The sequence below is a fragment of the Pseudomonas sp. MG-9 genome (genome assembly GCF_018729515.1).
Lineage (GTDB): Bacteria > Pseudomonadota > Gammaproteobacteria > Pseudomonadales > Pseudomonadaceae > Aquipseudomonas > Aquipseudomonas serboccidentalis.
Window position 1 is genome coordinate 224,547 of the sequence record NZ_JAHHZH010000005.1, and the last position, 54,268, is coordinate 278,814.

General features: G+C 58.6%; 56 protein-coding genes, 1 tRNA gene and 1 pseudogene (1 of these 58 running past the window's edge). 30 read left to right on the forward strand and 28 right to left on the reverse strand.

Annotation, left to right across the window (positions count from 1 at the left end):
• Positions 1 to 153: 153 nt before the first annotated feature.
• A complete protein-coding gene (locus tag KKQ10_RS14855) occupies positions 154 to 1,371 on the forward strand; it encodes a class I SAM-dependent methyltransferase (RefSeq protein ID WP_215501525.1) in 1,218 nt (405 codons plus the stop codon).
• A 158-nt stretch (positions 1,372 to 1,529) separates the two neighbouring features.
• Here the strand turns inward: KKQ10_RS14855 and KKQ10_RS14860 are convergent, their stop codons facing one another.
• Positions 1,530 to 2,420: a DMT family transporter gene (locus KKQ10_RS14860; RefSeq protein WP_127649702.1), complete on the reverse strand. Its 891-nt coding sequence runs from the start codon at positions 2,418 to 2,420 to the stop codon at positions 1,530 to 1,532.
• 292 nt (positions 2,421 to 2,712) lie between these two features.
• Between KKQ10_RS14860 and KKQ10_RS14865 the strand changes: the two genes are divergently transcribed.
• The 3 genes from KKQ10_RS14865 (at position 2,713) to KKQ10_RS14875 (ending at position 4,144) form a co-directional block, all read left to right on the forward strand.
• Entirely contained in the window at positions 2,713 to 3,294 is a 582-nt protein-coding gene (locus tag KKQ10_RS14865; protein ID WP_123465380.1) for a DJ-1/PfpI family protein, read from the forward strand.
• Positions 3,295 to 3,307: 13 nt separating this feature from the next.
• Positions 3,308 to 3,613, forward strand: a complete 306-nt coding sequence (locus KKQ10_RS14870) for a ribbon-helix-helix domain-containing protein (protein ID WP_127649703.1) — start codon at positions 3,308 to 3,310, stop codon at positions 3,611 to 3,613.
• Between the two features lie 186 nt (positions 3,614 to 3,799).
• On the forward strand, positions 3,800 to 4,144 hold the full coding sequence (locus tag KKQ10_RS14875) for a YegP family protein (RefSeq protein WP_215501526.1): 345 nt from the start codon (positions 3,800 to 3,802) through the stop codon (positions 4,142 to 4,144).
• Between the two features lie 131 nt (positions 4,145 to 4,275).
• On the opposite strand, the gene KKQ10_RS14880 is transcribed toward KKQ10_RS14875, so the two are convergent.
• Positions 4,276 to 5,160, reverse strand: a complete 885-nt coding sequence (locus KKQ10_RS14880; protein WP_215501699.1) for a dihydrodipicolinate synthase family protein — start codon at positions 5,158 to 5,160, stop codon at positions 4,276 to 4,278.
• Positions 5,161 to 5,182: 22 nt separating this feature from the next.
• Positions 5,183 to 5,965: an aldolase gene (locus KKQ10_RS14885; protein ID WP_215501527.1), complete on the reverse strand. Its 783-nt coding sequence runs from the start codon at positions 5,963 to 5,965 to the stop codon at positions 5,183 to 5,185.
• A gap of 106 nt (positions 5,966 to 6,071) precedes the next feature.
• Between KKQ10_RS14885 and KKQ10_RS14890 the strand changes: the two genes are divergently transcribed.
• On the forward strand, positions 6,072 to 6,614 hold the full coding sequence (locus KKQ10_RS14890; protein WP_127649707.1) for a helix-turn-helix domain-containing protein: 543 nt from the start codon (positions 6,072 to 6,074) through the stop codon (positions 6,612 to 6,614).
• Between the two features lie 101 nt (positions 6,615 to 6,715).
• Here the strand turns inward: KKQ10_RS14890 and KKQ10_RS14895 are convergent, their stop codons facing one another.
• A complete protein-coding gene (locus KKQ10_RS14895) occupies positions 6,716 to 7,735 on the reverse strand; it encodes a DUF4917 family protein (RefSeq protein ID WP_215501528.1) in 1,020 nt (339 codons plus the stop codon).
• 153 nt (positions 7,736 to 7,888) lie between these two features.
• Here KKQ10_RS14895 and yiaY point away from each other — a divergent pair, with 153 nt between their 5' ends.
• Positions 7,889 to 9,037, forward strand: a complete 1,149-nt coding sequence (yiaY, locus tag KKQ10_RS14900; RefSeq protein WP_215501529.1) for an L-threonine dehydrogenase — start codon at positions 7,889 to 7,891, stop codon at positions 9,035 to 9,037.
• A gap of 149 nt (positions 9,038 to 9,186) precedes the next feature.
• On the opposite strand, the gene KKQ10_RS14905 is transcribed toward yiaY, so the two are convergent.
• Positions 9,187 to 9,672, reverse strand: a complete 486-nt coding sequence (locus tag KKQ10_RS14905) for a DMT family transporter (RefSeq protein WP_215501530.1) — start codon at positions 9,670 to 9,672, stop codon at positions 9,187 to 9,189.
• A gap of 77 nt (positions 9,673 to 9,749) precedes the next feature.
• Here KKQ10_RS14905 and KKQ10_RS14910 point away from each other — a divergent pair, with 77 nt between their 5' ends.
• Positions 9,750 to 10,664 carry a LysR family transcriptional regulator gene (locus KKQ10_RS14910; protein WP_215501531.1) on the forward strand — a complete coding sequence of 305 codons (915 nt, stop codon included), beginning with the start codon at positions 9,750 to 9,752 and terminating at the stop codon, positions 10,662 to 10,664.
• Between the two features lie 7 nt (positions 10,665 to 10,671).
• Here the strand turns inward: KKQ10_RS14910 and KKQ10_RS14915 are convergent, their stop codons facing one another.
• Both KKQ10_RS14915 and relB read right to left on the reverse strand, forming a co-directional pair.
• A complete protein-coding gene (locus tag KKQ10_RS14915; RefSeq protein ID WP_215501532.1) occupies positions 10,672 to 10,956 on the reverse strand; it encodes a type II toxin-antitoxin system RelE/ParE family toxin in 285 nt (94 codons plus the stop codon).
• Positions 10,946 to 11,185: a type II toxin-antitoxin system RelB family antitoxin gene (relB, locus tag KKQ10_RS14920; protein WP_215501533.1), complete on the reverse strand. Its 240-nt coding sequence runs from the start codon at positions 11,183 to 11,185 to the stop codon at positions 10,946 to 10,948. Before relB ends, KKQ10_RS14915 begins: the two co-directional genes overlap by 11 nt.
• Before the next feature lie 108 nt (positions 11,186 to 11,293).
• Here relB and KKQ10_RS14925 point away from each other — a divergent pair, with 108 nt between their 5' ends.
• From KKQ10_RS14925 to KKQ10_RS14950, 6 genes are all read left to right on the forward strand, one after another.
• Positions 11,294 to 12,010: a PA3715 family protein gene (locus tag KKQ10_RS14925; RefSeq protein ID WP_215501534.1), complete on the forward strand. Its 717-nt coding sequence runs from the start codon at positions 11,294 to 11,296 to the stop codon at positions 12,008 to 12,010.
• 4 nt (positions 12,011 to 12,014) lie between these two features.
• Entirely contained in the window at positions 12,015 to 12,431 is a 417-nt protein-coding gene (gene fos / locus KKQ10_RS14930) for a fosfomycin resistance glutathione transferase (RefSeq protein WP_215501535.1), read from the forward strand.
• 60 nt (positions 12,432 to 12,491) lie between these two features.
• Complete coding sequence (locus tag KKQ10_RS14935; RefSeq protein ID WP_086792039.1) at positions 12,492 to 13,130, forward strand: LysE family translocator; 639 nt, start codon at positions 12,492 to 12,494, stop codon at positions 13,128 to 13,130.
• Positions 13,131 to 13,210: 80 nt separating this feature from the next.
• On the forward strand, positions 13,211 to 14,560 hold the full coding sequence (locus KKQ10_RS14940; protein ID WP_215501536.1) for a sensor domain-containing protein: 1,350 nt from the start codon (positions 13,211 to 13,213) through the stop codon (positions 14,558 to 14,560).
• Between the two features lie 117 nt (positions 14,561 to 14,677).
• A complete protein-coding gene (locus KKQ10_RS14945) occupies positions 14,678 to 14,836 on the forward strand; it encodes a KGG domain-containing protein (protein WP_003222499.1) in 159 nt (52 codons plus the stop codon).
• Between the two features lie 74 nt (positions 14,837 to 14,910).
• The gene (locus KKQ10_RS14950; protein WP_215501537.1) at positions 14,911 to 15,429 is read left to right on the forward strand and encodes a DUF4142 domain-containing protein; all 519 of its coding nucleotides are present in this window, start codon (positions 14,911 to 14,913) and stop codon (positions 15,427 to 15,429) included.
• Between the two features lie 91 nt (positions 15,430 to 15,520).
• Here the strand turns inward: KKQ10_RS14950 and KKQ10_RS14955 are convergent, their stop codons facing one another.
• From KKQ10_RS14955 to KKQ10_RS14965, 3 genes are all read right to left on the reverse strand, one after another.
• Positions 15,521 to 15,931 (reverse strand): low affinity iron permease family protein, encoded by a 411-nt coding sequence (locus tag KKQ10_RS14955; protein ID WP_127649718.1) that lies wholly within the window; start codon positions 15,929 to 15,931, stop codon positions 15,521 to 15,523.
• 120 nt (positions 15,932 to 16,051) lie between these two features.
• Complete coding sequence (locus KKQ10_RS14960; RefSeq protein WP_215501538.1) at positions 16,052 to 16,591, reverse strand: AidA/PixA family protein; 540 nt, start codon at positions 16,589 to 16,591, stop codon at positions 16,052 to 16,054.
• Positions 16,592 to 16,715: 124 nt separating this feature from the next.
• Positions 16,716 to 17,219 (reverse strand): inclusion body family protein, encoded by a 504-nt coding sequence (locus tag KKQ10_RS14965; RefSeq protein ID WP_215501539.1) that lies wholly within the window; start codon positions 17,217 to 17,219, stop codon positions 16,716 to 16,718.
• 374 nt (positions 17,220 to 17,593) lie between these two features.
• Between KKQ10_RS14965 and tam the strand changes: the two genes are divergently transcribed.
• Positions 17,594 to 18,364 carry a trans-aconitate 2-methyltransferase gene (gene tam, locus KKQ10_RS14970; RefSeq protein WP_215501540.1) on the forward strand — a complete coding sequence of 257 codons (771 nt, stop codon included), beginning with the start codon at positions 17,594 to 17,596 and terminating at the stop codon, positions 18,362 to 18,364.
• Between the two features lie 125 nt (positions 18,365 to 18,489).
• On the opposite strand, the gene KKQ10_RS14975 is transcribed toward tam, so the two are convergent.
• The 8 genes and pseudogenes from KKQ10_RS14975 to KKQ10_RS15010 form a co-directional block, all read right to left on the reverse strand.
• Positions 18,490 to 19,218 (reverse strand): class I SAM-dependent methyltransferase, encoded by a 729-nt coding sequence (locus KKQ10_RS14975; RefSeq protein WP_215501541.1) that lies wholly within the window; start codon positions 19,216 to 19,218, stop codon positions 18,490 to 18,492.
• A gap of 149 nt (positions 19,219 to 19,367) precedes the next feature.
• Complete coding sequence (locus KKQ10_RS14980; RefSeq protein ID WP_047292246.1) at positions 19,368 to 19,775, reverse strand: type II toxin-antitoxin system HicB family antitoxin; 408 nt, start codon at positions 19,773 to 19,775, stop codon at positions 19,368 to 19,370.
• A gap of 43 nt (positions 19,776 to 19,818) precedes the next feature.
• A pseudogene (locus tag KKQ10_RS28390) lies at positions 19,819 to 19,980 on the reverse strand (type II toxin-antitoxin system HicA family toxin); the annotation flags it as partial.
• A gap of 264 nt (positions 19,981 to 20,244) precedes the next feature.
• Positions 20,245 to 20,318 (reverse strand) — tRNA-Gly (locus KKQ10_RS14990).
• A 158-nt stretch (positions 20,319 to 20,476) separates the two neighbouring features.
• The gene (locus KKQ10_RS14995; RefSeq protein ID WP_215501543.1) at positions 20,477 to 21,361 is read right to left on the reverse strand and encodes an alpha/beta fold hydrolase; all 885 of its coding nucleotides are present in this window, start codon (positions 21,359 to 21,361) and stop codon (positions 20,477 to 20,479) included.
• Positions 21,362 to 21,677: 316 nt separating this feature from the next.
• Positions 21,678 to 22,370 (reverse strand): pseudouridine synthase, encoded by a 693-nt coding sequence (locus KKQ10_RS15000; RefSeq protein ID WP_215501544.1) that lies wholly within the window; start codon positions 22,368 to 22,370, stop codon positions 21,678 to 21,680.
• Positions 22,371 to 22,403: 33 nt separating this feature from the next.
• Positions 22,404 to 22,634, reverse strand: a complete 231-nt coding sequence (locus tag KKQ10_RS15005; RefSeq protein ID WP_127649726.1) for a cysteine-rich CWC family protein — start codon at positions 22,632 to 22,634, stop codon at positions 22,404 to 22,406.
• Complete coding sequence (locus KKQ10_RS15010; RefSeq protein WP_215501545.1) at positions 22,627 to 24,114, reverse strand: sensor domain-containing diguanylate cyclase; 1,488 nt, start codon at positions 24,112 to 24,114, stop codon at positions 22,627 to 22,629. Before KKQ10_RS15010 ends, KKQ10_RS15005 begins: the two co-directional genes overlap by 8 nt.
• A 330-nt stretch (positions 24,115 to 24,444) precedes the next feature.
• Here KKQ10_RS15010 and KKQ10_RS15015 point away from each other — a divergent pair, with 330 nt between their 5' ends.
• From KKQ10_RS15015 to KKQ10_RS15035, 5 genes are all read left to right on the forward strand, one after another.
• Positions 24,445 to 24,708: a hypothetical protein gene (locus KKQ10_RS15015; protein ID WP_127649728.1), complete on the forward strand. Its 264-nt coding sequence runs from the start codon at positions 24,445 to 24,447 to the stop codon at positions 24,706 to 24,708.
• Positions 24,709 to 24,887: 179 nt separating this feature from the next.
• Complete coding sequence (locus KKQ10_RS15020) at positions 24,888 to 25,286, forward strand: hypothetical protein (RefSeq protein ID WP_215501546.1); 399 nt, start codon at positions 24,888 to 24,890, stop codon at positions 25,284 to 25,286.
• Positions 25,287 to 25,489: 203 nt separating this feature from the next.
• Positions 25,490 to 26,698 (forward strand): glycosyltransferase family 4 protein, encoded by a 1,209-nt coding sequence (locus KKQ10_RS15025; protein ID WP_215501547.1) that lies wholly within the window; start codon positions 25,490 to 25,492, stop codon positions 26,696 to 26,698.
• Positions 26,699 to 26,734: 36 nt separating this feature from the next.
• On the forward strand, positions 26,735 to 27,592 hold the full coding sequence (locus tag KKQ10_RS15030; RefSeq protein WP_215501548.1) for a hypothetical protein: 858 nt from the start codon (positions 26,735 to 26,737) through the stop codon (positions 27,590 to 27,592).
• 2 nt (positions 27,593 to 27,594) lie between these two features.
• Positions 27,595 to 33,123, forward strand: a complete 5,529-nt coding sequence (locus tag KKQ10_RS15035) for a calcium-binding protein (protein ID WP_215501549.1) — start codon at positions 27,595 to 27,597, stop codon at positions 33,121 to 33,123.
• Positions 33,124 to 33,185: 62 nt separating this feature from the next.
• Here the strand turns inward: KKQ10_RS15035 and dspII are convergent, their stop codons facing one another.
• A complete protein-coding gene (gene dspII / locus KKQ10_RS15040) occupies positions 33,186 to 34,298 on the reverse strand; it encodes an enoyl-CoA hydratase/isomerase DspII (protein ID WP_215501550.1) in 1,113 nt (370 codons plus the stop codon).
• Between the two features lie 133 nt (positions 34,299 to 34,431).
• On the opposite strand from dspII, the gene ung reads away from it, so the two are divergent.
• Positions 34,432 to 35,124 carry a uracil-DNA glycosylase gene (gene ung, locus KKQ10_RS15045; RefSeq protein ID WP_007963257.1) on the forward strand — a complete coding sequence of 231 codons (693 nt, stop codon included), beginning with the start codon at positions 34,432 to 34,434 and terminating at the stop codon, positions 35,122 to 35,124.
• Positions 35,125 to 35,223: 99 nt separating this feature from the next.
• On the opposite strand, the gene KKQ10_RS15050 is transcribed toward ung, so the two are convergent.
• The 5 genes from KKQ10_RS15050 to KKQ10_RS15070 form a co-directional block, all read right to left on the reverse strand.
• Positions 35,224 to 36,258, reverse strand: coding sequence for an AbrB family transcriptional regulator (locus KKQ10_RS15050; RefSeq protein ID WP_127649731.1), 1,035 nt, complete (start codon positions 36,256 to 36,258; stop codon positions 35,224 to 35,226).
• Entirely contained in the window at positions 36,251 to 37,765 is a 1,515-nt protein-coding gene (locus tag KKQ10_RS15055) for a tripartite tricarboxylate transporter permease (protein WP_127649732.1), read from the reverse strand. Before KKQ10_RS15055 ends, KKQ10_RS15050 begins: the two co-directional genes overlap by 8 nt.
• Before the next feature lies 1 nt (position 37,766).
• Positions 37,767 to 38,225, reverse strand: a complete 459-nt coding sequence (locus KKQ10_RS15060) for a tripartite tricarboxylate transporter TctB family protein (protein WP_215501551.1) — start codon at positions 38,223 to 38,225, stop codon at positions 37,767 to 37,769.
• A gap of 58 nt (positions 38,226 to 38,283) precedes the next feature.
• Complete coding sequence (locus tag KKQ10_RS15065) at positions 38,284 to 39,261, reverse strand: Bug family tripartite tricarboxylate transporter substrate binding protein (protein WP_127649734.1); 978 nt, start codon at positions 39,259 to 39,261, stop codon at positions 38,284 to 38,286.
• Positions 39,262 to 39,367: 106 nt separating this feature from the next.
• Positions 39,368 to 40,660 carry an OprD family porin gene (locus tag KKQ10_RS15070; RefSeq protein ID WP_127649735.1) on the reverse strand — a complete coding sequence of 431 codons (1,293 nt, stop codon included), beginning with the start codon at positions 40,658 to 40,660 and terminating at the stop codon, positions 39,368 to 39,370.
• 237 nt (positions 40,661 to 40,897) lie between these two features.
• Here KKQ10_RS15070 and tctD point away from each other — a divergent pair, with 237 nt between their 5' ends.
• Positions 40,898 to 41,569, forward strand: a complete 672-nt coding sequence (gene tctD / locus KKQ10_RS15075) for a two-component system response regulator TctD (RefSeq protein ID WP_025110675.1) — start codon at positions 40,898 to 40,900, stop codon at positions 41,567 to 41,569.
• On the forward strand, positions 41,562 to 42,947 hold the full coding sequence (tctE, locus tag KKQ10_RS15080; RefSeq protein ID WP_127649736.1) for a two-component system sensor histidine kinase TctE: 1,386 nt from the start codon (positions 41,562 to 41,564) through the stop codon (positions 42,945 to 42,947). Before tctD ends, tctE begins: the two co-directional genes overlap by 8 nt.
• Before the next feature lie 50 nt (positions 42,948 to 42,997).
• Here tctE and KKQ10_RS15085 read toward each other — a convergent pair whose 3' ends face one another.
• Together KKQ10_RS15085 and ygfZ are read right to left on the reverse strand one after the other, a co-directional pair.
• Positions 42,998 to 43,819 carry an HDOD domain-containing protein gene (locus tag KKQ10_RS15085; RefSeq protein WP_127649737.1) on the reverse strand — a complete coding sequence of 274 codons (822 nt, stop codon included), beginning with the start codon at positions 43,817 to 43,819 and terminating at the stop codon, positions 42,998 to 43,000.
• A gap of 34 nt (positions 43,820 to 43,853) precedes the next feature.
• Positions 43,854 to 44,795: a CAF17-like 4Fe-4S cluster assembly/insertion protein YgfZ gene (gene ygfZ / locus KKQ10_RS15090; protein ID WP_215501552.1), complete on the reverse strand. Its 942-nt coding sequence runs from the start codon at positions 44,793 to 44,795 to the stop codon at positions 43,854 to 43,856.
• A gap of 150 nt (positions 44,796 to 44,945) precedes the next feature.
• On the opposite strand from ygfZ, the gene KKQ10_RS15095 reads away from it, so the two are divergent.
• Positions 44,946 to 45,200, forward strand: a complete 255-nt coding sequence (locus KKQ10_RS15095) for an FAD assembly factor SdhE (RefSeq protein WP_007963266.1) — start codon at positions 44,946 to 44,948, stop codon at positions 45,198 to 45,200.
• Entirely contained in the window at positions 45,184 to 45,636 is a 453-nt protein-coding gene (locus KKQ10_RS15100; RefSeq protein WP_215501553.1) for a protein YgfX, read from the forward strand. The genes KKQ10_RS15095 and KKQ10_RS15100 overlap by 17 nt, the downstream gene beginning before the upstream one ends.
• Here KKQ10_RS15100 and nadB read toward each other — a convergent pair.
• Positions 45,605 to 47,221, reverse strand: coding sequence for an L-aspartate oxidase (nadB, locus tag KKQ10_RS15105; RefSeq protein WP_127649740.1), 1,617 nt, complete (start codon positions 47,219 to 47,221; stop codon positions 45,605 to 45,607). The two genes, KKQ10_RS15100 and nadB, sit on opposite strands and share 32 nt — an antisense overlap.
• A gap of 558 nt (positions 47,222 to 47,779) precedes the next feature.
• On the opposite strand from nadB, the gene rpoE reads away from it, so the two are divergent.
• The 4 genes from rpoE to KKQ10_RS15125 all read left to right on the forward strand — a co-directional run bounded on the left by rpoE (position 47,780) and on the right by KKQ10_RS15125 (position 51,591).
• Positions 47,780 to 48,361 (forward strand): RNA polymerase sigma factor RpoE/AlgU, encoded by a 582-nt coding sequence (gene rpoE, locus KKQ10_RS15110; RefSeq protein WP_003172477.1) that lies wholly within the window; start codon positions 47,780 to 47,782, stop codon positions 48,359 to 48,361.
• A 30-nt stretch (positions 48,362 to 48,391) separates the two neighbouring features.
• On the forward strand, positions 48,392 to 48,979 hold the full coding sequence (locus tag KKQ10_RS15115; protein ID WP_127649741.1) for a sigma-E factor negative regulatory protein: 588 nt from the start codon (positions 48,392 to 48,394) through the stop codon (positions 48,977 to 48,979).
• Positions 48,980 to 48,987: 8 nt separating this feature from the next.
• A complete protein-coding gene (locus KKQ10_RS15120) occupies positions 48,988 to 49,950 on the forward strand; it encodes a MucB/RseB C-terminal domain-containing protein (RefSeq protein ID WP_215501554.1) in 963 nt (320 codons plus the stop codon).
• A 210-nt stretch (positions 49,951 to 50,160) separates the two neighbouring features.
• Positions 50,161 to 51,591, forward strand: a complete 1,431-nt coding sequence (locus KKQ10_RS15125) for a DegQ family serine endoprotease (RefSeq protein ID WP_127649743.1) — start codon at positions 50,161 to 50,163, stop codon at positions 51,589 to 51,591.
• Positions 51,592 to 51,671: 80 nt separating this feature from the next.
• Here KKQ10_RS15125 and KKQ10_RS15130 read toward each other — a convergent pair whose 3' ends face one another.
• Entirely contained in the window at positions 51,672 to 53,105 is a 1,434-nt protein-coding gene (locus KKQ10_RS15130; RefSeq protein WP_215501555.1) for a M48 family metalloprotease, read from the reverse strand.
• A gap of 98 nt (positions 53,106 to 53,203) precedes the next feature.
• Here KKQ10_RS15130 and KKQ10_RS15135 point away from each other — a divergent pair, with 98 nt between their 5' ends.
• Both KKQ10_RS15135 and KKQ10_RS15140 read left to right on the forward strand, forming a co-directional pair.
• On the forward strand, positions 53,204 to 53,443 hold the full coding sequence (locus KKQ10_RS15135) for a sulfurtransferase TusA family protein (RefSeq protein ID WP_007963279.1): 240 nt from the start codon (positions 53,204 to 53,206) through the stop codon (positions 53,441 to 53,443).
• 32 nt (positions 53,444 to 53,475) lie between these two features.
• A protein-coding gene (locus tag KKQ10_RS15140) for an AI-2E family transporter (RefSeq protein ID WP_127649745.1) crosses the window boundary here: on the forward strand, positions 53,476 to 54,268 show its 5' portion. It continues 278 nt past the right edge of the window; 793 of the gene's 1,071 nt are visible here — the first part of the coding sequence; it begins with the start codon at positions 53,476 to 53,478; its stop codon lies beyond the right edge, outside the window.

The following is a 54,268-nucleotide window of genomic DNA, read 5'->3' on the forward strand; positions in this document are numbered from 1 at the left end:
GCTCCTACAGGGGCGCGCGGTCCAGATGTAGGAGCTGCCGCAGGCTGCGATCTTTTGATTTGTGCCGTTGGGTAAATAAGAGCGTGTCCCCAACCCCCATCCCCCCTAAAATACCCGCCATTCCCGATTTCGCCCGTCCGAGGCCGCTTTTCCATGTCCGTTACCGCCCCTTCCATCAAGCCCGCGCCTGATCATCACGCCCAGTTCATCGAGCTGCTGCAAACCAGCCTCGAACAGAACGGCTTCATCAAACTGGTGCTGGCCAAGTACGTGGGTGAAGAGGCGGATCTGCAGCGGATCATCATCAAAGCGGTGACGGTCAAGGCTCAGCCAAACCTGTCCTTCGTCTATCGCTACAAGACCCGCGACATCACCAAGAACCTGCCGCTGAGCGAAGGCGTGGCGGTGATTGCCGAGCTGCTGCCGGCCGCATTCAAAAATGCGCATTTGCTGACCGTGACTGACGAAGCCCAGCTCGAATACAGCAAAAAGGGCAAGCCTTCGCTGTTCAAGAGCAAGCCTCAGCAATTGCGTGAAGCGCCATCCGCCGAGCACAACCGCGAGAAGAACCGCTTTCTGGACCTGAGCCGACCGTTCCTCAAGGACCTGGGTGTGACCAACGCGCAGCACGAGCTGATCCCGGCGATGTCGCGCAAGTGGAAGCAGATCAACAAGTTCATCGAAGTCTTCAGCCATGCCCTGACCTCGTCACCGCTGGCGCTGGACAGACCGGTGCGGGTGGCGGACTTCGGTTCGGGCAAGGGTTACCTGACGTTTGCCATCCACGATTACCTGCGCAACACGCTCAAGGCCGAAGGTGAAGTCACCGGCGTCGAGTTGCGTGAAGAGATGGTCAACCTGTGCAACGCCGCCGCAGCGAAACTGGAACACCCGGGGTTGGTGTTCAAGTGCGGTGACGTGCGCAGCGTGGCACCGAGCGAGCTGGACGTGATGATCGCCCTGCATGCCTGCGACATCGCCACTGACTACGCGATCCACACCGGCATCCGCTCGGGTGCGTCGATCATCATGTGCTCGCCGTGCTGCCACAAGCAGATCCGCCTGCAGATCCAGAGCCCGGCGCTGCTCAAGCCGATGCTGCAATACGGTCTGCACCTGGGCCAACAGGCCGAAATGGTCACCGACAGCCTGCGTGCGTTGTTCCTCGAGGCCTGTGGCTACGAGACCAAAGTCTTTGAGTTCATCTCGCTGGAACACACCAACAAGAACAAGATGATTCTGGCGGTCAAACGCGCCGAGCCGGTGGACCCGGCTCAGTTGCTGGTGAAAATTGCGGAGTTGAAGGCGTTCTACCACATCAGTGAGCACTGTCTGGAAACCTTGCTGCGCACTGATGGCTTCCTCGCCTGACACAAACCCTGATGCGCGCCATGGATTACTGATCCGACACAAAAACCTGTAGGCGCTGCGGCACGCTGCGATCTTTTGATGTTGCCTTCAAGATCAAAAGATCGCAGCGTGCCGCAGCTCCTACAGGGTCATGCGCTCGCCATCCGAGGGTGCGGTGGTCATGCCGTGGCCGGTTGAGCGGGGCGCACGGCGGTCTTGCGACCGAGCATCACCGTGGCAATCACCCCACAGGCAAACACCCAGGTGATCGGCTCGACATGTTCGCCAAAGAACAGCGCTGAAAACGCGATGGTGAAGAAGATCTGCAACAGCTGGATCTGACTGACCCGCGCAATGCCACCCATCGCCAGCCCGGCGTACCAGGCAAAGAAACCCAGAAACTGCGAGAACAGCGCCACATAACCGAAGGCCCACCAGGTTTTGGCCGAGACCGCGCCCTGATGTTGCAGCGCCAGGTACAACACCGGCCCGATCAGCAGCGGCGTCGACAGTACCAGCGCCCAGCAGATCACCTGCCAGCCGCCCATCTCTCTGGCCAGTCGGCCACCCTCGGCATACCCCAGCCCCCCCACGGCAATCGCGCCGAGCATCAACAAGTCCCCGGCCTGAATGCTGCCGGCACCGGTGTACAACGCATAACCGAGCACCAGCGCACTGCCCAGCGCGGCGCAGGCCCAGAAGGCTTTCGACGGCCGTTCATGGGACAGCCACGCCGCATACAGCGCCACGCACAACGGTTGCAGCCCGTTGACCAATGCGCCGTGGGACGCCGGCAAGGTCTGCATGGCCCACGCTGACAGCACCGGGAAGCCGAGAATCACCCCGGCAATCACCAGGCTCAGGCCTTTGACTTGCTGCCAGGTCGGCCACTTCTCCCGACGCCACAACAACAGCAGCGCTGCCGGAATCGCCGCGAACAACGCCCGGCCGAGGCCATTGAGCAATGGGTGAAGCTCCTGCACCACAATCCGGGTGAAGGGCAGGGTGAGGCTGAAAATCACAACCCCGAGCAGGCCCAGGGCCATGCCGGTGTTTTCGCGCGAAGACATGTGGGTGACCAGAATTGAAGGTGACAGGGAGGTGGCTTCATCTAGCCATAAACCGGGAGGGTCGGGCTGTTACAGCTGGGCACAGACTTAGGCGTACAGTTGGCGGTAACCCCTGTAGGAGCTGCCGAAGGCTGCGATCTTTTGATCTTCGCTTTTAAAGGCAAAATCAAAAGATCGCAGCCTTCGGCAGCTCCTGCACGGGACAGGTCGTAGTAGCCGGTTGTTACCTGTCCGAACGGATAAGGTCTACCTTGAATACTCCCGCAAGCCCATTCCCGAGGAGACTTCCCCCATGGCCGCGAAAAAAATCCTGATGCTGGTCGGCGATTACGTCGAAGACTACGAAGTGATGGTGCCGTTCCAGGCCCTGCAAATGGTCGGTCACACCGTGCACGCCGTGTGCCCGGACAAGGCCGCCGGCAAGACCGTGCGCACCGCGATCCATGACTTCGAAGGCGATCAGACCTACAGCGAGAAACCCGGTCACCTGTTTGCCCTCAACTTCGACTTCGCCAAGGTCGCCGAGGCGGACTACGACGCGCTGCTGATCCCGGGCGGTCGTGCGCCGGAATACCTGCGCCTGAACGAAAAAGTCCTGGAGCTGGTGCGTGCCTTCGACAAGGCCGGCAAGCCGATTGCGGCGGTCTGCCACGGCGCGCAATTGCTGGCGGCGGCGGGCGTTCTCGAAGGCCGCGAATGCAGCGCCTATCCGGCCTGCGCCCCGGAAGTGCGCCTGGCGGGTGGTACGTACATCGACATCCCGGTGACGGACGGCCATGTTCAAGGCAATCTGGCCACTGCCCCGGCGTGGCCGGCGCATCCGAACTGGCTGGCCGGTTTCCTCGGCTTGCTTGGCACCAAAATCACCCTGTAACGAGGATTCGCCCATGTGCGAGCTCTACGTCAAGGCCGACCCGATTCTCTACGAATCACGCTCGCGCTCGCTGCGCATCTGCGGCGTGGTGACAACGCTGCGCCTGGAAAACCAGTTCTGGGACATCCTCAGCGAAATCGCCGAAGTCGATGGCATGACCACCAATCAACTGATCGCCAAGCTGTATGAAGAGGTGATGGATTATCGCGGGGAGGTGGTGAATTTTGCCTCGTTTCTGCGGGTGAGCTGCACGCGGTATCTGAGTCAGCGGCGGGTGAGTGCGCCGGAGTTGTCGGTGGTGCGGACGGGGGTGAAATAGCCGATTCCGGGTTGACCCCTTCGCGGGCAAGCCCCCACAGTTTTCTCTGGTGCTCACAAATTTTGTGTTCGCTGAAGAACCTTGTGTGCGAGCTTGCTCGCGAAGGCGCCGCTTCAGGCGACAGAAGTCTGAGACTGGTCTTTACTTCGAAGCGCGAAACCTCTCAATCGCCAAGGAGAAACGAGCATGTCCGGATGGTACGAAGTGAGCAAAAGCAGCAACGGTCAGTTCAGGTTTGTGCTGAAGGCCGCCAACGCCGAAACCATTCTCACCAGCGAGCTCTACACCACCCGCGCGGCAGCCGACAACGGCATTGCCTCGGTGCAGACCAACAGCCCGCTGGATGAACGCTACGAGAAAAAGACCACCAAGGATGGCCATCCTTACTTCAACCTCAAGGCCGCCAACCACCAGATCATCGGTAGCAGCGAATCCTATTCGTCTGAGGCGGCGTGCGACAAAGGCATCGCCAGCGTCAAGACCAACGGGCCGAGCAAAACGATCAAGGACAAGACGTTGCCGGTGCTCTGAATCCAGCACATCCCTCTGTAGGCGCTGCGGCACGCTGCGATCTTTTGATCTTTGATTGTAAAGATCAGGATCAAAAGATCGCAGCCTCGTTTCACTCGACAGCTCCTACAGGTTTTTTGTTTTGCCTGAGATCAGCGCAGGGTCTTGAGGATCGCTTGCAACTGACCTTGCCCTGCCTCACTCAACGGGAACACCGGCAAGCGTGGATCGCCCACTTCAAGCCCCGTCTGACACAATCCAGCCTTGATCGTCGCCGGCAAACCGCCCTTGAGAATGAAGTCCAGCAGCGGCAACTGGCGATAGAACAGTTCGCGCGCACGGTCCAGATCACCTGCCAACGATGCGGCGTACAGGTCCAGGTTCAGTTGCGGGATCAGGTTCGGCGCGGCGGTGCACCAACCCTTGGCCCCGGCGGCAAACGCCTCCAGCGCCAGCGGATTGCAGCCGTTGTAGAACGGCACCTGACTTTCGCCGAGCAATTGCAGCTTGTGCATGCGCTGAATGTCGCCGGTACTCTCCTTGACCATGGTCACGTTTTCCACGCCGTTGACGATGCGCAGAATCAGCTCCACCGACATGTCGGTGCCGCTGGTGGCCGGGTTGTTGTAGAGCATGATCGGCACGCCGATGCTGTCGCCGATCGCACGGTAGTGAGCAAGAATCTCCGCTTCGCTGAGCTTCCAGTACGAGGCTGGCAGCACCATCACCACGTCAGCGCCGTGGGCTTCGGCGAAGCGTGCGCGGCGGATGGCTTTGGCGGTGGTCAGATCGGACACGCTGACGATGGTCGGCACCCGTTTGGCGACGTGCTTGATGCTGAACCCGGCGACTTGATCCCACTCGGCGTCACTCAGGTAGGCGCCTTCGCCGGTGCTGCCCAGCGGGGCGATGGCGTGGACGCCGCTGTCGATCAGGCGATCGATCGATTGGCCGAGGGCAGGTAGGTCGAGGCCTTCGCCGTTGGCGCCGAACGGGGTGATGGTGTAGCCGATGATGCCGTGAATGTTGGACATGATGAGTCTCCGGAAAAAGCTGAAATCAGTTCAGGCAATCGGCGTGTTGGCGCAGGTTCTGCCGAGCGTAGTAGTTGAAAGCGGCGGCGTGGCGTTTGGGCTTCGACACCCAGTCATGGGCCTCGCGCCCCAACGCCGGAATGATCGGCTTGATCTCGCCGGCCGCCATCGCCAGCAATTGCAGCCTGGCGGCGCGCTCGATCAGTTGGGCGATGACACAGGCTTCTTCAATCGTGATGCCGGTCGACAGCTGGCCGTGGTGCGAGAGCAGAATCGCGCGCTTGTCGCCCAGTGCTCCAGCGATCAGTTCGCCTTCTTCGTTACCCACCGGTACCCCCGGCCAGCCTTCGAGAAACGCGCAGTCGTCGTACAGTGGGCACAGGTCCATGTGGGAAATCTGCAGCGGCACTTCCAGCATCGACAGCGCGGCAATGTGCGTCGGGTGCGTGTGGATGATGCAGTTCACGTCCGGCCGGGCGCGGTAGACCCAGCTGTGGAAACGGTTGGCCGGGTTGGCCATGCCGTGCCCTTCGAGCACTTCCAGGTCTTCGTTGACCAGCAGCAGATTGCTTGCGGTGATTTCATCGAAACCCAGGCCCAGTTGCTGAGTGTAATAGGTGCCGGGTTGCGGGCCGCGCGCCGTGATCTGTCCGGCCAGACCGGAATCGTGACCGCTTTCGAACAGGATCCGGCAGGTCAGCGCCAGCTTTTGCCGGTCAGTCCACGTATTATCCGCCAGGCTTTTTTGCATCTGGGTCAGCGCTTGCTTGACCAGTTGTTCTTTAGGTAGTGCTAATGTCTTGGCCATGTCTGTGTCCTTTGGGTGAGTGCAAATGACACGAAAGAGGCTATATGACACAAAGTGTCATTGGCAAGCACAAATCGTCGCTTCCTCAATGGAATAACCGCTGCGCATGTCTATCCGTTTGAAATTATTGAGAAAAAAACTTGGGGTAACGCTTGAGGCTCTGGCCGAAAAATCCGGCATGACCAAGAGTTACCTGTCGAAAGTCGAGCGTGGGTTGAACACCCCGTCGATCGCTGCAGCGCTGAAACTGGCGAAAGCACTGAACGTGAAGGTTGAAGAACTGTTCTCCGAGGACAACGTCAGCCTCGACAGCTACAGCCTGGTGCGCAGCCACGAACGCCAGTCACTGGCGGCCAACGATCAGAGCCCCGGGTATGCGGTGCTGGCGCATCAGGTCAGCGAACGCAACCTGCTGCCGTTCATCATCTACCCGCCGAGCGAATTCACCGACAAGACCTTCAAGGAGCATATGGGCGAGGAGTTTCTGTTCGTCCACGAAGGGCAGGTGGAAGTGGATTTCATGAACGAGCGGGTGCTGCTGGAGCGTGGCGATGCGCTGCACTTCAATGCGCAAAAGCCACACCGGATCAGGTCGGTGGGCGAGGTGCAGGCGCAGTTGCTGGTGGTGGTGCACAGCGCCGAAGAATGAAGCAACAAATCAAAAGATCGCAGCCTTCGGCAGCTCCTACAGGGGGAACGCATTCCAACTAATGTAGGAGCTGCCGAAGGCTGCGATCTTTTGATCTTGCTTTAAACCTCGACGGGAACCGAAAGCTCCGGATTCCCCAACGCATGCGTCTTCGAATCAAAGAACCGCAACGCAACCCCAGTCCCTTCAAACACCTTCGCGTAATGCCGCTTCTGATGCTGAATGAACGCCGCACTGCGCGGATAAATCGAGATCGCCACGGTCTTCGGTTTCGCCAACCGCAAGGCGCGCACAATATGAGCGTCCTGCTCGCCCAAGGCATGGCCGAAGATGCACAGACTGTCGCCATGCCCCAGTAACTGCTCATAGCAGAACGACAGATAATCCGAGCTGCGGATAGTCTTGAGCTTGTCTGCGCTCGGCCCTTCGTTGACGAACAGCGGCACATCGTCCAGCGTCTTGATCGTGTTGTTGATCGCGAAACTGCCGAGCAGGGTGCCCTCGGTCGAGGTCAGTTTGCGCGCGGTGCCGTCCTGATTGCGCACCAGGTGCAGGCCGCCGTGCAGGTACAGCAAGTGCGGTTTGGCGCTGGTGCTTTCGCTCAGGTCGAAACTGGCGTCGGGACCGTTGAACAGGTCGTCGATGGCCTCGCTCTGGTGCTGGATCGCCCAGTAATTGAGCAGGTCGTAATTGGTGGTGAACACCGTGCGATAGCGCGCCAGTTCTTCGTTGAGCGTCGCCAGGGTTGTGGCCTGCACCAGTCGCCACGGGATGTGCACCGCGTGCACGGTGTTGATCAGCGCTTCCTTGATCGCGTAGTAGCGATTGCGCGGTGCGGCCGAGCTGACGGCCAGCGCCTTGTTGACCCGGCTGGTGGTTTTCAGCGCGCCGAGCACTTGCTCGAAGCTGCGTGTCTGCATCGCGTCGAACACGCTCAGTTCCGACGGGCTCAGCGGTTTCTCTTCCACCGTGCGCGCGTTTTCGAACAGCGAGTCGTAGCCGAAGTCGTCCCACACCGCGCGGCTGGCGCCATTGCCCACCAGCAGACCATTGAAGTCGGCGGTGGCGCGCAGGGCGCTCCAGTCTTCGAGGGTGGCGTCGACATCCAGAAAATCGGTCATTGCGTGGGCAGTCTCAAAACAAAGGGCGGATGGACGGCGACTTTATCACGAGCGGGCATTGAGCCAGATCAACATCGGACGTGACCGATCGGTCGATCCTGTGCACATCCGCCGTATCGGAGCAGTCGATTCGGCCCCTGTCAGGAGACGCGCATGAGCAGCACCTTTTTCATTCCGGCCGTAAACATCATGGGCAATGGATGCCTCGACGAAGCCATGGTTGCGATTCGCAACTACGGGTTTCGCAAGGCGCTGATCGTCACCGACACCGGGCTGGCCAAGGCCGGCGTGGCCACCATGCTTGCCGAGAAACTGGCGATGCAGGACATCGACTCGGTGATCTTCGATGGCGCCAAACCGAACCCGAGCATTGCCAACGTCGAGTCCGGGCTGGGGCTGCTCAAGGAAAGCCGCTGCGATTTCGTGGTGTCGCTGGGCGGTGGTTCGCCCCACGACTGCGCCAAGGGCATTGCGCTGTGTGCGACCAATGGCGGGCAGATCCGCGACTACGAAGGCGTCGATCAATCGAGCAAGCCGCAACTGCCGCTGATCGCCATCAATACCACCGCCGGCACCGCCAGCGAGATGACGCGTTTCTGCATCATCACCGACGAATCGCGCCACGTGAAAATGGCCATCGTCGACCGCAACGTCACGCCGCTGCTGTCGGTCAATGACCCGGCGCTGATGGTCGCCATGCCGAAAAGCCTGACTGCCGCCACCGGCATGGACGCGCTGACCCACGCCATTGAAGCCTACGTTTCGACTGCGGCCAACCCGATCACCGACGCCTGTGCGCTGAAGGCCATGACCTTGATCAGCAACAACCTGCGTTTGGCTGTGCGTGACGGCAGCGACCTCGCGGCGCGGGAGAACATGGCTTATGCGCAGTTCCTCGCCGGGATGGCGTTCAACAATGCGTCGCTCGGCTACGTGCACGCGATGGCGCACCAGTTGGGCGGTTTCTACGACTTGCCCCATGGCGTGTGCAACGCCGTGTTGCTGCCGCATGTGCAGACCTTCAACGCGCTGGTCTGCGCCGAACGCCTGACTGACGTGGCCCATGCGATGGGCGCGGACGTTCGCGGTTTCAGCCCGGAAGAGGGCGCACAGGCGGCGATCAACGCAATTCGCTGCCTGGCCAAGGATGTCGACATTCCTGGCGGCCTGCGCGAACTCGGCGCCAAGCTCAGCGACATCCCGGTGCTTGCCATCAATGCGCTGAAAGATGCGTGCGGCCTGACCAACCCGCGAGCGGCGGATCAGCGGCAGATCGAGGAGATTTTCCGCAACGCGTTTTGAAAGGGTACAGCCTCGACAAGTTCTGAGATTTGCGGCGTCACTTCTGACACCATCGCGAGCAGGCTCACTCCTACAGGGGAACGCATTCCAACTGTAGGAGTGAGCCTGCTCGCGATGACTGACTTCCAGACATTGAGTCACTATCTGGATTAACCAACCGCCGCCTCCCTCTCAAACACCCCTCCAAACTGAATCAACACCACCCCGCCAATCAGCAACAACGCCCCCAACACCCGCGACACCGTCAGCTGTTTCTCCACCAGGCCGAACCACCCGAAGTGATCGAGCACCATCGACGCGATCACCTGCCCGGCCAACGCCAACGCGACAAACCCCGACGCGCCGAGCCTAGGCAGCAACATCACCGCCAGCGCCACAAAGCACACGCCAAACGCACCGCCAGCCCACATCCACAACGGTGCCTTGTTGATGGATTCCAGTGACGGCAGCGGCAGGCGCAACGCCAGAATCACCGGCAGCAGCACCAGAACACTCACCAGCAACGAGGCCAAAGTCGCCCACAGCGGATGCCCGAGCCCGCGCGCCAGATTGCTGTTGATCGCACTCTGGAACGGCACCACCGCCCCGGCAAACGCGGCCAGCAACAACAAACCGGTCCACTGCAACGTACTCATGATCAATCTCCAACAGGTTTTGCTGGACTCTAAGGTATTCGTCGAGCAGATTTAAATTCCGTTTTGTCATTCAGAACATGCACAAGATGAATGATCTGCGCCGTATCGACCTCAATCTGCTGGTGATCCTCGACGCCTTGCTCAGCGAGCAACACGTCACCCGCGCCGCCGAGCGTCTGCACCTGAGCCAGCCGGCGGTCAGTCATGCGTTGGCGCGATTGCGCGACTTGCTTGGCGATCCACTGCTGGTGCGTGCCGGCTCGACTCTGGTGCCCACGGCGCGAGCGCTGGAGCTGGTTGCGCCGCTGGCCGAAGCGCTCGCCCAAGTGCAATCGCTGCTGGCGCCGAACGCCTTCGACCCGGCCAGCGCGCGGCGGACCTTTCGCGTGGCGATGTCCGACTACGGGGCAGCGATCATCCTGCCCGGGCTGATTCGCACCCTGCGCCGCGAAGCCCCGGGCATCGACCTGCAAATCAGCCACGCCAGCCGCGAAGGCATGCTGGAAGGCGTGCTCAACGGCGATATCGATGTGGCCGCCGGCGTGTTTCCGGAAATGCCCAACGAGTTGCGCAGCACGCCGCTGTTCGAGGAGCGCTACGTCTGCCTGCTGGATCGCCGCACCTTGCCGGCCGATGGGGTTCTGGATCTGCCGACGTACCTGTCGCGCCCGCACGTCTTGCTGGAAATGCGCGGCAGCGGCACCCCGGAAATCGAACGGGCGCTGACCTCACTGCGCGAGCGCCGCCGCGTCGCCATCAGCCTGCCGCACTGGAACGTCGCGCCAGAGCTGATCAGCGGTACCGATTTGATCCTCACCGTGTCGTCGCGCAGTGTGCGTGAGATCGATCAGCAGGAACTGATTGTGTTGCCACCACCGTTCGAGATCGCGCCGTTCACCTTTGTGTTGGCATGGCACAAGCGACGAGGGGCGGATCAGGCGTTGAACTGGTTGAATCGCAGGATTGAGGAGGGGATGAGGAGTGATGCTTGAGTATCCATTACCACATGCTGGGAGGAAACCGGCGAGTATGGAATATGCGCAGAACCTGGAGTCGGCCCTGACGAACCCGGTATGGAATCAGATAGGGGCGATCAGGTAGCGCCCATTCTCTTGTTCCGGCCAGACGCCCCTCGCGTCCGGAGGCAGGAAATCGGGCGAGATGATCGACGCAGTCGAGGATGGCTTGGACGAACTCTGAAGCAGCTTTCGGATTTTCAATCGCGATGTAGGCCGCTTCGTCATCGAGATTTTTTAGCGCGGTACGTAGCCACTCAACGCGCATTGGCATTCCATTTGTTGGCGATGGTGCTGACTTCATCGGCAGAAGCGAAGTCTCCGGCGTCGGCTTCTTTCAACGCTTGCTGGATCTCTTCGATTTGCCAGGCTTCCCGCGCGAGATACTCGCGAAGCGCATCCACTGCCAGATAAGACTTGCTACGCCCGGTCGCCTTGGCGAGGTTGGCGAGGGTGTCGGCAATTTCATCGGGAAGACGCAAAGACATGACGGACATGATGGTCTCGGTGTAGTGGTTTGTAGTGCAACATACTACAGCGTCATACTTGAACCTGGGTGCCATTCGTCTAACAGCCGCGCACCAGACATTTATCAAGGAAGAAACATGACCTTCAAAAACACGTTCCTCTTGGCTTTCACATTGCTGGCCATCACCACCCAAGCCCAGGCCGCGTGCACCACCAAGAGTTTCGACGGTAAATCCATGTCGCGCTGCAACGTCTGGCCGGCGTTCCCGAGTCAGGCGATCTCGGTCAAGTCCACCTACCTCGCCGATTCCGGTGGGGACGATGCCGGGGTGTTCGATCTGGATCTGGCGATACTCAATGCGAGCAACGCCAAACCGATCGCCACCTACCATAAGCCGGGCGCCTATAACTCCGATGCTGTGCAGCTGGACGATGTGCGCATTGATACGGCGCGCTACCGACTGACGCCGGACGTCCGGGCTTTTGGGCTGCGAGCGAAATTCGTGCACAGTTCCCATGCCATTCCCTACGAGAAGACTGATCTGGCGCTGTATGTGCGCGAAGGTGACAGCCTGCGCCCGGTGCTTGAAGGCCTGGTGGTGTTCAAGGACAACGGTGAGTTCATGAATGACTGCGAGGGCTACAGCAAAAAAATCCGCAGGACGCTCGAGATCGCTCCATCGAGCCACAATGGTTTCGCCGATCTGATCGTCACCACCAGCGGCAGCAAAATGAAAAACACCCAATCCGCAAGTCAGTGCGTTTCGAAAACCACCGAGCTGAAGAAAAAGCAGATCACCCTGACGTACGATGGCCAACAGTACAACGTCCCTGAAGACCTCAGAGGTTACTGACCCCATGCTCACCGGCCTCAACCACCTGACCCTCGCCGTCAGCGACTTGCCCCGCAGCCTGGCGTTCTATCGTGATGTGCTGAATCTGCGCGTCGAAGCCACGTGGGACGCCGGTGCCTACCTGTCGCTGCCGGGGCTGTGGTTGTGTCTGTCGCTGGATGCGCAGCGCGGCGCCGAACCATCCGTCGACTACACGCATTACGCCTTCAGCCTCGATCAGGCGGATTTTCCGGCGTTCACTCAAAAGCTGAAAGCGGCCAACGTGCGGGAATGGCGCGACAACCGCAGCGAAGGTGCGTCGTTCTACTTTCTTGACCCGGACGGGCACAAGCTCGAAGCCCACGTCGGCGATTTGGCATCGCGACTGGTAGCCTGTCGGTTGAAACCGTATGCGGGCATGCGTTTTTACGACGAGCCGTGAACAGACACATTGCGCTGATATAGACTGGCCATCATTTGTGCTGGCGCCTGCAGGTATTTCATGACTCCATCGCTGCTTATGGCCGTTCTGGCTTCGGGTTTCATCTATGGCATCACGCCGGGGCCGGGGGTGCTGGCGGTGTTCGGCATCGGCGCGGCGCATGGTCGGCGCGCCGGGGCGGGGTTTCTCTGTGGACACCTGCTCGGCGATGTGGTCTGGTGCAGCACCGCGTTGATTGCGATCGTCGGCGCCCGGGAGATCGGCAGCACCGCGTTCGATGTGCTCGGCGTGCTCAGCGGCTTGTACCTGTTCTGGCTCGGCTGGCGGGCGGTGCGGGCCCAGCGGCGCAGCGATGATCAGCCGCAGGGCGCGGCGCGCCAGCCGTTCTGGCACGGCATCCTGTTCGGCCTGACCAATCCCAAGGCCTACCCGGTGGCGGTGGCGACCTTTACCGCGCTGCTGTCGAGCCGCGCCGAACTGCTCAACTGGTCGATGCTGCCAGCGCTGATCGCCCTGAGCTTTCTCGGCGGATTGCTGGCTTACGCTATTTTGATTGGGGTTGTCGGTGCCCGACGGGTGCGCACGCTGTATCAACGCCATGAACTCATGATCACGCGCCTGTGCGGGGTGATGTTCATCGGTTTTGCGATCAACGCGCTGGTGCATGCGCTGCCGGGATTGCTGCCGAACAAGGCTTGACGCTGGATGCATGGACGCGGGATCAAAAGGGTCAGGGATGGTGGATTATTGCTGCATAGCCCGGACACCCACGCTGAACCATGGAAAGCCGAAATTCCGCGCCGTTGGCAAGTTATATGGACCTGTTGCTGGACGCCGTCTGCGCCGTCGACAAGCAAGGCCGTTTCGTTTTTGTCAGTGCGGCTTGCGAGCGCATTTTCGGTTACACGCCTGACGAGTTGATCGGCCGGCCGATGATCGAACTGGTGCATCCGGCAGACCGCCAGCGCACCCTCGCCGCCGCCCGCGACATCATGGGCGGCGAGCCCAAGCACAACTTTGAAAACCGCTACGTGCGCAAGGACGGGCGCATCGTGCACATCCTGTGGTCGGCGCGCTGGTCCGAGGTCGATCAACTGCGCATCGCCGTGGCCCGCGACATCACCGAACGCAAGCAGGCCGAATCACGGCAGGCGGCGCTGTATGCGATTTCCGAAGCGGCGCACGTGGCCGAAGACCTGCTGGCACTGTTCAAGCGTATTCACCTGATCATCGGCGAATGGCTGCCGGCGCTGAATTTCTCCGTGGCGCTGTACGACGAGCGCTGCGCGCAGCTGAATTTTCCCTATCACGTCGACGATCATGAGTTGCAGCCTGAGCAACCGGGCACCGTCACCGGCCGCCTGTGCGCGGAAGTTGTGCGCAGCGGCCAGCCGATTTTGCTGACACCGGACAGCCCCGACTCCCCACCCGATTTCGCGGCGCTGGTGGCCGGACAGGATTCACCGTGCTGGCTCGGGGTGCCGCTGAACTCGAAAAACGGCACCATCGGCGCGCTGATCGTCAAAAGCCTGCCGGGCGGTGAGCGTTACACCGAACAGGACAAGGAACTGCTGCAATACGTTTGCGCCCAGATCGCCACCGCCATCGAGCGTCAGCAGTTGCACGCGCGGCTCAAGCGCATGGCGCAGTACGATCAGTTGACCCAGTTGCCCAATCGCGAACTGCTGAAGGACCGCCTCAAGGCGGCGCTGACTTGCGCCCGGGATGCCTCGGGGAACATGGCGTTGCTGTACGTCGATCTGGATCGCTTCAAGCAGGTCAACGACACCTTCGGTCACGCGGTCGGCGACATGCTGCTGCAGACGGTGGCGAGTCGGCTCAAGGGCTGTGTGCGCGATACCGATACCGTGGCGCGCATTGGTGGCGACGAATTCGTGGTGCTGTTGCACAGCGTGCACGCCGCCGAAGACGCCGACAGCGTGGCGGCAAAGATCCGACAGGTGCTGGTGCAACCGATGCGCCTGGACGGCCATGACCTGCATATCGAGCCGAGTATCGGCGTGGCCCGCTACCCCGAACATGGCCGCGAGGAACAACAACTGTTCCGGCATGCCGACCAGGCGATGTATGCCGCCAAACGCCTCAACCATCGGGTGATGGATATCTGAAAATTGCGCGCCGTTCGTCGCGGCGCCGGCAACTTTTCTAAACCTTTGTCGGTCCGGCAATTCTCAATCTAGGCGGGCACTTGCTCGCCAACGATCAACTCCAAGAGGAAGAGAATCATGCCTAATTCAAGAAACTCGAACTCGGGAAACTTTGCCAACGATCGAACGAAGGCGTCTGAAGCCGGTCGCAAGGGTGGGAAAACCACCACCACGACGGTCGATAAAGAGCCTGCGAAAACCGAAATGGGTCGCAAGCCTGCGCAGAAATCGAAGTAGTCGGTGAGGTCGTTTTGATTGAGAGGCGGGGGCGCAAGCTCCCGCTTGAATTTGAAGAGAAGGAGGGCGCGACCATGAGCCGGATGGCCACCCAGGTACGTCGTTTCAGTTTTGTCACGTTGTTGGGACTGTTCGCCAGCAGTGCGTTCGCCAGCGGCGCCGCTGCCCAGTCGCCTGCCGATTTCATCAACGATGCTTCGGCCAAAGGCATGGCCGACATCGAAGCCAGTCGCCTGGCGCATCAGAAGTCCGAATCCAAAGAGGTCAAGGACTACACCATCGTCGTCATCAATGACCGCACCACGGCCAACCAGCATCTGGCGAAGATCGCGAAGAAACTCGACCTGCCGGTCGCTCCCCGTGAAGAAATCGCCGACAAGGCCAAAACCATGATCCCGCAGGTCAAGGACGGTGAAACCTTCGATCAGGCCTACGCCGCGAGCCAGGTGAAAGCGACCGAAGAAGCCATCCAGCAGATCCAGCAAGAGGCACAGACCACCGACGTGCCAGAGATCAAGGCATTTGCCGACGAAACCTTGCCGAAGCTGCAAAACCATCTGGAAATGGCTCGGGCGCTGCAAGCCAGCCGTTGATTCCACTCACAATCAAAAGATCGCAGCCTTCGGCAGCTCCTACACCGTTCTATGCAGGAGCTGCCGAAAGCTGCGATCTTTTGATCTGCTTCTAACAGTCATTCAGATCCTGCTTCGGCTTGCTCTTTTCCCCCAGCCCATCAAGGTTGAACACCTCGCTTTCGCCCAGGCTGCGGTAATGCTTGCGCAGCGCCTCCAGTTGCTTGAGGTCCAGCGATTCGAGGCCGAGCATCGCGTTCTGCGCTTCCTTGTTGACGCGCAGCAACTCATCGAGCTTGAGGTGCAGGATGTCGGTGTCGCGGTTCTGCGTGTTCTGGATCAGGAACACCATCAGGAATGTGATGATGGTGGTCGAGGTATTGATGATCAGTTGCCAGGTGTCGTTGTAATCAAATATCGGCCCGCTCAACCCCCACATCCCAATCAGGATCAACGCCCCCATGAAAGTCTTGGGGCTACCGGCCCACAGGGCGAGCTTCTGGGAAATCTTCGCGAATTTCATTGCCGTGTTCCTTATTGGATTTGCCTGAAATTCAGACAGTGACGGCGTTGCGAAAATTCTGTTTTTTGCAGGCGTGTCCCTCAAAAACCGGTCTTGCGACCGGCTTCGACATGAGTATGTTCAGGACGTCAGTTCAACCCCAACCTGCCACCGAAAGAACCCCGCCACCTCACACTGCTGATTGACCAGCATGAAGCCCAACTCGCACTGGGCGGTGCCGGGGGCTTTTGGGGTGCATGTCCAGAAGTGGTCGTCTGCCTTGTGGCTACCAGGCTCGGACGGAGATTCAGGGTTGGGTGCAGGGACGGTGAGGCCGGTGTGAACTTGCAGTTGGGGAGCAGAGAGTACGCTGCTGTTATCGACGGTCATGCGGTAGACAACCACGCTGTGCTCGGCGATCAGGCTGACGCTTCTTGCGCGAAAATGAATGTCACGGTCCATCTCGACAGGGACTTTAGTTGTACTGTCATTTGTAACTATTTTTTTTGAGTTGTTACCCATGGCCAAAAAAACAAATCCATCGTCAACGTCCGTGGGATTCTCCGGATCCTGGCTGGGTGTCGGATAGCGCGAAAGCAGTGATTCGGCATCGATGATCAGCAACACCTTTTGCGCGTTGGTGGCGGTAGTTGAGGGGGACGGGGTCGGTTCGGAAGTCATCATGGATTCCTTTCATGACGTCGCTACAAACGGGCGGCCGCTTCGGTCAAGGCAAGACATCCTGTTCCGGCCGGGGCGGCATCGGATCGGTGGAGCCCCTCGTTGCCAAGGGGCTCGCGCATCGTCAGTTGTGGATGGAAATGAACGGATCCCACGAGCAGCAGCCGATGATCTGGCAGTTGCGGTCGACGATCAGGAAGTGGAAGTGATAGGTCACGCGGCCACAGTCCAGAGTCTCGGATGACCAGTAATGGTTATCGACTTTCTGGCAGCTCGGCACGGATGGATTTTCGCGATTCGGCACTGCAACGCACGCTGTGGCCTTGCGCGGCGAGGGTGGGGAGATCAGTTCGGCCCCTGCGTTGCCGATGAACTTGTAGAAAATCACCGCCTGTTCGAAGCTCTGCGACAGGCTGGTTTCACGCCATCGGATCAGGTCGCCGACCTGCGCCTTGAGATCCAGTTCGCCACCGGCCTGTCCGCTGACGACGTTGTCCTGGTTGGTGACCATGTACACATGATGCCAGTCGATCAGCGTGGGGTTCTTCGGATCCTTGCTGATGTTTGGATACTTTTTCAGAATGGTTTCGGTGTCGATGGAAACCAGAATATCCGTAACTCGAGACATGGTAATGCTCCTTTTTCATAGTGAACGTCGGACTGCAATCCAGGCACGACGACGCTTGCTTGCCGTATGGCTTTTGCGAGCACACTACTGGGGGAACCCATCGGTCATGAGGGACGGGCAGGCCGCGCTCCTTGCACGAATGCATCTGTAATCGGGTTCCTTCCGACTGCCGCAAATTGACTATAGGTAGATTTTTTTAGCTGTCAAAAACGCTTTTGTCTGGCTCGACGGACGGTCGCAAATTACATGACAATCGACGAAACCGAGATAAGCAGGACGTTGGCTGACACCGTTTGCAATGAGTCACTGTGGAACTGCTCGCCGGGCTGCCTGTATCGTGACGAACCGCTGGAATGTCCCGACAGGAGAACGCCATGAGTTGGTCCGCCAAACAATACGTCGCTTTCGAAGATGAACGCACTCGCCCGGCCCGTGATCTGCTGGCAGCGATCCCCACGGCCGAAGCGCGAACGGTGGTTGATATCGGTTGTGGTCCCGGCAACTCGACAGAGCTATTGGTACAGCGTTTTGCGCAGGCAAAAGTCAGTGGCCTGGACAGCTCGCCGGACATGATCGACGCCGCGCGCAAGCGCTTGCCGCAGTTGCAGTTCGAGGTGGCCGAAATCGACCGTTGGGCTGATGCCGGTCCGTTCGATGTGATCTTTGCCAACGCAGTACTGCAGTGGCTGCCGGATCACGCGACGCTGCTGCCGGCGCTGGCCGGTAAAATGTCCCCCGGCGGCAGCCTGGCGATCCAGATGCCGGACAACCTCAACGAGCCTTCCCATCGACTGATGCGTGAAGTCGCCGCCAACGGCCCATGGGCCGCCAAACTGGCAGGCGCTGCCGGGCAGCGCACCGACATGGCGAGCGCCAGCGAGTACTTCTCGATGTTGCGCCCGCACTGTTCACGGGTCGATGTGTGGCGCACCACCTACCACCATCAATTGTCGGGCGGGGCGGCGGGAGTGGTGGAGTGGTTCAAGGGCAGTGGCCTGATTCCGTTTCTGAAGCCGCTGAGCGAAGACGAGCGGGGGCAGTATCTGCAGGAGTATCTGGCGGCGGTTGCCGAGGCGTATCCGGCGTTGGCGGATGGTTCGGTGCTGTTACCGTTTCCGCGGTTGTTCATCGTCGCGACACGCTAAAGACAAACACCTATCCTGTGGCGAGGGAGCTCGCTCCCGCTGGACTGCGTAGCAGGCCCAAGATCTTCGTAGTGCTTCGCCCCCAGCGGGAACAAGCGCCCTCGCCACAATGCGCATTCCGTGAGTTAGCGCTGCACCGCCACCAACATCATCATCGGCCGCTCCCGCTCTTCAGCCAGCGCCGGTTGCGCCGCCACCTCAGCATCGCTCGGGCCCCATTCGTTGACGTGGCGAATTGTGAACCCGGCATCAATCAGCGAATTCAACAGCGTGCCCATCGTGCGGTGCTGCTTGATCACCCCGTCGGCCAGCCAGTTGGTCACCCGCTCACCTTCCATCTGATAACTGTCCAGCGGCCAGCGCTTGCGCCCGTCACTGTCGATCAACCAGCCCGGATTGCGCGGGGCCATGAAGATCGGGTGCTCAATGGAAAACACGAAGTGTGAACCGGGTTTCAGCGCCGCGTACAGATGAGCGAACAGCCCCGGTAAATCCCTGATGTAGTGCAATGCCAGCGAGCTGTAGGCCAGATCGAAACTGCAGGCGGGCAAGTCGAGAAGTTCAAGGTCGGCGCGTTCGTAGCGAATGTTCGCAGCCGTGGTGGTTTCGCGCGCCCGCTCCAGCATCTTTTCCGATACATCCACCCCCAGCACATGGGCGGCGCCGTGTTCACTGGCCCAGCGGCTGAACCAGCCATACCCGCAGCCGAGGTCGACCACATTCAAGTCGTGCATCGATGGCAGCAACGCCTTGAGCGCCGGCCACTCCGGCGCGGCATCGAGGCCGCCGATGGAGCGATTCATCTGGCTGTAACCCTGGAAAAATTCGGGATCGTCATAAATGTTTTGCGTCATGGGAGAAGTGCTCTTTTGAGTTCGATCATCAGCGGCACAGTGGCCGCGTCATGGAGTCCCTCGAAAGTGAAAACGCGTATTCGTCGATGGCCGCGCAGGGGGAGGGTGGTGGGTGATGAGGAAATGCTAGCGGAGAGCCGGAGTCGCATTCAACCTTGCTGCAAGACCTTCAACGCTGCTGAAGCGAGAAATCCCGAACGGCTTTTCTCTTCCGGGTGATGAAGCACGTATTCATCAATGCGGTTGAGCAGATAGCCGGGCAGTGTGATGTTGAGTTTCTGCGCCTTGCCCAGGTATTTGGTGACGTCAATATCAACCACAGCCCAAGCACAGCCCGCGTATTGCGGGTTCGCTACATGCACGCCAAGCTTGCTCGCGGGTGGGATTGGTGCACCGTCCTCGGCCAAAATTTCGAAATGACCCTCAATGGCCTCGCGAGCCATCGCGACGGCATCATCCAGATCATCGCCGGCAGAAAAGCAGCCGGGAATGTCCGGTACTTCCACTCCCCAGGCGTGTTCTTCATCACCTATTGAAATTGCGATCGGGTAAAGCATGTTCGTAGTCCTCCTGGACGCTGTCGGCGGAGTGAGTGAAAGCCAGCGCCTGTTTCAAAATGCTGATGGCCGTTTTTTTGAGCAGATCCTTTTCGGGTGCGGGCCCCGGTTTGATGGGATGTTTGAAGTGGTGGTGACTGCCTCTGACCCGTACCAGATACCAACCGTCTGCGACGAGTTGGCCGATTAAAAAACGGCTATTCACAACACCTTCTTGTGGTGTGCTTGGTGGGTACTATAACCACTGGTTTTTTTGATCAACACTATAACCACCGAACGGTCATCGTCCTGTGTTCGGCTCGGTGGCAAGAACCAGTCTAGGCTGGGGCGGGGAGTCGGGATGATGGGTATGTTGCAGGTCTTGTCCGAGCCACTAGGTAAATCCCAGACACAAAAAAACCGACCCTGAAGGCCGGTTTTCTCTGTTTCTGCATCCCCCGTCATAACCTCGACGTGAGACCCAATTGAGTGGAGCGGGTAGAGGGAATCGAACCCTCAACTAAAGCTTGGGAAGCTTTCGTTTTGCCACTAAACTATACCCGCTCAGAGCGGCTGACTTTGTACCAGAGTCGGGCGCGGATTTGAAGTTTTTCTTTTGCTCGCAGCGCGTTACAGCGTTGAAAACGGTCATTCGCGGGCGAGTCGGGCAGGGGCGATACGCTGATGTTCGAGCCTGCCGACTCGCTCGCGACGACACTTTTTCAAATGGCCAGTGCATGGTGATCCTGAACGAACGAGTAACGCGTTCGGCTCGACTGCTGGGACGGTTTCAGGAAACCGAGCAGGGCGTTCTGGCTATCGCGGCAAGCGGCCTTGTGCTCCATGTCGAGGAAGTGCCCGGTGGCCTGCAGCGTGGTGAAGGTGCTGTGTGCCACGTGGTTGCCGAATATCCGGGCGTCTTCGGCGGCGGTGTATTCATCCCATTCGCCGTTGAGAAACAGCACCGGCACGTTGATCTTCTTTGCCGCATTCAGGTAGCACAGGCGATCGCTGTGCAGTACGTCACTGATGTGGAAATGCATCTGCCCGTATTCGTGCTCGGCCAGGCTGCTGACGTGGCGATAGTTGAAGCGCTTGAACAGTGACGGCAGGTGTTTGCCAATGGTGCTGTTGACCAGGTGCCCGACGCGATCGCCGTCGCGCTGGCCGAGGTAATCGACACCGCGTTCCAGGTAATCCAGCATGTGCGCGTTGATCACTGGCGAGAACGAGCTGATCACGGCTTTCTCGATGCGCCGAGGCTGGTGGGCCAGGGCAACCAGGGTGGCCGCGCCGCCCCAGGAGAACGACAGCACGTGTTCCGCGCCGAAATGGTCGATCAGCTCCAGCAGGATCTGCCCTTCGACTTCCTTCGTCAGATGTTTCTCGTGATGGTTGTGGATTTTTGACCTGCCCGCGTAGGGCTGGTCGTAGCAAACCACGTTGAATTGCGGGTGCAGGTTTTTCACAGTCTGTGCAAACGACGCAGTCGTGGCCATCGAGCCGTTGACCAGGATGATGGTCTTTTCTGCGGCGTCTGCGCGATAGAACTCCGTGTAAACCCGATACTGACCCTGTATATCCAGCACAGCGATTTCTGGCCTCATGTCATAAGACTCCTGGCAAGCAAGCGGGTATGCGCGCAAATAGAGATTGCACGAGCTTTGTGACAGGTAGGCATACGCCTGGAATTTGCTTGGCCCATGTCGATCCATGACTGCGGTCGACGGGTATTGTTATTGGCGGGCAGTCTGCCGGTTGAGGCACAACCCAGAGGGCTGACAACCGGCAAAAAGTTTCTTGGATGTATGTTGTGACTCATCGGTCACAATTTGGCCGACGTCCTGATTCAAGCAGTGGGATGGGGATCGCGCAAGTGCCGTTGGTAAATTGTTCGACAACTTCTGCTGAGCGGTCGCCGGCTTAGAACAAATGAATCTCTTCGGTGCGCAAAGCACGGTACTCGCCCGGTTTTAGCGCGTCATCGAGCTGCAGCGGCCCCATGGATTCGCGGTGCAGGCGCAGCACTTTATTGTCGAAATAGCCAAACATGCGCTTCACCTGATGGTAGCGGCCCTCGACGATGCTCAGGCGCGCCGTCCTCGGGCCAAGCACGTCGAGCTGTGCCGGTTGCGTGGTCAGGTCTTCGAAAGCGAAGTAGATGCCTTCGGCAAACGTGATCGCATAGTCCGGCCCGATCTCCTGTTCGGTCTCGACGTAATAGACTTTTGGCAGTTTGGTCTGCGGCTGGGTCAGGCGTCGCGACCAGGCGCCATCGTTGGTGATCAGCATCAGCCCGGTGGTGTTGAAGTCCAGGCGACCGGCGATGTGCAGGTCATCCTTGTCCGGTTCATCGATCAGGTCGAGCACGGTGGGGTGCTGCGGATCGCGGGTGGCGCTGACGCAACCCGGCGGCTTGTGCAGCATGAAGTAGCGCGCCGGTTTGCCGAGCTGCAGGACTTCTTCGTCGACTTCGACGCGGCTGAACTCCAGCACTTCGCTGTGCGGGTCGCTGACGACTTTTCCGTCGATCCGCACGCGCTTTTCCACCAGCAACAGGCGAACCTGTTGACGGTTGTAGCGGGGCAGGTTGCTGAGGAAGCGGTCGACGCGCATGTTCAGGAATCAGTCGATGACGGGGCGCGCATCTTACGGGATCGGCCGAGCTGCTGCTTGTAGTTGCGCTTCGACCTGAGCGCAGCGCGGGCACAGGCAGGATTTGTCGCGCAGCGCCGCTGGCAGTGCTTCGAGCACCGCCGGGTCGATGCTCACGCCATAGCACCAGCAGGCTTGGTCGGCGGTGCGCGGGTCGGCCAGGCTGCAGTCGTTACGGGCGCCGCAGGCGGGGCAGAGGTCGGGTTTAGCGTCGGAATCAGGCATAAGTCGAGTGAGGCATTTCCACGCAGGTGCGGTTACGGCCAGTTTGCTTGGCCCGGTACATCGCATGATCGGCCCGGGACAGCAGGGTGTGCAAGGTGTCATCCGCTTGCAGGGTGGTGACACCGATGCTTACGGTCAGACTCAGGCTGTGGTCATCGTAGGCATATTCGTGTTGCTCGACGTGCTGGCGGATCTTCTCGGCAATTTTCTGACCGGTGTCGCCGTCGGTGTCCTTCAGCAACACGATGAATTCCTCACCGCCCCAGCGGCAGACGATGTCGGAATGGCGCAGGCAACTTTGCAGGTCGCGGGCGAAACCGATCAGTACTTGATCGCCAGCCAGGTGTCCGTAGGTGTCGTTCAGGGTCTTGAAATGATCCAGGTCGAGCAGCAGCGCAGTCAGCGGCTTCGGCTCGCGGTGCGCTTCGTGCAGGGCTTGTGCGGCGAGCAGGTCGAAGCCACGACGGTTGGGCAGTTCGGTGAGGCTGTCGAGGGTGGCCTGCGCCTGGATCTTGCGCTGGTAACGGCGGATCACGCGATTGAGCAGGACCAGCACCCCCAGCGTCACCAGCAGACAGATCAACAGGTTGAGGTACAGCGACTGACGGATGTCACTGAGTGCACCGTCCTCGCGCTTGTCGACGAACAGGTACCAGTTCAATTCCGGAATAAACCGCACGTTGAGGAAATGCCCCTGACCGTGGGCGGAATACTCGTAACTGCCGCTGTGGGGTTTGGGCAACTGGCTGACCAGGCCCTTCATGCTCTCGAGTTCGCCGAGGCTCTGACCGATCTGCGCCCCCTGCGGCCCGCCCTCGGCACCAGTCAGTACCAGTCGGCCGAAGGTGTCGACAAAGTAAACACTGCGTTGATAGCGCTGTTGGTATTTGTCGATCAGCTTGATCACCGCGTCCACCGTCAGACCCACGCCGGCGGCGCCGATGAAGCGGTTGTCGTAGTCGTAGACCTTGTAGTTGATGAAGAACGTCAGGTTGTCCTTGTTGGCCAGATCCGGGTCGACGTTGATCTCATACGGGGTCTTCATGTCGCGTACGCGAAAGTACCAGGCGTCGCGCGGCTCATCGATCTTCACCTGCTTGAGCACACCCTTGGCGTGGTAGTAGGTGTGGCTGCTGTTGGAGACGAAGAACGCGGTGTAGGCACCGTAATGGGTCATGACCTCGTCGAGGTAGCGGGTCATCTGCAACGGGTCTTTTTCGCCGTTCACCACCCAGTCGCGCATGAAGGTATCGCGCGACATCATCGAGGAAATCAGGATCGGTCTGACGAGGTCTTTCTGGATTTCCGAATAGACCGTGTCGGACGTCAGCGGCAGTTCGGTGTTGACGATGTTGTCGCGGATCGACGCCCGCGAGGCGTAGTAGCTGAGCAGCGAAGTGGCGAGGAAGCCGGCGCCGAGCAGAGCAACCAGTGTCAGAACCAGCGAGCGTTGCGAGTACAGTGCAGATCTGTGCGGCATGGGCGATTCCGTTGGCAGATGAGCCGATGGCAGCATTCTAGTGGCACTGCCGGGAAATAACTGCTCCCTGTGCGGCGCTAATAGTCGTTCCTGTATTCCCCTGAAGTGGCCCCGCCATTTGTAGGAGTGAGTCCGCTCGCGATAGCGCTGGGAAATGCTCCGATGATGTGCGGAATAAATCGCCATCGCGAGCAGGCTCACTCCTACAGAAAGGGGGGAGCACCACTGATCTGAAGCCTGTCCGAATCCGGCACTTGCCCCGCACCTGACAGTCAAAACTGTGTCGGCTGCGCTGTCCTGCTGTGGCCGTGGGTCTTTCAGGAGGCCGTCATGAGTATTTCAAAACGGTTGCGTCGAGTGCTGCTGGGAGCCGTGCTCGGTCTGGGCTTGTCCGGTTGTTATTACTACGCCGGTCCCTACGATGCTTACCCCGCCACTTACTACTATCCCGGCTATTACTCGCCGTATTACCACGGTGGCTATTACGGACCGCGTTACTACGGCGGCGCTCGCTATTACAACGGTGGCTACGGCTATCGTGGCGGGTATGGGCGCGGTTATCACGGCGGCGGTTATCACGGTGGTCACCACTGATCGGCGGCTAAATGACAGTGTTTTCCAAATGAACAGGATTTCATCAATCACTTGTTTCAACTTGTTACGGAAACGCACCAGATACGGAAAACGCTGTCAGATATTTCGTCAGTCACCGAATAAACGACTGATGCCTGCCAGCGTCGCTGGTGTGGCTACCCGCGGTCCAGGAGGCCGCCATGTATCGACGAATTCTTCTACTTGCTGCGATGATGTTTTCCGTTGCCGGTTGCGCTCCCTACTCCTACGCAGACAGTTATTACAGCTCGCAGGTCTACACCTCACCCGCACCGGCGTACTACGGCGGTGGCGGCAATTACTACCGCGGTGGCAGCACCTATTACTCGGCCCCGCGCTATTACCAGGCGGCGCCACGCTACTACCAGCCGGCTCCGCGTTACTACTCGGCGCCCCGTTACTACCAACCAGCGCCGCGCTACTACGAGAGCCGCCGCTGGCACGACAATGATCGTGGCCGTTGGGACGGCCACCGCGGGGGCAGTTGGGATCGCGACCGGGGCGGGCGTGATCATCACGGTAACCGCGGTGACCACGGCGGGCGAGGCGGTCGCTGGTAATCATCCGCTAACAAAAAAGCGGCGCATTGAGCGCCGCTTTTTTTGTGCCTGCTGAAAATGGTGTGGGTTGCTCCATCTCCTAGGCCGTTCTCGGAAGCCTCCTACAGTTTTATTTCTGAATGTTTGTTAGCGTTTTTATACACCTATTGATGTTGGAAGACTTCAATTTTGCTGGGCTATATAAACACGGAAGTTTTTCAGGTATGAATTTACTTATTATTCATCAGAATTTTCCTGGTCAATTTCGTCATGTTGCGTTGGAAACGCTACGGAGACGTTTCAACATACTTGCAATTGGACGTGATACCGCACCGGGTATTGCCGGGGTAAAACTGCTTCGGTATCGGTCTTCAATAAGAGACTCGAATAGTAGCAATCCTTATTTACATGGATATCAAACGGCTGTGTTGGATGGGCAGAGTGTTTTCGGCTTGTTGAAGAAACTCAAACAACAGGGTTATCGACCCGATGTGATTCTTGCTCATCCCGGATGGGGGGAAACGTTATTTATCAAGGATGTATACCCGAATGCGCCACTGATTCACCTCTGTGAATATTATTATCGAGCGCAGGGGGCAGACTCAGGTTTTGACCCTGAATTTCCCTGTGCGTCGGACACGTCGTCAAGACTAAGAGTTCTGAACTCGATGCATCTGTTGAATCTGGAGCAGTGTGATATTGGAATTGCGCCAACAGAGTGGCAACGAGGTCTTTTTCCGAAAATCTATCAGTCTAAAATTCGTGTCATTCATGAGGGTGTTATTCAAACGTCTCATGCTGGAAAGATTGCGGCTGTAACATTACCCAGTGGGTGTGTGATTAAGGCATGTCAGCCAATAGTGACGTACGTCGCGAGAAACCTCGAACCCTATCGTGGATTTCATACTTTCATGAGATCCGTTCCCCATATTCAGGCTGAGTATCCAGCCGCACAAATAGTCATCGTTGGCGGAGATGAAGTCAGCTATGGGCGGATGCCTGTTGGATATAAGAGTTGGCGAGAGCGCATGTTGTCGGAGGTGAGTTGCGATGTTTCCAATGTGCATTTTACGGGGAAGCTGCCTTACCGGGAGTACAGAGCTGTTCTGCAACTTTCAAAGGTGCACGTTTACTTGACGTATCCGTTCGTTTTGTCTTGGTCCTTATTGGAGGCCATGTCATCTGGCTGTGTGGTAGTCGCTTCTGATACAGCTCCGGTGAAGGAGGTTGTTGTTCACGGGTGTAATGGGGTTCTTGTCGACTTTTTCCAGATTGAATCAATAGCTGCCAGTGTATGCAGGGTTTTAAATTATCCCAGTGATTTTGAATGTATCAGAAAAGCTGCGAGGCTAACGGCAAACAGTTTTGATGTCAGTGCTGGTCTGAATGGTTATTTTCAAGTTTTTGAAGATGCGATGGCTGGCCGATTCTAACTAGAGTTTTTCGTCGTTTTAAAATGGAGATTTGAAATGTTTAAGATGTCACGCAAGGAAGCCTTAAGACGTTGTAAAGCCTTACTGAAGTATGGTCTGGTTTTGCTGGTGTGCTATTGGGTGGTGGATTTTTATAATGAGTGGGAGGAGGCGGCAGAACGCAGGGCGATTTATCAAAAGGAACAAGGAGACTGTAGTAAAAAACTGGCGGGTATGGAGCAGGTTCCTATCCGGGGCGGGAGCTTGCTCGATCGAACTCGGATACCCGGATTTTATTTCGGATCGACATTGAAGAGTGACGGCTCATGCATTGCAGATGTTCTTGAGGGTTCGTTTTGGTGGACGGGAACCGAACTCCTTACGGAGTACGAACTGAGCGGGATAGAAAAGCCTTCCAGTTGGGGTTATTTCCAGGTTGCGGCCAGGCTCTATACCCGGAAGACGCCCACTGAGCCGCACAGGATGGGTGGGCGGCATGTTGATTGGCCGGATGATTTGATTGTAAAACTTAAAAATTATCCGGGGTTAGAACTGTGGCTTGATGCTCCTCCACCTAGTTCAAAAAATGATTTTTCCATTACGGGTTTTGTTATGCACGATTGGCGGCGGCATGATGGGACGCCGCGAATTATTTTCTGCGATGGTTTGAATTCAAGTTCAAAGGCTGAAGAGGTTGGTTTGGGTCGTGCAAGTTTGTTGCTGCTAAACAAAGTGCAGTTGGAGAACTTGGATTTTGGAGGCTTACAGTCTTGGTGCGTGGTCGAGCTCCATGGATTTGATTTTTCAGGGGGGGACGGACGAGTCGGGTTGGATACGAGTTCGTTAAGAGGTGCACCAGAAGCGCTTAAATTTGTTAGTGACTACCTTTCTCGTTCGATAATTACAGGGAAGTAACAATGAGCTATATTTTCAGTGATTTTGAAAAGACAGCTATTTTTCATTCCGCGAATGGATGTGGTGGGATGCTATTTGATGAAAAAAAGGGTCGATATGAAGCGGTAGCGATAGAGGGACAGAATTGTGCTTCTTTCTATCAGTTATTATCAAGTGTTATTGGCAGGAAAATTGCCAATGATGAGGTTTTTGAACAAGATGTGTTGGATATTTTTAAAAGTGCCAAGCTCTGGCTAGATGTGGCTGTCGATGCCAATGGCGGGAGAGGTGCCTACTCTGCTTTAATTCGCGCCTACACCATGCGGCAGGGAGGACTTAGATTAGGTAAAAAATTCACTAAGGCGGAAATGCAGAAATCCTCTAATCAGGTTGCTGTAAATTTTATGAATACGCTGTTATATGGATCAGTTAAGGACGATTTAGCTCCATGGACAGTTCCTTTAATCAGCCAAATCGCAGGTATTGACGCGAGTGCCATTGGAAGGGTTTTATTCCTTGATGGCGTGGGTAAGGACGATACAGCTACAAGCCGTAACGCAGGTTGGTCAGGAACCATCGGTTTCAGCCTGTTAGGTGGAAAACCCCCGTATGAAACCTGGAGATTAATTTCCGCAGGCGACCCCAACTCAGAAATCAAAGGCAGTCATGAACTGGCTAAGGTTAATAGATTCGACGATTTCAAAAATATTCTATTTGCCATCGATTCATACGGTGTCGGCCTTCGCGCAGCGATCGATAACTTTGGTCTCAATGTGCTTGAGAGCGTGTATTCGGTAGTGCCTGAGCAAATCAAAATTGCAATGGCCAGTGGGAACATCAACCCATTAATCCAGCATGTGGTGAAAGGCACACCCATTTCGCCCATCGTTGATCTGATATTGCGATATGGCGTAAATGTTTTTTTTGACATGTTCAAGCGAACATACGACGGAGACTCTAATGCCGCGCCCACCACCGAGGAAACGTTCGCGTCCAATGCGTACGCATTTTTCTCAGCGCTTACACCGACTCAATCCCAAAGCATCGTTACCAAGACCATCAGCGAATATGGCAGTGCTACAGCATGGGCGAACCTCGCCGTGCAGGACACACCGGTTGGTCAGTCTTTGCGCAATTCTCTGAAACAACTAAGTGAAATAGTCATAGAAAAAGATGACGGTTTTCCCGGTCGCGGCTTGGAACTCTATGATCCTGCCACGGGTGAAGGCTTTATTACTGAACAATGGATTTCTGATCGCGCAGAAATGTTGGCCCGGTTGATTTCCAGAACCCATGGCTGGTTCGGGGAAAACACACTGCAGAAGTTTTCCTATTCGGATATAGGGTCTGGCAAACAGGCGCCCATGACGACTGGCGCATCCAACTCGTTGGTGATGTTCGGTGACGACGGAGGGCGATCTTTCGGTGGCGCGATAAATGCCGATCATCTGTATGGCGGTGCGGGCAATGACTCGATCAGTGGACTGGCAGGTAATGACGTTATCGAAGGTGCTCGCGGTAACGATTCGTTAAGCGGTGGCGACGGCAATGACGCGCTATACGGGATGGCGGGTGATGATGTTTTGATCGGCGGCAAGGGTAACGATTCTCTGATCGGTGGCGAGGGTAATGATCGGTATGCGTTTGACAGTGGTGACGGAATCGATGAAATTTTCGACGCAAATGCTGATGGACAGTTATTGATAAATGGCCATCCGATTCCCGCCCTCACACGCAGTGCTCTTCTGAGCAACACATGGTTCACGCAAGACCGATCCATAACGTTGACGCTCATTGAAGAACTCGTAGAAAACACACTGAACATCCGCTACGGCCAGAGCGATCTGATTGTAATCAAGCACTACAGGCCGGGGATGCTGGGTATTCAGCTCCCTGATTTCGTTGGCCAAACCTTTTCAGTTCCGGATCTGATTATCCAGGGTGACTGGAAAGCCGCAGATACGGACCCCAGTGTTCCCGGTGATCAGCTTTCATACGATGACTTGGGCAACGTTGTGCTGTTGCCAAATGTAAAACAGAGAAATAAGGCCGACGCACTTTACGGATCCCCCAAAGACGACGTCCTTCTTGGGCTTGGTGGCTCCGATCGACTGTTCGGACAAGCTGGAAACGATCGATTGTTTGGAGACAAACAGTCAACCCTCGAAAAAGCTCTGGCTGATGGTGTCGCTAAGGGGAAGGTCGGTCGTGGCGATTGGCTGGATGGTGGGCAAGGCGATGATCTGCTGGTGGGTACTGCCTCTGGAGACGTGCTGCTCGGTGGCAACGGTCGAGACACACTGGCTGGGGGGGCGGGTGATGACTTCTTGCACGGTGACGATACGACTGGGGTCCTGGAGCAAAACTGGAAATATAAACGACATGAAGTCGTTCTTGCCCAAGGTGTCATCAGCTTGCGCACCACCTTCGACAAATCCTCCGTGAAAGATGCATTGGAAGGAGGCAACGACGTTCTGTACGGCCAAGGCGGGAAAGATGTTCTCAGGGGCGGTTGGGGCGAGGACGTGTTGGATGGCGGAACTGAAGATGATCAGCTGAGCGGCGACGGGGGCAACGACACTCTGACTGGCGGCAGTGGCAACGACACATTGTTCGGAGACAACCTTGATTGGGGTGGAGGACTCCAAAGCCAACACCATGGCAACGATCTGCTGGAGGGCGGCAGCGGCGACGACGCTCTCGCTGGCAACGGCGGTAGCGACGTCTTGTATGGCGGCCCCGGCAATGATGTCCTGAAGGGTGATGACGACGTATTGGATGGTGTGGCGGGTGACGCTACCCATTTCTTCGGACGTGACTTTCTGGACGGTGGTGCGGGCGATGACACCCTTTGGGGCGGCGGTGCTGATGATTTGCTGTTTGGTGGGGCAGGAAATGACGAGCTGGTTGGCGATTACTACGACCATCCGATTAGCCACCACGGTGACGATTTCCTTGATGGCGGTATAGGTGACGACACGCTCCAGGGATTGGGTGGCTCCGACACACTGATAGGCGGGCCGGGCGCTGATGCTCTGGATGGCGACCAGCCAAACCTGCAATCCGGCGGCACCCACGATGACCTCATTCGAGGCGATGCCGGAAACGACATCCTGTGGGGGGGCTTGGGCGCCGATACGCTTTACGGCGGTGCTGACGATGACTTGATGTCTGGCGACTACGAGCAGACGCCTGAAGGCGAACAGGGTGCAGATTATCTGGACGGTGGTTCAGGCAACGACACGTTGCTGGGCGGCGGTGGAAACGACACGTTATTTGGCGGGGAGGGTGTGGACTATCTGCGCGGTGACTCAGGAAATAATGTGTTTGATGGCGGGGCCGGTAACGACTACCTGGAAGCGGGGGACGGGGATGATATTTACTATTTCGGAGCCGGTGATGGGCTTGATGTAGTTGTAGACGCCGGTGGCAACAATGTCATGAAGTTCGGAGCCGGTTTTTTTGCGGATAATCTGACGATTGAAATTATCGAAAATGAAATGGGTCTGGTATTGCGGCTGGCGAATGGAGTGGGTGACGCCGTTCTGATAAAAAATCACGAGACGTGGCGAGACTCAACTTTCAGTTTCAGTGATGGAGTGGTCTTGAGCTACCAGGATGTCATCAAGAAAACGCTTGCTCCGGTAATTGTGATCGAACCGCCGGTAATGGAAGTGGTGGACAAGGCAGACATAGAAGAAACAGAAGACACGAGTGAATACAGCGGTATCGCAAGCGTTCCTGTCGAGTCAGCCATTGATGTTTCGAGCGAAGGAAATGAGGCGGAATTGGGTAATGGCATTGAAGGGGTGGAAAAATTCCTTGGGGAAACTCAAGGAAGGCGTTCGAAAAACAGGCAAGCCACGGGTTTCACCCTCAATGATCAAGGTGTCTGGGTCAGAAATAACATTGTCACGACTGATACGGGTTACATCACTTATACCGACTTGATTGACGAAAGCATCGAAAACGGATCCTTGTCTGACACCCCGCAGTGGATGAACGCTCCATCTGGCAGTGCTGTGTTCAGCGATAGGCAGACGAGCTCTGCATCCCACTCCTGTTTCAAAAATACAAAGGCTGAGGGGGCAGTAAACCCATCGAACCACAAACCTCAATATTATCGATCTGGTTCGGGTAGCGGGTTTTCGTTTAAAGCGGGAGACGTGCTGGTAGAGGATAGAAAAAAGTCAGGGACTATCGAAGGTTGGTACATTTATCCTGCAGGAAGCTTCAACTCTGGCGAAACTGTTCGTAAAGAATTTCGCCGGGATGTAAAGACCGAAACCATCAAGCACAAGACTGTGCAAGGTGACGCCGGCGGCGGACGAGTGAACCTGGAAGTCGGGAATACCTTTCATGGCGGTAAGGGTGATGACCTGATAGTCGCTTATGCGCTTACGCCACTTGATTATGGTTCGGTAAATGACAGATTACCGGGGGCCATACTATCGGCTGGAGCGGGCAACGATACGTTGCTCGGATCCGAGGGGGCCGATTATTTAATCAGCGGTTCAGGGATTGATTGGCTCTACGGTGAAAATGGTGCCGATACCTACACTGTGCAAGCACACGCTGGCGCAACGACCATTATTGCGGATGTACTGAATCCTGTTTTTCACCGCCCGGAAGTCGGTGTGACGGGATGGAAAGACGAGTATGGGCTGATCGATCAAGATGTAGTCATTCTTCCAGATGGGGCAAGGCTGGACGAGCTGCAATTAAGTTGGGGGGCGGTGTTGATTGAAACAGTCAATATCGAATTGGCCCCCAATCCGTCACGTGACAACTATCGCCATCCACCTCGGGCGAAGATGCTCTATTCGACCCTCGATATTAAATGGGGGACTCAGCAGGTTCGTATCGTTTTACCCAATGCAGGGGATCTCCAGGGCTCCGGGATCGAACTCATAAGGTTTGCCGACGGCACCAGCGCCAGCCTGAAGACTCTTCTGGAGTGTAGTCAACTGGGCCCTGCCCCGGATACTTACCATAATGCCGTCGTCATTGATAATGCGACGACCGCCCAATCTATTCGAGATGCTCAAACGCTGCCGCTGGTGGGCGGTCACGGTAATGATTTGCTGACTGGTAGCTCTGGCGAGGATGTGCTGCTGGGTGGACCAGGTAGTGACACGTTGTCGGGCGGGGCGGGCGATGATGTTTATAATTATGATGGTCTTGGCAGGGACGTGATTGATAACTCGGGCGGTGGTATTGATGGAATCGATTTTTCAGATGTTGACTTGAATGTCGGGCAATTAAAATTCCATCGCGAAGGTGATGATCTGGTAATAGTTGTGAATTACGGTGTTTTACCGAAGATGCGAGTGTCCAATCATTTTTCTGGAGGGGAAAGCGCCATCGGCTATATAAGGGTTAGAGGCGAAGGTAAAGCGACTCAGGACTATACTGCCACTGAAATTGCTGAACGTTTGCATCCTCTTCCTCCGTTAAGGGATGTGGAGGATATCTTGATTAAGAATAACGAGGAGTCGTCAATCGCTATTGCGGAAATAGTTAAGTTTTACGAGTTGAATGTTGAAGTTTAATAAGCTCAGTTAGAGCGCGCCCGCGATAGGCGACAAGCGGGACTATCGCGGGCAGTTGCCAATTAATATTGCGTCAGATCCGCCAGCGGATGCCGACCTTCCCACACCTTGTGAAAATGCGCCTCGACCACCGCATCCGGCACACTGCTGACGTCCGGCCAGTGCCAGTGCGGTTTCTGATCCTTGTCGATCAAGCGCGCCCGCACCCCTTCGCTGAACTCCGGATGCCGGCAGCAATTGAGGCTCAAGGTGTATTCCATCTGAAAGACTTCGGCGAGGGACATGTGCCGCGCGCGGATGATCTGTTCCCAGACCAGGTGCGCGGTCAGTGGTGAGCCTTCGCTCAGAGTCTTGGCCGCTCGGGCGATGAGCGGATCGCTGCTGTCACGCTGCAGACTGATGGCTTTCCAGGCGCAAGCCACATCGCTGACGTCGAGCAGTTCGTCGATTTGCTGACGACGCGGTAACCACTGCGCCTCGGGCAGTTGCGCCACGGCTTCCTGTTGCAAGGCCTTGAGCAGGCTGTTGAGCTGCACGTCGGTCTGTTCCTGCCAGTTCAACTGCAGCAGGCCCTCGATCAGTTCCGGCTGCTGTTCGTCGAGCAGGAAGCGGTCGGCCAGATCCAGATCGATCGCATCACGACCGTTCATGTGCGCACCCGTCAAACCGAGGAACAGCCCGAGCTTGCCGGGTAGCCGCGAGAGAAACCAACTGGCGCCCACGTCCGGATACAGGCCAATGCTGATCTCCGGCATCGCCAAACGGCTGCTCGGCGTGACGATCCGCGTGCTCGCGCCTTGCAGCAGGCCCATGCCGCCGCCGAGCACGTAACCGTGGCCCCAGCAGATCAGCGGTTTGGGGTAGGTGTGCAGGCTGTAGTCCAGCCGATATTCCGCAGCGAAAAACTGCGCGGCCAGTGGCGGGACTTCACCGGGGTGGGCGCGGCAGGCCTCCACCAGGCTGCGCACTTCACCGCCGGCGCAGAACGCCTTGGCGCCATTGCCGCGCAGCAGTACGCAGACGATTTGCGGATCCTTGGCCCAGGCGTTCAGTTTGTCGCTCAGGGCGTTGATCATCGGCAAGGACAGCGCGTTGAGCGACTTTTCAGCATCCAGGCTGGCGATCCCGAGGCGGGCGCCGTCGGTGCCGGTGAGTTCTTCGAAGTGCAGATTCATCGTGACCTCGATCGGGAATTTGAACGATCAGTATGATCGCTGTGTGGGAAAGTGCCGGATCTGCGTCAGATCAATTGACAAGCATGGGCGGGTTTCCTAGGGTTCGCCCCAATTGTTTTCGCCGGATGTAACCATGACTGCTGACGACCGTATCAAACTCGAACCGAGCTGGAAGGAGGCACTGCGTGCTGAGTTCGACCAGCCTTACATGGCAGAGTTGCGCAACTTTCTGCAGCAGGAGCGTGCGGCCGGCAAGGAAATCTATCCGCCGGGACCGCTGATTTTCAACGCACTGAACTCCACGCCGCTGGACAAGGTGAAAGTCGTCATACTTGGCCAGGACCCGTATCACGGTCCGGGCCAGGCCCATGGCTTGTGCTTCTCGGTGCAGCCGGGTGTGCCGGCTCCGCCGTCGCTGGTCAACATCTATAAAGAGTTGAAACGCGACCTGAATATCGACATCCCCAACCATGGCTACCTGCAGAGCTGGGCCGATCAGGGCGTGTTGATGCTCAACACCACCATGACCGTCGAGCGTGCCAACGCTAACGCACACAAGGACAAGGGCTGGCAGTTCTTCACCGACCGGATCATTGAACTGGTCAGCGAGCGGCAGCCGCATCTGGTGTTCATGCTGTGGGGCGCGCATGCGCAGAGTAAACAGAAGCTGATCGATGCGACCAAGCACCTGGTGCTGACCTCCGTGCACCCGTCGCCGCTGTCGGCTTATCGCGGCTTCTTGGGCTGCGGACATTTCAGCCGGACCAACAAGTTTCTGGAGCAGAATGGTGAGGCGCCGATCGAGTGGCGGTTGCCGCCCGTTTGAGTGTTGAACGGGTGGGCCTCATCGCGAGCAGGCTCACTCCTACATTGAAATGTGTTCTCTTGTAGGAGTGAGCCTGCTCGCGATGAAGTCGACTCGGTGTTACTCGGGATTACGGTTCCAGTACTTGAACAACGGCTCCGCCAGAAACAGCACAAACAGCAGCCGCATCACCTGCATCGCCGTCACCAGCGGCACCGACAGTTGCAGGGTTTCCGCCGTCAGGCTCATCTCGGCAATCCCGCCGGGCATCATGCCCAGCGTCAGCGAACGCAGATCCAGATGGGTCAGCGCGCTCAGGCCCAGCGCCGCCAGGGTCGCGATCAACATGGTCAGCGCCGTGCCGATCAACGTACGGCCCATGAATGAAGGCGCGCGGCGGAAAAACTGTCGGTTGAAGTGACAGCCCAGTCCGCTGCCGATCAGCCACTGGCCGATCTGGCTGCCGCCGTCGGGCAAGCCAATGTGCAAATCCCAGGCAATGCTCACCGTCGCACTGACCAGCAACGGCCCGAACAGCCAGGGATTGGGTTGACGCAGACGCTGCCAGAGCCAGGCGAGCAGGGCACCTGCAGGAAACAGAATCGCCAGCCAGCGCCAATCTACGTTGCCGGCGTGGGCAATCGGCGTGCCGTCGCCCAACAGGTACTTGAACGCAGCCGGCACGCACAGCACCACCACCAGCACCCGCAGACTTTGCCCCGCCGCCACATGGCTGAGCATCGCGCCATTGCGCGCGCCGAGGTTGACCATCTCCCCGGAGCCGCCGGGCATGCTCGAGAAAAATGCCGTAGCGCGATCCTCGCCGGTGCGGCGCATCAACCACACGCCGACGACTGCCGACAGGCTGGTGACCAGTGCACCGAAGAAGATCAAACCGAAATGACTCAGTACCTGTTCCATCACCAGCGGGGTGAAGTGCAGGCCGATGCCTATGCCGACGATCCATTGGCCGCATTTGCGGCCGCCGGGGATTTCCGTGAGTTGCCACGGGGTCAGGCAGCGCACCAGGATGATCGCCAGCAACGAGCCGACCATCCAGGGCAGAGGCCAGCCGATCTGGCTGGCGATAAAACCGCCAAGCAGACCGACCAGCGGTGTGGCCCACCAGCTTCTGAGGGAGGAGCGATCAGACATCGGCGATGGCGCGTTGCGCGGCCGCGCGTTTGCGCCAGATACGGATGATCGGCATCAGCAGCATGATCCCCGTCAGCACCCAGCAGCCGACGGTGATCGGGCTCGACCAGAGGATTTCCAGCGCACCGTTGGAGATCGACAGGGCGCGACGCAGGTTCTGCTCCATCAGTTCGCCAAGGATGAACCCCAGCAGCAGCGGTGACAGCGGGAAATCCAGCTTGCGCAGGATGTAGCCGAAGATGCCGATACCGATCATCAGGAACAGGTCGAACGTGGTGGCGTGCACCGCGTAGACGCCGATCCCGGTGATGATCGCGATGACCGGCACCAGTGCCCAGTTCGGCACGGCGAGGATGCGGGTGAAGATACGGATCATCGGGATGTTCAGGATCACCAGCATGATGTTGGCAATGAACAGCGACGCGATCAGGCCCCAGACGATGTCCGGTTGTTGCTGGAACAACAGTGGACCCGGGGTGATGTTGTACAGCGACAGGGCGCCGATCATTACCGCCGTGGTGCCCGAGCCGGGTACGCCGAGGGTCAGCATCGGCACGAGCGCACCGCAGGCGGCGCCGCCGATGGCGGTTTCCGGTGCGGCGAGGCCACGGGCGTCACCCTCACCAAACTTGCCGCTGGTGCCGGCAAGACGTTTCTCGGTCATGTAGGCCACGGCACTGGCAAGGGTCGCCCCCGCCCCCGGCAATACACCCATGATGAAGCCGAGTACGCCGCAACGCAGGTTCACGACGAACACCGACGCCGCTTCCTTGAAGTTGAACATCATCCGGCCGGTGGCTTTCACCGCTTCCTGGCCGTGGTGGGTTTTTTCCAGCAGCAGAAGAATTTCGCTGATCGAGAACAGGCCCAACACCAGCACGACGAACTGGATGCCGTCAGTCAGGTGAATGTTGTCGCCGGTGAAGCGGTATACGCCGCTGTTGGCGTCGATGCCGACCGTCGACAGGAACAGCCCGATCAGCGCCGCAATAAACGTCTTCAACGGTCGGTCACCGGCCATGCCGCCGAGGCAGACAATCGCAAACACCATCAACACGAAGTATTCCGCTGGCCCGAAGGCAATCGCCCATTTCGCCAGCAGCGGGGCAAACAGCACCATGCCGCAGGTGGCGATGAACGCGCCGATGAACGAACTCCACGCCGACAGCGACAGCGCAACACCGGCCAGACCTTTGCGGGCCATCGGGTAGCCGTCCAGGGTGGTCATTACGGTGGAGGCTTCGCCTGGAATGTTCAGCAGGATCGAGCTGATCCGACCGCCGTATTCGCAACCCAGATACACCGCTGCGAGCAGGATCAGCGCCGATTCCGGCGGCAGGCCGAGGGCGAATGCGATCGGGATCAACAATGCCACGCCGTTGATCGGGCCCAGGCCCGGCAGCAGGCCGACGACGGTGCCGATCAGCGTGCCGCACAGCGCGGTCACCAGGTTGTACGGGCTCAGCGCGACGCCGAAACCCTGACCCAAATAGCCAAGAGTATCCATATCAGTTCTCCAGAACGCTGAGCAGGCCCAGGGGCAGCGGAACGTCCATCAAACGGTCGAACAACAGGTAAAGACCGACGGCCATCAGGCTGATGATCACCACGCTCGGCAACCAGCGGCCGCCGTACAGGCGAGCCATCGGAACGCCGGTGATGATGCTGGCGACGATGAAACCCAGCGGTTCGAAAGTACCGGCGAACACCAGCAACAGGACGACGCAGATAGCGATCTTGGTCAGGGTTTGGCGATCCAGTGGTGGCTCGTCTTCACTGTGTTTGATGGGCGCCGGACGAAACACCATGTACAGCAGCGCCAGGCCCATCAGGCCGAGCATCAGCAGAGGAAAGGCGCGTGGGCCCACCGGTTCGTAGGAAAAAGCCGCTTGATACGGCCACGCCATCAGGGCCAGGCCGACGCAGGCCAGCAACAGCACCGAGGCGAAAATGCGTTGTAAGAGCATGGGGAACTCCTGTGCCGTGGCCTCGATGCGCGAGGCCACGGCCGCTAGACAGAGACGATCACTGAATCAGGCCGAACTCTTTGGCCAGCACCTTGTAGTCCGCGACCTGCTTCTTCACGTAGGTGTCCAGCTCCGGGCCGGTCATGGCGAACGGGAACAGTTCACGCTGATCGCGCAGCTTGGCGAAGTCTTCCGAGGCCAACAGTTTGTCGAAGGCGTCTTTCCACCAGGCGTAGTCTTCGTCGCTGACTTTTGGCCCAAGGTAGAAACCGCGCACCACCGGCCAGACGATGTCATAGCCTTGCTCGCGGGCGGTCGGGATGTCTTTCATTTCCGGCTCGTCCAGGCGTTTGTCGGCGAACACTGCCAACAGACGCATGTCGCCGCTCTGGATATGCGGCATGGAGTCGGAAATGTCGGTGCTGCCGACCTGGATGTGACCGCCAAGCAGGGCGGTGGCGATTTCGCCGCCACCTTCGAGGGCAACGTAACGCAGGTCACGCGGGTTGATCCCGGCGGCCTTGGCGATCAGTGCGGTCTGCATCCAGTCCTGGCTGCCGACGGTGCCGCCGGAACCGATCACCACGGAGCTCGGATCTTTCTTCAGTGCTTTGACGAGATCGTCGAGCGTCTTGTAGGGCGAATCGCTTTTCACCGCGATGGCGCCGTAGCTGGTGCCGACGGCGGCCAGCCAGCGCACGTTGGTTTCATCGAAACGGCCGAACTTGCCTTGCGCCAGGTTCAGCAGCGAGCCGCTGGACCACGCCACCAGCGTGCCGGCGTCGGCCGGGCGCTGAGCGACGACTGCGTTGTATGCAACCGCGCCGACACCGCCGGGCATGTAGGTCACGCGCATTGGTTTGGTCAGCAGTTTTTCGTTGACCAGCGCGCTCTGCGCCAGTTTGCAGGTCAGGTCGAACCCTCCGCCGGGGGAGGCCGGGGCGATGCATTCCGGGCGTTTCGGCTCGGCCATCAGTTGGCCGGCAAACAGGATGCAACTGGCGGTCAGTGCAACTTTACGCAGTGACAAATTCATTGGTCTCTCCACAGTTTCTTGTTGTAGGGGCTTTGTGTAGGAGCTGCCGAAGGCTCGGGCCGCGATCGGATGATCTTTTGATCTTGGTCTTCGACGTTTCAATCAATTACCAAAGTGCAACGCTATAGCTCACCAGCAAACGCACTTCGTCTGCATCGCGAGCCGAGTAGTTGGAGCGGTAAGTGGCATTACGCAAACGCACGGCGACATCCTTCAAGGCGCCGCTTTGTACGACATATTTGATCTCGGTGTTGCGCTCCCACTCTTTGCCTTCTTCGCCATTCTTGAGCTTGATGTTGTCACCGCTCAGGTAACGGCTCATGAACGACAGGCCGGGAATGCCCAGGCGTGCGAAGTCGAAGTCGTAACGGGCTTGCCACGAGCGTTCTTCGGCGCCGGCGAAGTCGTTGATCTGTACGAAGTTGACCAGATACGGGTCGCTGCCGTCGACATACGGGAAGGCGCTGTCGCCGGACATGTGCTGATAACCGGCGCTGAACTTGTGGCCGCTCAAGGCATAGCTGACCAGACCGTTGAGCGAGCGGTTGTCGATCTTGCCACCCCGGGCCGCGCCCTGATCGTCACTGACCGCAAAGCGCAGGTCGGTGGCGAACGTGCCCGGGCCCATCGGCCGCGAGGCGACCAGACCGAAGAAGTGCTGGTTGTAGACTTCATCGAGTTGGGCGAAGTGGTAACTGCCGGTGATCTTGTCGGTGAACTTGTAGTCCACACCGGCAAAGTCGAAATGCTTGCCGGCCACGGTGCCAGCGAAGCGGCTGTTCTTGTTGTTAAGGGCGATGTCCTCGAAATCGGTGCTGTCGCGATCCTTGGCCTTGTCCAGACGGCCACCGGTGAAGGTCAGGTTCTTGATCTCTTTCGAGGTCAACAAACCACCTTCAAAGGTCTGCGGCAGGATGCGCCCGTCGTTCGGTTTGAGGATCGGCAGCTCCGGAATCAGGCTGCCGATTTTCAGTTCGGTGGCGGAGATTTTCACTTTCCCGGTCAGGCCGACCTTGGAATATTCGTTGGCGGCGCGCCCGTCATCGTGGGTCGGCAACAGGCCGGTGCCGGTACGGTCCGGACTCGAATCAAGTTTGACCCCGAGCATGCCCAGTGCATCGACACCAAACCCCACGGTGCCGTCGGTGTAACCCGATTGCAGGTTGAGCATGAACCCCTGCGCCCATTCATCCCGCTTGCTTTGCTGGGCACTGGTGCCGTCGCGAAAGTCGCGGTTGAAGTACATGTTGCGGGTTTCGAAGGTGGCGGAACTGTCTTTGATGAAGTCGGCGTAGCTCAGCGGCGAAAAACCGGCGAGGGCGGCGGCACTGGCGAGGGCGGTGTGGCTGATACGCGAAGGGCGAGCGGGCGTGAGAGCCCTGGTCTGCAAGGACGGCATGCGCGGTGTACTCCGTTTATTGTTCTTATTGGTCGAAAACGCTTCGAGGCGTTTTTCGTATCGCTGTGTGGCAGCAGCGACGGCAGTCGAAACTGTCCGTGAGCCGACTCTAACGGGCTAACCTTTCACTAACCTTTCAGCTGTATTTCACGGTTTTCGGGCTTCACAGCGGCGGTTGCGGCTGTAAACTCCGCGGCAAAGAATGGCGTCGGCCATCCCTGAATGAGGTAGAGATCCATGCGTGTTCTGCTCGTCGAAGACCATCTGCAACTGGCCGAAAGTGTTGCTCAGGCGCTCAAGAGCACCGGTCTGACCGTGGACGTGTTGCACGATGGCGTGGCTGCCGACCTGGCCCTGAGCAGTGAGGAATACGCGATGGCGATCCTTGATGTCGGTCTGCCGCGCATGGACGGTTTCGAGGTGCTGGCGCGCCTGCGCGCGCGCGGTAAAAACCTGCCGGTATTGATGCTGACAGCGCGCAGCGACGTGAAGGACCGGGTCCACGGGCTGAATCTCGGTGCTGACGATTACCTGGCCAAACCGTTCGAATTGACCGAGCTCGAAGCCCGGGTCAAAGCCCTGCTGCGGCGCAGTGTGCTCGGCGGCGAACGTCAGCAGCGTTGCGGCGTGCTGGCCTATGATCTCGACACCCGGCGCTTCAGCCTCGGCGAAGAACTGCTGACTTTGACCTCGCGCGAGCAGGCGGTGCTCGAAGCGTTGATCGCCCGCCCGGGCCGGGTGATGAGCAAGGAACAACTGGCGGCTCAAGTGTTTGGTCTCGACGAAGAAGCCAGCCCCGATGCCATCGAAATCTACGTGCATCGCCTGCGCAAGAAACTCGACGGCCAGCCGGTGGCGATCGTGACGTTCCGCGGCCTCGGTTACCTGCTGGAAAGCCGCGATGCATAAGCCCAGCAGCCTGCGTTGGCGGTTGCTGTGGAACCTTGCATTGCTGTTGGTGGTGCTGATGCTCGCCAGTGGCTTGAGCGCTTACTGGAACGGGCGCGAAGCCGCCGACACGGCTTACGACCGCACCTTGCTGGCCTCCGCCCGGACCATCGCCGCCGGCCTGTCGCAGCGCGACGGCACGCTCAGCGCCGACGTGCCTTACGTCGCCCTCGATACCTTCGCCTATGACAGCGCCGGGCGGATCTATTACCAGGTCAACGACATTCATCAGAAGCTGATTTCCGGCTATGAAAACTTGCCCGGGCCACCGCCCGGTACGCCACGCACCGACGATTACCCAGCATTGGCGCGCTTCTACAACGCGACGTACCGTGGGCAAAACGTGCGCGTGGTCAGCCTGCTCAAAGCCGTCACCGAACCGAACATGAACGGCATGGCGGAAATCCGTGTGGCTGAAACCGACGAGGCACGAGTCAGCATGGCCCGTAGTCTGGCGGCCGACACCCTGTTGCGCCTGGGCATGCTGGCCATCGGCGCGCTGTTGCTGGTGTGGTTTGCGGTCAGTGCCGCGCTGCGCCCGCTGGAGCGCTTGCGCACGGCGGTGGAGGAGCGTCAGCCTGATGATTTGCGGCCGCTGCCGCTGGTGGAAGTGCAACGGGAATTGTGGCCGCTGGTTCAGGCGCTCAACCATTTCACCGAGCGTTTGCGCGGCCAGTTCGAGCGTCAGGCGCAGTTCATCGCCGATGCTGCGCACGAGCTGCGCACGCCCTTGGCGGCGTTGAAGGCACGGCTGGAACTGGGACTGCGTTCCAGCGAACCGGAAATCTGGCGCAGTACCCTGGAGTCATCGGCGCAGAGCACTGACCGGCTGACCCACCTGGCCAATCAACTGCTGTCGCTGGCGCGGGTGGAAAACGGTGCCCGGGCAATTGCCGAGGGTGGCGCGCAACTGCTCGATCTGAGCCAGTTGGCCCGTGAGCTGGGCATGGCCATGGCACCCTTGGCTCATGCGCGCGGCGTCGCGCTGGCGCTGGAGGCGGATGAACCGGTGTGGTTGCGCGGCGAGCCGACATTGCTCAATGAACTGCTGAGCAATCTGGTGGACAACGCGCTGGCGCATACCCCGCCGGGCGGCAACGTGATTCTGCGGGTGGCGGCGCCGGCGGTACTTGAGGTCGAAGATGACGGCCCGGGGATTCCGCTGGAAGAGCGTGACCGGGTGTTTGAGCGTTTCTACCGGCGCAATCAACAGGTCGCGGGTTCCGGGCTGGGGTTGGCGATTGTGGGAGAGATCTGCCGGGCGCATCTGGCGCAGATCACCTTGCATGATGGCGAGCAGGCCGGTTTGAAGGTTCGGGTGAGTTTTATTGCCGGATAGCAGCCGAGATGGCTTTTGTGGCGAGGGAGCAAGCCCCCTCGCCACGAGGATCAGTAAAACATCGTCCGCGACTCTTCCAGATCTGCACACAATTGCTTGTTCTCCGGATCGATCCCAAGTTTCCTGAACGCCGGCACACTGAGCGGATCGATCCGCGCAAACGGATGATCGCTGTCCTTGTGGCAATACAGGCTCGCCACTTGCACCAGATCGACGTAATCGATGTGCGCCGAGTCGCGTTTGAAATCCAGGTACAGCCCCGGCAACGCCACCAGTTGCTCGGGAAACTCCCAGACCCGCAGCAGCTTGTCGCCCAGCAGCGGGTGAATGTGGTCGATCACGTGGTTGAGGCTGACCGGGTCGGACAGCAGTTCGTAGTGATCTTCGGCGTAGGTCAGGATCGGCAGCACACCGATCTGATGCACCAGACCGCCCAATGCCGCCTGGTCGGGTTTGAGTTGGGTATGCCGGCGGCACAGGGCGTAGCTGACGCCGGCGATTTCCAGGCTCTTGCGCCAGACTTCGCGCATCTTCTGTTCGACCACGTCGGAGCGGGCGTGGAAGATCTGTTCCATCACCAGGCCGATGGCCAGATTGCTGCTGTAATTCACGCCCAGCCGAGTGATGGCGGTGTGCAGGTCGGTGACTTCCTGCGTGGCGCGCAGCAGCGGGCTGTTGACCACTTTGATCAGGCGCGCCGACAGCGCCGTGTCTCGGCCGATGACTTTGCTCAGGGTGCTGACGCTGATCTCCGGGTCTTCGGCGGCCTTGCGAATTTGCAGGGCCACTTCCGGTAACGTTGGCAGAACCAGGTCATCGTTATCGATGGCCTCAACCAAATCCTGTTGGACCTTATCCGCCAGCTCGCTCATGTGGATTCTCTAGGGTGTTGCAACAAGGCTGCGATCAGCGCTGGATTTCGCGGTCGCGATCCAGTTCGTAGGGCAAGTCGAGCAAATGCAGCGCGGGGCCTTCGAGGGCGCCCAGGTGCAGATTACCCGCTTCGGCAGCTTCGGCCTGCAACACCGCCAGCAGTTCAATCTTTTCTTCGGCGCGGGCGGCCAGCACCACTTCGCCGATGGCACTGCTGTGGCTTGGAGCGAACAGCGGGGTGCCCGGCTCCGGCAGTTCAGTCGCGTCCAGTTGTACGCGATACAGGCGTCGTTTGAGCTTGCCCAGGTACTGCATGCGCGCGACGATTTCCTGGCCGGTGTAGCAACCTTTCTTGAAGCTCACGCCGCCGACGGCTTGCAGGTTGAGCATCTGTGGGATGAACAGTTCGCGGGTGGTCGGCATGACCTGACCGATACCGGCACGGATCTGGCCCAGCAACCATTGGTTCAGTGTGCCTTCAGGCAGGGTCGCGGCCAATTTGGCCTTGAGGGTATCGGCCTGATCGGCGGGTACCCAGAGTTCGGCGCGATTGGGCGAGACGCGAATGGCGATCAGGCCGGCGCTGCGCACCACGCTGTCGGTTTCGGCCGGCAGGTCCAGGCCGAGGCCGGCCAGGGCTGCGTCGCCTTGTTCCAGGCCAAAGCGCACCCAGGCGACGCTTTCGTCGGTCAATTTCGATTTGGAAAATACAGCGTACTTTTTCAGGTCCGCCAGTTGCGGCTCCAGCAGCTCGCTGGCCATCGCCAGCAGCACGCCGTCACCTTCGAGCAGAATGCGGAAGCTGGACTGCATCCGGCCTTTTTGCGTGCAGCGCGCGCCAAGGCTGGCCTGACTGTCACTGAGGTAATTGAGGTTGCAGGTCAATTGGCCTTGCAGGAATTTGCCGGCATCCACGCCGCGAACCGCGAGTACGCCTTCATGAGACAGGGTGCAGAAAAAAGCAGAATCGGCCATGGGTCATCGCAGGGTAAAAAAGTCTGGGGCACATCATAAGGGCGCGTTGTTGAAATGGGTAGTTGATAAAGGATCGGTGGTGCCCGACCAAAGCCGACTGTGCGACCCGCGCCGGGGCTGTATACTGCGCGCCTATTTGAGGAGGGCTCCATGGTCGAACAAGTTGAACTCAATCGCCTCTTCTGGCACAGCCGCCGCGGCATGCTGGAACTTGACGTGCTGCTGGTGCCGTTCGTGCAAGAGGTGTATCCGCACCTCAATCAGGTCGATCGCGATTTGTATGTCCGTCTGCTGACCTGTGAGGATCAGGACATGTTCGGCTGGTTCATGGAGCGCAGCGAATCCGAAGACCCTGAGCTGCAGCGCATGGTCCGGATGATTCTGGACCGTGTTCAGCCCAAGTAACACGTTCGAATGCCGCTGGCATGCCTCACGGCAGTTGCTGGCGGCGTATCTGTTGGCCCAGGCGTTCGCCCTGGGTGCCTTGTTTGTGCTTTCGATTCCACTCTGGGCCAGTCTGCTCGGGGTTTTTGCCTGTCTGACGCATGGGTTCTGGGTGCTGCCACGGCAGGTGCTGTTGACGCATTCCGACGCATTTTGCGGTTTGCGGCGTGATGCCGATGGCTGGCAGTTGTGGAGTCAGGCGGGTGGCTGGCAAGCCGCGCAACTGCGCCCCGACAGCCTGGCGCTGCCACTGATCGTGGTGCTGCGGTTTCGTTTGCGTGGGGAATGGCGCGTCAGATCGATCTGCGTACCACGCGACGCGCAGGCGGCGGATGTGCACCGACGCCTGCGAGTGCGGCTCAAATTCAGCCGGCGTAGGTGGGCGGCACCAGAATAGTGTCGAGTGCTTCGGGCAGCAGGTCCGGGTAGTCGAGGGTGTAATGCAGGCCGCGACTTTCCTTGCGTTCCATGGCCGAGCAGATCATCAGTTCAGCGACTTGCGCCAGGTTGCGCAGCTCGATCAGGTCGCGGCTGACTTTATAATTGCTGTAGAACTCGTCGATCTCATCCAGCAACAGACGCACACGGTGCTGCGCCCGTTGCAGGCGCTTGTTGGTGCGCACGATGCCCACGTAGTCCCACATGAAGCGCCGCAGCTCGTCCCAGTTGTGCGCGATGATCACGTCTTCGTCGGAGTCGGTCACCTGACTGGCGTCCCACTCCGGCAGGGCATGCGGGGCGGTGATGTCATCCAGTTGCGCAACAATGTCCGCCGCAGCCGAACGGGCATAGACGAAGCATTCGAGCAGCGAATTGCTGGCCATGCGGTTGGCGCCGTGCAAACCGGTGAAGCTGGTCTCACCAATCGCATACAGCCCCGGGACATCGGTGCGACCGTGCTGGTCGACCATCACGCCGCCGCAGGTGTAGTGCGCTGCCGGCACGACCGGAATCGGCTGTTTGGTGATGTCGATGCCAAAGCCCAGGCAACGCTCGTAGACGGTTGGGAAGTGGCTTTTGATGAAGGCCTCGGGCTTGTGACTGATGTCGAGATAGACGCAGTCGACGCCCAGACGCTTCATTTCATGGTCGATGGCCCGTGCAACGATGTCGCGCGGCGCCAGTTCGGCGCGTTTGTCGAAGCGCGGCATGAAGCGTTCGCCGTTGGGCAGCTTCAGATGAGCACCTTCGCCGCGTAACGCCTCGGTGATCAGGAAACTCTTGGCCTGCGGGTGATACAGGCAGGTGGGGTGGAACTGGTTGAATTCCAGGTTCGCCACCCGGCAGCCCGAACGCCAGGCCATGGCGATGCCATCGCCACAGGCGCCGTCGGGGTTGCTGGTATAGAGGTAGACCTTGGCCGCACCGCCGGACGCGAGGATCACGAAGCGCGCGCCGTAGGTATCGACTTCGCCGGTCGCACGATTGAGCACGTAGGCGCCAAGGCAACGCTCGCCGTCCATGCCCAGGCGGCGTTCGGTGATCAGATCAACGGCGACCCGCTGCTCAAGCAACTCGATATTGGTGCGCTGCCTGGCCTGGGAGAGCAGGGTTGTGAAAATCGCGGCGCCCGTGGCATCGGCGGCGTGGATGATGCGCCGATGACTGTGACCGCCTTCGCGGGTCAGGTGAAACTCGAAACCACCGTCTTCGGTGCCGGACTGTTCGTCGCGGGTGAAGGGGACGCCTTGGTCGATCAGCCACTGAATGGCTTCGCGACTGTGTTCGACGGTGAAGCGCACCGCGTCTTCATGGCACAGGCCGCCGCCGGCGTTCAGGGTGTCGTCAACGTGGGATTCGACAGTATCGGTGTCGTCCAGCACGGCAGCGACGCCGCCCTGGGCCCAGTAGGTCGAGCCGTTGGCCAGATCGCCCTTGCTCAATACGGCAATGCGCAAATGACCCGGCAGGGTCAGCGCGAGACTCAAACCGGCAGCGCCGCTGCCAATCACCAGAACATCGTGTTGAAACTGTTGGCTCATTTCAGGATTCCGCTCAAAGCGACCCGGATCGGGGGTGGCGCAAGACAGCTGGATCGGCGAGTCAAGACAGCCACACAGCCCACTAGTATATAGAGGGGTGGAGCGGCACAATAGCCGGGCTCGTATGGCATTGTGAAACTACTGTGACGACAAATGCTTGACGCTTCGTCGGGTGTTTTTTTCCGTCGTTTTGGGAAAAGGCGACTGTATCGAAGATGAAACACGCTTTTTCAACGCATGGTCGCTCAATGTCGCTTCAGCATGGCTATAAATAATTGGAACTTTTGCCAGAGGCCCAAGATCAATAGACAGTTGCCTGAAACACGGGACAGTGTCGGCTTCAATGCAGAACCTGCGATTGGGTTCTTGCCGGCGAACCGATGACAAGATTATTCGCGCAGCCGGTTTATCCCGCGCTGCGTTTTTCGTGCGTGCCAAATCAGAGCCCGCAGGAAACTTGCCTGGAGGGGGAGAACTTTTGCGAAAAGCCCGAGTCTATGTTTGCAAGTCTGGTCGTTTAGTTATGCAAGCCTCCTCCATGCTTATCGAGGAGTGTTCATGCTAACCCAGGAAGAGGATCAGCAGCTGGTCGAGCGCGTTCAGCGTGGCGACAAGCGAGCTTTCGATCTGCTGGTGCTGAAATATCAGCACAAAATTCTCGGGTTGATCGTGCGTTTCGTGCACGACACCCATGAAGCCCAGGATGTGGCTCAGGAAGCCTTTATCAAGGCCTACCGAGCGCTAGGAAACTTTCGCGGAGACAGCGCGTTCTATACGTGGCTTTACCGCATTGCCATCAACACGGCAAAAAACTATCTGGTTTCACGCGGCCGCCGGCCGCCGGATAGCGATGTAAGTTCTGAAGACGCAGAGTTCTACGATGGCGATCATGGCCTCAAGGATCTCGAATCACCGGAGCGCGCATTGCTGCGGGATGAGATCGAAGGCACCGTCCATCGAACCATTCAGCAACTGCCAGAGGATTTGCGTACGGCTTTAACTTTACGCGAATTCGATGGTCTGAGTTACGAGGACATTGCGAGCGTCATGCAGTGTCCGGTGGGTACCGTGCGCTCCCGGATCTTCCGCGCCCGGGAGGCCATCGATAAAGCCCTGCAGCCGTTGTTGCAGGAAAACTGAGACAGCGGCGACAGCCAAGAGAGGAACGCCATGAGTCGTGAAGCCCTGCAGGAATCGCTGTCCGCAGTGATGGATAACGAAGCGGACGAACTGGAATTGCGTCGAGTGATCAATGCACTGGACGATGTTGAAACCCGTGAGACCTGGGCTCGTTATCAGATCGCTCGGGCAGCCATGCACAAGGATCTGCTGCTTCCGCGTCTGGACATTGCTGCGGCAGTTTCTGCTGCGCTGGAAGACGAAACGGCTCCAGCCAAAGTATCCCGTGGTCCTTGGCGCAACCTGGGTCGTCTGGCCGTTGCGGCCTCGGTGACCGTTGCCGTATTGGCCGGTGTTCGCCTGTACAATCAGGACGAAATCGCCGGTGTCGAGCTGGCTCAGCAGTCCAATCAGCCATCCCTGACCGCTCCACAGGTCAAAGGTCCGGCTGTTCTGGCAGGCTATAAAGAGAGCTCGGAAACCACAGGCCCGATGGCTAATGGCGTACTGCAAGGCCAGCCAGGCTGGCATGACCAGCGTCTGCCAGGCTATCTGCGCCAGCATGCCCAGCAGGCTGCGCTGAAAGGCACTGAAAGCGCCTTGCCTTATGCGCGTGCAGCAAGCATGGAAAACCGTTAAGGAGGATCATGCGCGCCATACCTCTACTTTCGCTTCTGCTCAGTGGCTGGTTCGTTGTTCCAGCCCATGCTGATGAAGCCCAGGACTGGCTGACCCGTCTGGGCCAGGCCGAGCAGCAGCAAAGCTTCCACGGCACCTTCGTTTACGAGCGTAACGGTAGTTTTTCTACCCACAATATCTGGCATCGTGTCCAGAATGGCCAGGTCCGCGAGCGGTTGCTTCAGCTCGACGGCTCGGCACAGGAAGTCGTGCGCGTTGATGGGCATACTCAATGCGTCAGCGGCACCCTGATTGCGGGGTTGGGAGACTCTCCCAACTCGACCGCTCGTTCGCTTGATCCTCAAAAGCTGAAAAACTGGTATGGCCTTGCTGTCATCGGCAAGTCGCGCGTGGCCGGACGTGATGCGGTAATCGTATCGCTGACGCCTCGAGACCAGCATCGCTATGGTTTTGAACTGCACTTGGACAAACAGACCGGTCTGCCGCTCAAGTCACTGCTGCTCAATGATAAGGGGCAGTTACTCGAACGCTTCCAGTTCACCAGCCTTGATACCGCCGATGTTCCATCGGACAAAGACCTGCAAGCAGGCTCCGAGTGCAAGGCAATCACGCTCGACAGTGACAAGGCGTCTGCCGTGAAGACCGCTCAGGTCTGGCATTCCGACTGGCTACCGCCGGGCTTCGAACTGACCAGCAGCACCTCGCACAAAGATCCGGAAACCAAAACCCAGGTCAGCAGCCTGATGTATGACGACGGGCTGGCGCGTTTCTCGGTGTTCCTGGAACCACTCAACGGTGCGACAGTGACCGACACCCGCACGCAGTTGGGACCGACCGTTGCTGTTTCCCGTCGCCTGACAACGCCTGAAGGCGAGATGATGGTGACAGTCGTCGGAGAAATTCCAATCGGCACAGCGGAGCGGATCGCTCTGTCGATGCGCAACGATGGTGCTGCAACCAGCAAGCAATGAGCTGATTTCAGTCATTTCCACCTCTTCGTCGAGACGTAGATGAAATGTTTGCTCAGCATTTTCATTTGCAAATCACCCGAAAGTTTTTTATAGGTCAGAGCCTCACGGCTCTGGCCTTGTCTGTTGTTCCCGGAACAAAAATACCGGCCCGCGGTTCCCGGTGTTCCTTGCTCCATATCGCTTAACCCTGCTCGTCGTAACGGGAGCTGTATGTCGATACTTAGCTTGAAGTCTTATCTCTCCATTTTCGCCACCGTGCTGGTGCTCGGTCAGGCTGTCCCCGCTGCCCAGGCGGCCGACCTGCCGGATTTCACCCAACTGGTTGAACAAGCCTCGCCTGCGGTGGTGAACATCAGTACTACGCAGAAGCTGCCGGATCGCAAAGTGAACCAGCAGATGCCTGACCTGGAAGGCTTGCCGCCGATGCTGCGCGAGTTCTTCGAGCGCGGAATGCCGCCTCAGCAGCGTTCACCGCGGGGCGATCGTCAGCGTGAAGCGCAATCGCTGGGTTCGGGCTTCATCATTTCCTCGGATGGCTACATCCTGACCAACAACCATGTGATTGCCGATGCCGACGAAATCCTCGTGCGTCTGGCTGATCGCAGTGAAATGAAAGCCAAGCTGATCGGCACCGATCCTCGCTCCGACGTGGCCCTGCTGAAAATCGATGGCAAGGATCTGCCCGTGCTCAAGCTCGGCAAGTCCCAGGACCTGAAGGCCGGTCAATGGGTCGTGGCGATCGGTTCGCCGTTCGGCTTTGACCACACCGTGACCCAAGGCATCGTCAGCGCCGTCGGCCGCAGCCTGCCGAACGAAAACTACGTGCCGTTCATCCAGACTGACGTGCCGATCAACCCGGGTAACTCCGGTGGTCCGCTGTTCAACCTGAACGGTGAAGTGGTGGGGATCAACTCGCAGATCTACACCCGCTCCGGTGGCTTCATGGGCGTGTCGTTCGCCATCCCTATCGATGTGGCGATGGACGTTTCCAATCAGCTGAAGAGCGGTGGCAAAGTCAGCCGCGGCTGGCTGGGCGTGGTCATTCAGGAAGTGAACAAGGATCTGGCCGAGTCGTTCGGTCTTGAAAAGCCGGCCGGTGCGCTGGTGGCACAGATTCAGGATGACGGTCCGGCGGCCAAGGGTGGCCTGCAAGTGGGCGACGTGATTCTGAGCATGAACGGTCAGCCGATCGTCATGTCCGCCGACCTGCCACATCTTGTGGGTGCATTGAAGGCGGGTGCCAAGGCCAACCTCGAAGTGATTCGTGACGGCAAGCGCAAGAATGTCGAGCTGACCGTCGGTGCGATTCCGGACGAAGACAAAGAGCTGGCAGCACTGCCGAAGTCCGGCGCGGAAAGCAGCAGCAACCGCCTCGGTGTGTCGGTGGTTGAACTGACCGATGAGCAGAAGAAAACCTACGACCTCAAAGGCGGGGTGGTCATCAAGGATGTTCAGGACGGTCCTGCAGCCCTGATCGGTCTGCAGCCGGGTGACGTGATCACTCACCTGAACAACCAGGCCATTGGCTCTACCAAAGAGTTTGGCGAGATCGCCAAGGCGCTGCCGAAGAATCGTTCCGTGTCGATGCGGGTTCTGCGTCAAGGTCGTGCCAGCTTCATCACCTTCAAACTGGCTGAATAATCCGGTTGCGGTGAAATAAAAAACCGCCTCGAAAGAGGCGGTTTTTTTTTGCCTGAAAAATTGATATGGCTGAAGCGCAGTCAGCCCATCATGTCCTTGATCATGCGCTCCTGCTCCATCAGCTCGCGTTGGCGGGCGTCGATGCGCGAGGACAGCGGGAAGTTGCTGCCCGCCTTGCGCTTGGCGAAATCGAGTTGCTGGATCGCCTGACGATAATCGCCCACCAGCGCGAAGTACTCGGCGCGAGCCTGGTGCAGGCCGATGATATTGCCGGACAAACCGCGAGTTTCGGCGACCTGATACCACACGTCCGGATCGTTCGGGCGAGACTTGAGCAAGCCTTCGAGCGCTTTTTCCGCATCGGCGGTGCGATTCTGTTTCAGCAGCAGATCGACACGAACCTGATTCAGCGGGTAATTGCCCGGATATTGCGTGAGCATCCGGTCAACCCGCGCTTGCGCATCCGGCAGGCGGTTATTGGTGATGTCCAGGTCGATCTGCGCGAGGTTGTAGATAATCTCGTTGGGCGACTTGGCCAGCAGCTGTTTGAGGTTCTCGCGGGCTTCATTGAGCTGGCCACCCTTGATCTGGGCGATCGCCAGACCGTAGCGCGCCACGTCGTTTTTCGGGTTCTCGTCCAGTTGTGCGCGGAAACGCTTGGCGCCCAGCCCTGGGGTTTCTTCGTAGATCAGCTGTACGCGGGCGCGAATCAGCTGATAACGCATGCTGTCTTCGATGCCGCCCGCAGGCGCCTGCTCTGCGCGGTTGCGGGTGTCGGCGATACGCGATTCGGTTACCGGGTGAGTCAGCAGGAATTCCGGTGGTTTGGCATCGAAGCGGTACTGGCGCATCAGGCGCTCGAACATGGTCGGCATCGAGCGCGGGTCGTACCCGGCCTTTTCCAGGTTGAGGATGCCGATACGGTCGGCTTCCTGTTCGTTCTGGCGCGAGAAGGTGCGTTGTGACTGAATCGCCGCGGCCTGAGAGCCAGCGATAGTTGCGATCCCTGCATCGCCGCCGCCGGCGGCCGCAATCACGATGCCGGCCAGCAGCGCGGCCATCATCGGTACTTGCATCCGCTGCGAAGCTTCTACACCGCGAGCGAAGTGACGTTGCGACAGGTGAGCCAATTCGTGGGCCAGTACCGAGGCGTACTCGCCTTCGGTCTGCGCATTGAGGAACAGCCCGCCGTTGACCCCGACCACCCCGCCGGGCGCGGCGAAAGCGTTGAGTTGCGGGCTGTTGATCAGGATGAACTCCAGGCGCCGGTCGGTCACCTGACTGGTTTCCACCAGCTTATAGACGCTGGACTCGACGTAATCCTTGAGCTGCGGGTCGTTGAGCTGTGCAACCTGGCTGCGCAGCATGGCCAGCCAGGCGCGGCCAAGCTGGTATTCCTGTTGCGGCGAGACAATGGCAGAACTGGCGTCGCCAAGTGACGGCAGATCGTCGGCAAAGCCCGGTGAGGCGAGCAGGCAAGCGAGCGTCAGCAGGGTAGGGCGCAGAAATGTCATGCACAAAGCCTTAGAAGACAAAGACCTTACTGTAGCCGGACACCGGGCTTGCGACCAGATATTCTAGGCAGCTCAACCACCTGAACCGGAGTGACGCAATGACTGACGCTGTAGCCCATGACTGTGAATTGGACGCCAGTGGCCTGAATTGCCCGTTGCCGTTGCTCAAGGCCAAAATGGAACTCAACAAGCTGCCCAGCGGCGCCGTGCTCAAGGTGATCGCCACGGACGCGGGTTCCCAGCGCGACTTCCGCACCTTTGCCCGTTTGGCCGGTCATACGCTGCTGCGCGAAGAAGACGAAGCGGGCGTTTACCGTTACTGGTTGAAAAAAGCCTGAAACCCACCGCGTAAAAGACCTGGGAATTATTGATGTTCAAAGTGTTACGCGACTGGATTCAGCGCTACTTTTCCGATGAAGAGGCGGTTGTGCTGGCGGTGCTGCTGTTCCTCGCCTTCACCGCGGTGCTCACCCTCGGCGGCATGCTCGCGCCGGTACTGGCCGGGATGGTGCTGGCGTATCTGATGCAGGGGCTGGTGCTCACCCTCGAGCGCTTGCGCGTGCCCGGTGGTGTGGCGGTGGGCCTGGTATTTGCGCTGTTCATGGGCGTTTTGCTGGTGTTTATCGTGGTGGTTCTGCCGCTGCTCTGGCATCAGTTGATCACGCTGTTCAACGAGCTGCCGGGTATGCTCGCCAAATGGCAGTCGCTGCTGCTGTTGCTGCCCGAGCGTTATCCGCATCTGGTCTCCGATGAGCAGGTGCTGCAGGCCATCGAGGCGGCGCGTGGCGAGATCGGTAAGTTCGGGCAATGGGCGCTGACCTTTTCGCTGTCGAGTTTGCCGCTGCTGGTCAACATCATGATCTATCTGGTGCTGGTGCCGATCCTGGTGTTCTTCTTCCTCAAGGATCGGGCCATGATCGGTGAGTGGGTGCGTGGCTATCTGCCCCGTGAGCGGGCGCTGATCACCCGGGTCGCGCAGGAAATGAACCGGCAGATCGCCAACTACATTCGCGGCAAGGTCATCGAAATCGTGATCTGTGGCGGTGTGACCTACATCGCGTTCGTCGCCCTCGGCCTCAACTATGCGGCGCTGTTGGCGTTGCTGGTCGGAGTGTCGGTGGTGGTGCCGTACGTCGGCGCGGTGGTGGTGACCGTGCCGGTGC

What these genes read in the sequence shown, in the direction of transcription:
- KKQ10_RS14855 (WP_215501525.1), top strand. Translation starts at nt 154, where the DNA reads ATGTCCGTTACCGCCCCTTCCATCAAGCCCGCGCCTGATCATCACGCC.
- KKQ10_RS14860 (WP_127649702.1), bottom strand. Translation starts at nt 2,420, where the DNA reads ATGTCTTCGCGCGAAAACACCGGCATGGCCCTGGGCCTGCTCGGGGTT.
- KKQ10_RS14865 (WP_123465380.1), top strand. Translation starts at nt 2,713, where the DNA reads ATGGCCGCGAAAAAAATCCTGATGCTGGTCGGCGATTACGTCGAAGAC.
- KKQ10_RS14870 (WP_127649703.1), top strand. Translation starts at nt 3,308, where the DNA reads ATGTGCGAGCTCTACGTCAAGGCCGACCCGATTCTCTACGAATCACGC.
- KKQ10_RS14875 (WP_215501526.1), top strand. Translation starts at nt 3,800, where the DNA reads ATGTCCGGATGGTACGAAGTGAGCAAAAGCAGCAACGGTCAGTTCAGG.
- KKQ10_RS14885 (WP_215501527.1), bottom strand. Translation starts at nt 5,965, where the DNA reads ATGGCCAAGACATTAGCACTACCTAAAGAACAACTGGTCAAGCAAGCG.
- KKQ10_RS14890 (WP_127649707.1), top strand. Translation starts at nt 6,072, where the DNA reads ATGTCTATCCGTTTGAAATTATTGAGAAAAAAACTTGGGGTAACGCTT.
- KKQ10_RS14895 (WP_215501528.1), bottom strand. Translation starts at nt 7,735, where the DNA reads ATGACCGATTTTCTGGATGTCGACGCCACCCTCGAAGACTGGAGCGCC.
- yiaY (WP_215501529.1), top strand. Translation starts at nt 7,889, where the DNA reads ATGAGCAGCACCTTTTTCATTCCGGCCGTAAACATCATGGGCAATGGA.
- KKQ10_RS14905 (WP_215501530.1), bottom strand. Translation starts at nt 9,672, where the DNA reads ATGAGTACGTTGCAGTGGACCGGTTTGTTGTTGCTGGCCGCGTTTGCC.
- KKQ10_RS14910 (WP_215501531.1), top strand. Translation starts at nt 9,750, where the DNA reads ATGCACAAGATGAATGATCTGCGCCGTATCGACCTCAATCTGCTGGTG.
- KKQ10_RS14915 (WP_215501532.1), bottom strand. Translation starts at nt 10,956, where the DNA reads ATGCGCGTTGAGTGGCTACGTACCGCGCTAAAAAATCTCGATGACGAA.
- relB (WP_215501533.1), bottom strand. Translation starts at nt 11,185, where the DNA reads ATGTCCGTCATGTCTTTGCGTCTTCCCGATGAAATTGCCGACACCCTC.
- KKQ10_RS14925 (WP_215501534.1), top strand. Translation starts at nt 11,294, where the DNA reads ATGACCTTCAAAAACACGTTCCTCTTGGCTTTCACATTGCTGGCCATC.
- fos (WP_215501535.1), top strand. Translation starts at nt 12,015, where the DNA reads ATGCTCACCGGCCTCAACCACCTGACCCTCGCCGTCAGCGACTTGCCC.
- KKQ10_RS14935 (WP_086792039.1), top strand. Translation starts at nt 12,492, where the DNA reads ATGACTCCATCGCTGCTTATGGCCGTTCTGGCTTCGGGTTTCATCTAT.
- KKQ10_RS14940 (WP_215501536.1), top strand. Translation starts at nt 13,211, where the DNA reads ATGGAAAGCCGAAATTCCGCGCCGTTGGCAAGTTATATGGACCTGTTG.
- KKQ10_RS14945 (WP_003222499.1), top strand. Translation starts at nt 14,678, where the DNA reads ATGCCTAATTCAAGAAACTCGAACTCGGGAAACTTTGCCAACGATCGA.
- KKQ10_RS14950 (WP_215501537.1), top strand. Translation starts at nt 14,911, where the DNA reads ATGAGCCGGATGGCCACCCAGGTACGTCGTTTCAGTTTTGTCACGTTG.
- KKQ10_RS14955 (WP_127649718.1), bottom strand. Translation starts at nt 15,931, where the DNA reads ATGAAATTCGCGAAGATTTCCCAGAAGCTCGCCCTGTGGGCCGGTAGC.
- KKQ10_RS14960 (WP_215501538.1), bottom strand. Translation starts at nt 16,591, where the DNA reads ATGACTTCCGAACCGACCCCGTCCCCCTCAACTACCGCCACCAACGCG.
- KKQ10_RS14965 (WP_215501539.1), bottom strand. Translation starts at nt 17,219, where the DNA reads ATGTCTCGAGTTACGGATATTCTGGTTTCCATCGACACCGAAACCATT.
- tam (WP_215501540.1), top strand. Translation starts at nt 17,594, where the DNA reads ATGAGTTGGTCCGCCAAACAATACGTCGCTTTCGAAGATGAACGCACT.
- KKQ10_RS14975 (WP_215501541.1), bottom strand. Translation starts at nt 19,218, where the DNA reads ATGACGCAAAACATTTATGACGATCCCGAATTTTTCCAGGGTTACAGC.
- KKQ10_RS14980 (WP_047292246.1), bottom strand. Translation starts at nt 19,775, where the DNA reads ATGCTTTACCCGATCGCAATTTCAATAGGTGATGAAGAACACGCCTGG.
- KKQ10_RS14995 (WP_215501543.1), bottom strand. Translation starts at nt 21,361, where the DNA reads ATGAGGCCAGAAATCGCTGTGCTGGATATACAGGGTCAGTATCGGGTT.
- KKQ10_RS15000 (WP_215501544.1), bottom strand. Translation starts at nt 22,370, where the DNA reads ATGCGCGTCGACCGCTTCCTCAGCAACCTGCCCCGCTACAACCGTCAA.
- KKQ10_RS15005 (WP_127649726.1), bottom strand. Translation starts at nt 22,634, where the DNA reads ATGCCTGATTCCGACGCTAAACCCGACCTCTGCCCCGCCTGCGGCGCC.
- KKQ10_RS15010 (WP_215501545.1), bottom strand. Translation starts at nt 24,114, where the DNA reads ATGCCGCACAGATCTGCACTGTACTCGCAACGCTCGCTGGTTCTGACA.
- KKQ10_RS15015 (WP_127649728.1), top strand. Translation starts at nt 24,445, where the DNA reads ATGAGTATTTCAAAACGGTTGCGTCGAGTGCTGCTGGGAGCCGTGCTC.
- KKQ10_RS15020 (WP_215501546.1), top strand. Translation starts at nt 24,888, where the DNA reads ATGTATCGACGAATTCTTCTACTTGCTGCGATGATGTTTTCCGTTGCC.
- KKQ10_RS15025 (WP_215501547.1), top strand. Translation starts at nt 25,490, where the DNA reads ATGAATTTACTTATTATTCATCAGAATTTTCCTGGTCAATTTCGTCAT.
- KKQ10_RS15030 (WP_215501548.1), top strand. Translation starts at nt 26,735, where the DNA reads ATGTTTAAGATGTCACGCAAGGAAGCCTTAAGACGTTGTAAAGCCTTA.
- KKQ10_RS15035 (WP_215501549.1), top strand. Translation starts at nt 27,595, where the DNA reads ATGAGCTATATTTTCAGTGATTTTGAAAAGACAGCTATTTTTCATTCC.
- dspII (WP_215501550.1), bottom strand. Translation starts at nt 34,298, where the DNA reads ATGAATCTGCACTTCGAAGAACTCACCGGCACCGACGGCGCCCGCCTC.
- ung (WP_007963257.1), top strand. Translation starts at nt 34,432, where the DNA reads ATGACTGCTGACGACCGTATCAAACTCGAACCGAGCTGGAAGGAGGCA.
- KKQ10_RS15050 (WP_127649731.1), bottom strand. Translation starts at nt 36,258, where the DNA reads ATGTCTGATCGCTCCTCCCTCAGAAGCTGGTGGGCCACACCGCTGGTC.
- KKQ10_RS15055 (WP_127649732.1), bottom strand. Translation starts at nt 37,765, where the DNA reads ATGGATACTCTTGGCTATTTGGGTCAGGGTTTCGGCGTCGCGCTGAGC.
- KKQ10_RS15060 (WP_215501551.1), bottom strand. Translation starts at nt 38,225, where the DNA reads ATGCTCTTACAACGCATTTTCGCCTCGGTGCTGTTGCTGGCCTGCGTC.
- KKQ10_RS15065 (WP_127649734.1), bottom strand. Translation starts at nt 39,261, where the DNA reads ATGAATTTGTCACTGCGTAAAGTTGCACTGACCGCCAGTTGCATCCTG.
- KKQ10_RS15070 (WP_127649735.1), bottom strand. Translation starts at nt 40,660, where the DNA reads ATGCCGTCCTTGCAGACCAGGGCTCTCACGCCCGCTCGCCCTTCGCGT.
- tctD (WP_025110675.1), top strand. Translation starts at nt 40,898, where the DNA reads ATGCGTGTTCTGCTCGTCGAAGACCATCTGCAACTGGCCGAAAGTGTT.
- tctE (WP_127649736.1), top strand. Translation starts at nt 41,562, where the DNA reads ATGCATAAGCCCAGCAGCCTGCGTTGGCGGTTGCTGTGGAACCTTGCA.
- KKQ10_RS15085 (WP_127649737.1), bottom strand. Translation starts at nt 43,819, where the DNA reads ATGAGCGAGCTGGCGGATAAGGTCCAACAGGATTTGGTTGAGGCCATC.
- ygfZ (WP_215501552.1), bottom strand. Translation starts at nt 44,795, where the DNA reads ATGGCCGATTCTGCTTTTTTCTGCACCCTGTCTCATGAAGGCGTACTC.
- KKQ10_RS15095 (WP_007963266.1), top strand. Translation starts at nt 44,946, where the DNA reads ATGGTCGAACAAGTTGAACTCAATCGCCTCTTCTGGCACAGCCGCCGC.
- nadB (WP_127649740.1), bottom strand. Translation starts at nt 47,221, where the DNA reads ATGAGCCAACAGTTTCAACACGATGTTCTGGTGATTGGCAGCGGCGCT.
- rpoE (WP_003172477.1), top strand. Translation starts at nt 47,780, where the DNA reads ATGCTAACCCAGGAAGAGGATCAGCAGCTGGTCGAGCGCGTTCAGCGT.
- KKQ10_RS15115 (WP_127649741.1), top strand. Translation starts at nt 48,392, where the DNA reads ATGAGTCGTGAAGCCCTGCAGGAATCGCTGTCCGCAGTGATGGATAAC.
- KKQ10_RS15120 (WP_215501554.1), top strand. Translation starts at nt 48,988, where the DNA reads ATGCGCGCCATACCTCTACTTTCGCTTCTGCTCAGTGGCTGGTTCGTT.
- KKQ10_RS15125 (WP_127649743.1), top strand. Translation starts at nt 50,161, where the DNA reads ATGTCGATACTTAGCTTGAAGTCTTATCTCTCCATTTTCGCCACCGTG.
- KKQ10_RS15130 (WP_215501555.1), bottom strand. Translation starts at nt 53,105, where the DNA reads ATGACATTTCTGCGCCCTACCCTGCTGACGCTCGCTTGCCTGCTCGCC.
- KKQ10_RS15135 (WP_007963279.1), top strand. Translation starts at nt 53,204, where the DNA reads ATGACTGACGCTGTAGCCCATGACTGTGAATTGGACGCCAGTGGCCTG.